Origin of the sequence: Shinella sp. BE166 (genome assembly GCF_051201095.1) — a bacterium.
GTDB lineage: Bacteria > Pseudomonadota > Alphaproteobacteria > Rhizobiales > Rhizobiaceae > Shinella > Shinella lacus.
Genome location: NZ_JBPEHL010000011.1, coordinates 166,965 through 223,083 on the forward strand (window position 1 = coordinate 166,965; position 56,119 = coordinate 223,083).

The 56,119-nt window shown below is 65.5% G+C and carries 51 protein-coding genes and 3 pseudogenes (2 of these 54 only partly in view); 16 read left to right on the forward strand and 38 right to left on the reverse strand.

What is annotated here, in order from left to right:
• The 3 genes in view from J2Y63_RS24140 to J2Y63_RS24150 are tightly spaced (at most 5 nt apart) and all read right to left on the reverse strand, a layout consistent with a single transcriptional unit that may run on beyond the window.
• Positions 1–1,033 carry the 5' portion of a metallophosphoesterase family protein gene (locus J2Y63_RS24140; protein WP_435268165.1) on the reverse strand. It extends 605 nt beyond the left edge of the window, so only the first 1,033 of its 1,638 coding nucleotides appear in the window; the start codon lies at positions 1,031–1,033; the stop codon falls past the left edge of the window.
• 4 nt (positions 1,034–1,037) lie between these two features.
• Positions 1,038–1,523, reverse strand: a complete 486-nt coding sequence (locus J2Y63_RS24145) for a class I SAM-dependent methyltransferase (protein WP_435268166.1) — start codon at positions 1,521–1,523, stop codon at positions 1,038–1,040.
• 5 nt (positions 1,524–1,528) lie between these two features.
• Positions 1,529–2,872, reverse strand: a complete 1,344-nt coding sequence (locus J2Y63_RS24150) for a nucleotide sugar dehydrogenase (protein ID WP_435268167.1) — start codon at positions 2,870–2,872, stop codon at positions 1,529–1,531.
• Positions 2,873–2,975: 103 nt separating this feature from the next.
• Between J2Y63_RS24150 and J2Y63_RS24155 the strand changes: the two genes are divergently transcribed.
• On the forward strand, positions 2,976–4,073 hold the full coding sequence (locus J2Y63_RS24155) for a glycosyltransferase family 4 protein (RefSeq protein ID WP_435268168.1): 1,098 nt from the start codon (positions 2,976–2,978) through the stop codon (positions 4,071–4,073).
• A complete protein-coding gene (locus J2Y63_RS24160; RefSeq protein WP_435268169.1) occupies positions 4,070–4,810 on the forward strand; it encodes a polysaccharide deacetylase family protein in 741 nt (246 codons plus the stop codon). Before J2Y63_RS24155 ends, J2Y63_RS24160 begins: the two co-directional genes overlap by 4 nt.
• A 182-nt stretch (positions 4,811–4,992) precedes the next feature.
• Here the strand turns inward: J2Y63_RS24160 and J2Y63_RS24165 are convergent, their stop codons facing one another.
• From J2Y63_RS24165 to J2Y63_RS24210, 10 genes and pseudogenes are all read right to left on the reverse strand, one after another.
• Complete coding sequence (locus tag J2Y63_RS24165) at positions 4,993–5,412, reverse strand: cyclic nucleotide-binding domain-containing protein (protein WP_256119233.1); 420 nt, start codon at positions 5,410–5,412, stop codon at positions 4,993–4,995.
• A 46-nt stretch (positions 5,413–5,458) separates the two neighbouring features.
• The gene (locus J2Y63_RS24170) at positions 5,459–8,176 is read right to left on the reverse strand and encodes an ABC transporter transmembrane domain-containing protein (RefSeq protein WP_435268170.1); all 2,718 of its coding nucleotides are present in this window, start codon (positions 8,174–8,176) and stop codon (positions 5,459–5,461) included.
• Positions 8,177–8,247: 71 nt separating this feature from the next.
• Positions 8,248–9,399, reverse strand: coding sequence for a glycosyltransferase family protein (locus J2Y63_RS24175; RefSeq protein ID WP_435268171.1), 1,152 nt, complete (start codon positions 9,397–9,399; stop codon positions 8,248–8,250).
• Positions 9,396–10,085 (reverse strand): annotated as a pseudogene (locus J2Y63_RS24180) (glycosyltransferase); the annotation flags it as partial. The gene J2Y63_RS24175 and the pseudogene J2Y63_RS24180, both read right to left, overlap by 4 nt.
• 135 nt (positions 10,086–10,220) lie before the next feature.
• Positions 10,221–10,859: pseudogene (locus J2Y63_RS24185) on the reverse strand (colanic acid biosynthesis glycosyltransferase WcaL); the annotation flags it as partial.
• Positions 10,860–10,873: 14 nt separating this feature from the next.
• Positions 10,874–12,073, reverse strand: a complete 1,200-nt coding sequence (locus J2Y63_RS24190) for a glycosyltransferase family protein (protein ID WP_435268172.1) — start codon at positions 12,071–12,073, stop codon at positions 10,874–10,876.
• Between the two features lie 73 nt (positions 12,074–12,146).
• Positions 12,147–13,322, reverse strand: a complete 1,176-nt coding sequence (locus J2Y63_RS24195; RefSeq protein ID WP_435268173.1) for an ABC transporter permease — start codon at positions 13,320–13,322, stop codon at positions 12,147–12,149.
• A complete protein-coding gene (locus J2Y63_RS24200; RefSeq protein WP_256119227.1) occupies positions 13,319–14,317 on the reverse strand; it encodes an ABC transporter permease in 999 nt (332 codons plus the stop codon). Before J2Y63_RS24200 ends, J2Y63_RS24195 begins: the two co-directional genes overlap by 4 nt.
• Before the next feature lie 214 nt (positions 14,318–14,531).
• Positions 14,532–16,433 carry an ABC transporter substrate-binding protein gene (locus tag J2Y63_RS24205; RefSeq protein WP_435268174.1) on the reverse strand — a complete coding sequence of 634 codons (1,902 nt, stop codon included), beginning with the start codon at positions 16,431–16,433 and terminating at the stop codon, positions 14,532–14,534.
• The gene (locus J2Y63_RS24210) at positions 16,430–18,343 is read right to left on the reverse strand and encodes a dipeptide ABC transporter ATP-binding protein (RefSeq protein ID WP_435268175.1); all 1,914 of its coding nucleotides are present in this window, start codon (positions 18,341–18,343) and stop codon (positions 16,430–16,432) included. The genes J2Y63_RS24205 and J2Y63_RS24210 overlap by 4 nt, the downstream gene beginning before the upstream one ends.
• A gap of 188 nt (positions 18,344–18,531) precedes the next feature.
• Here J2Y63_RS24210 and J2Y63_RS24215 point away from each other — a divergent pair, with 188 nt between their 5' ends.
• The 3 genes from J2Y63_RS24215 to J2Y63_RS24225 all read left to right on the forward strand — a co-directional run bounded on the left by J2Y63_RS24215 (position 18,532) and on the right by J2Y63_RS24225 (position 22,158).
• The gene (locus J2Y63_RS24215; RefSeq protein WP_435268176.1) at positions 18,532–19,494 is read left to right on the forward strand and encodes a glycosyltransferase family 32 protein; all 963 of its coding nucleotides are present in this window, start codon (positions 18,532–18,534) and stop codon (positions 19,492–19,494) included.
• 307 nt (positions 19,495–19,801) lie between these two features.
• Positions 19,802–21,145, forward strand: a complete 1,344-nt coding sequence (locus J2Y63_RS24220; protein WP_435268177.1) for a UDP-glucose dehydrogenase family protein — start codon at positions 19,802–19,804, stop codon at positions 21,143–21,145.
• Complete coding sequence (locus J2Y63_RS24225; RefSeq protein WP_435268178.1) at positions 21,142–22,158, forward strand: NAD-dependent epimerase; 1,017 nt, start codon at positions 21,142–21,144, stop codon at positions 22,156–22,158. Before J2Y63_RS24220 ends, J2Y63_RS24225 begins: the two co-directional genes overlap by 4 nt.
• A 17-nt stretch (positions 22,159–22,175) precedes the next feature.
• Here J2Y63_RS24225 and J2Y63_RS24230 read toward each other — a convergent pair.
• The 10 genes and pseudogenes from J2Y63_RS24230 to J2Y63_RS24275 all read right to left on the reverse strand — a co-directional run.
• Positions 22,176–22,330 (reverse strand): annotated as a pseudogene (locus J2Y63_RS24230) (propionyl-coenzyme A carboxylase alpha polypeptide); the annotation flags it as partial.
• Between the two features lie 21 nt (positions 22,331–22,351).
• Positions 22,352–23,245 carry an intradiol ring-cleavage dioxygenase gene (locus J2Y63_RS24235; RefSeq protein ID WP_435268179.1) on the reverse strand — a complete coding sequence of 298 codons (894 nt, stop codon included), beginning with the start codon at positions 23,243–23,245 and terminating at the stop codon, positions 22,352–22,354.
• Between the two features lie 8 nt (positions 23,246–23,253).
• Positions 23,254–25,008: an FAD-dependent oxidoreductase gene (locus J2Y63_RS24240; protein WP_435268180.1), complete on the reverse strand. Its 1,755-nt coding sequence runs from the start codon at positions 25,006–25,008 to the stop codon at positions 23,254–23,256.
• A complete protein-coding gene (locus tag J2Y63_RS24245) occupies positions 25,001–26,083 on the reverse strand; it encodes a branched-chain amino acid ABC transporter permease (protein ID WP_435268181.1) in 1,083 nt (360 codons plus the stop codon). Before J2Y63_RS24245 ends, J2Y63_RS24240 begins: the two co-directional genes overlap by 8 nt.
• A 9-nt stretch (positions 26,084–26,092) precedes the next feature.
• Entirely contained in the window at positions 26,093–26,956 is an 864-nt protein-coding gene (locus J2Y63_RS24250) for a branched-chain amino acid ABC transporter permease (protein ID WP_435268182.1), read from the reverse strand.
• On the reverse strand, positions 26,943–27,662 hold the full coding sequence (locus J2Y63_RS24255; protein ID WP_435268183.1) for an ABC transporter ATP-binding protein: 720 nt from the start codon (positions 27,660–27,662) through the stop codon (positions 26,943–26,945). The genes J2Y63_RS24250 and J2Y63_RS24255 overlap by 14 nt, the downstream gene beginning before the upstream one ends.
• Entirely contained in the window at positions 27,659–28,378 is a 720-nt protein-coding gene (locus J2Y63_RS24260; RefSeq protein WP_435268184.1) for an ABC transporter ATP-binding protein, read from the reverse strand. Before J2Y63_RS24260 ends, J2Y63_RS24255 begins: the two co-directional genes overlap by 4 nt.
• Before the next feature lie 12 nt (positions 28,379–28,390).
• Positions 28,391–29,671 (reverse strand): ABC transporter substrate-binding protein, encoded by a 1,281-nt coding sequence (locus J2Y63_RS24265; protein WP_435268185.1) that lies wholly within the window; start codon positions 29,669–29,671, stop codon positions 28,391–28,393.
• A gap of 39 nt (positions 29,672–29,710) precedes the next feature.
• Positions 29,711–30,772, reverse strand: a complete 1,062-nt coding sequence (locus J2Y63_RS24270) for a maleylacetate reductase (RefSeq protein WP_435268186.1) — start codon at positions 30,770–30,772, stop codon at positions 29,711–29,713.
• Positions 30,769–31,635, reverse strand: coding sequence for a dioxygenase (locus tag J2Y63_RS24275; RefSeq protein WP_435268187.1), 867 nt, complete (start codon positions 31,633–31,635; stop codon positions 30,769–30,771). The genes J2Y63_RS24270 and J2Y63_RS24275 overlap by 4 nt, the downstream gene beginning before the upstream one ends.
• 85 nt (positions 31,636–31,720) lie before the next feature.
• Here J2Y63_RS24275 and J2Y63_RS24280 point away from each other — a divergent pair, with 85 nt between their 5' ends.
• On the forward strand, positions 31,721–32,671 hold the full coding sequence (locus tag J2Y63_RS24280) for a LysR family transcriptional regulator (RefSeq protein ID WP_435268188.1): 951 nt from the start codon (positions 31,721–31,723) through the stop codon (positions 32,669–32,671).
• A gap of 195 nt (positions 32,672–32,866) precedes the next feature.
• Here J2Y63_RS24280 and J2Y63_RS24285 read toward each other — a convergent pair whose 3' ends face one another.
• From J2Y63_RS24285 to J2Y63_RS24320, 8 genes are all read right to left on the reverse strand, one after another.
• Positions 32,867–33,688: an alpha/beta fold hydrolase gene (locus tag J2Y63_RS24285; protein ID WP_435268224.1), complete on the reverse strand. Its 822-nt coding sequence runs from the start codon at positions 33,686–33,688 to the stop codon at positions 32,867–32,869.
• A 165-nt stretch (positions 33,689–33,853) separates the two neighbouring features.
• Positions 33,854–35,446, reverse strand: a complete 1,593-nt coding sequence (locus J2Y63_RS24290) for an MFS transporter (RefSeq protein WP_435268189.1) — start codon at positions 35,444–35,446, stop codon at positions 33,854–33,856.
• Positions 35,446–35,889 (reverse strand): DoxX family protein, encoded by a 444-nt coding sequence (locus tag J2Y63_RS24295; RefSeq protein ID WP_435268225.1) that lies wholly within the window; start codon positions 35,887–35,889, stop codon positions 35,446–35,448. Before J2Y63_RS24295 ends, J2Y63_RS24290 begins: the two co-directional genes overlap by 1 nt.
• Before the next feature lie 21 nt (positions 35,890–35,910).
• Positions 35,911–37,788, reverse strand: a complete 1,878-nt coding sequence (locus tag J2Y63_RS24300) for an amidohydrolase (protein ID WP_435268226.1) — start codon at positions 37,786–37,788, stop codon at positions 35,911–35,913.
• 89 nt (positions 37,789–37,877) lie between these two features.
• Positions 37,878–38,141, reverse strand: a complete 264-nt coding sequence (locus J2Y63_RS24305; RefSeq protein ID WP_435268190.1) for a XapX domain-containing protein — start codon at positions 38,139–38,141, stop codon at positions 37,878–37,880.
• 279 nt (positions 38,142–38,420) lie between these two features.
• On the reverse strand, positions 38,421–39,071 hold the full coding sequence (locus tag J2Y63_RS24310) for a hydrolase (protein ID WP_435268227.1): 651 nt from the start codon (positions 39,069–39,071) through the stop codon (positions 38,421–38,423).
• A gap of 179 nt (positions 39,072–39,250) precedes the next feature.
• The gene (locus J2Y63_RS24315; RefSeq protein WP_435268228.1) at positions 39,251–40,054 is read right to left on the reverse strand and encodes a helix-turn-helix domain-containing protein; all 804 of its coding nucleotides are present in this window, start codon (positions 40,052–40,054) and stop codon (positions 39,251–39,253) included.
• A gap of 91 nt (positions 40,055–40,145) precedes the next feature.
• Entirely contained in the window at positions 40,146–40,748 is a 603-nt protein-coding gene (locus J2Y63_RS24320) for a hypothetical protein (RefSeq protein ID WP_435268191.1), read from the reverse strand.
• 181 nt (positions 40,749–40,929) lie between these two features.
• On the opposite strand from J2Y63_RS24320, the gene J2Y63_RS24325 reads away from it, so the two are divergent.
• The 3 genes from J2Y63_RS24325 to J2Y63_RS24335 all read left to right on the forward strand — a co-directional run bounded on the left by J2Y63_RS24325 (position 40,930) and on the right by J2Y63_RS24335 (position 43,560).
• On the forward strand, positions 40,930–41,862 hold the full coding sequence (locus J2Y63_RS24325) for a ring-cleaving dioxygenase (RefSeq protein ID WP_435268192.1): 933 nt from the start codon (positions 40,930–40,932) through the stop codon (positions 41,860–41,862).
• A 63-nt stretch (positions 41,863–41,925) separates the two neighbouring features.
• Positions 41,926–42,537 (forward strand): alpha/beta hydrolase, encoded by a 612-nt coding sequence (locus J2Y63_RS24330; protein ID WP_435268193.1) that lies wholly within the window; start codon positions 41,926–41,928, stop codon positions 42,535–42,537.
• Between the two features lie 69 nt (positions 42,538–42,606).
• The gene (locus tag J2Y63_RS24335; protein WP_435268194.1) at positions 42,607–43,560 is read left to right on the forward strand and encodes a pirin family protein; all 954 of its coding nucleotides are present in this window, start codon (positions 42,607–42,609) and stop codon (positions 43,558–43,560) included.
• 18 nt (positions 43,561–43,578) lie between these two features.
• On the opposite strand, the gene J2Y63_RS24340 is transcribed toward J2Y63_RS24335, so the two are convergent.
• Complete coding sequence (locus tag J2Y63_RS24340) at positions 43,579–44,286, reverse strand: glutathione S-transferase (protein WP_435268195.1); 708 nt, start codon at positions 44,284–44,286, stop codon at positions 43,579–43,581.
• 90 nt (positions 44,287–44,376) lie between these two features.
• Here J2Y63_RS24340 and J2Y63_RS24345 point away from each other — a divergent pair, with 90 nt between their 5' ends.
• The 3 genes from J2Y63_RS24345 to J2Y63_RS24355 all read left to right on the forward strand — a co-directional run bounded on the left by J2Y63_RS24345 (position 44,377) and on the right by J2Y63_RS24355 (position 45,973).
• Positions 44,377–44,775 (forward strand): hypothetical protein, encoded by a 399-nt coding sequence (locus J2Y63_RS24345; RefSeq protein WP_435268196.1) that lies wholly within the window; start codon positions 44,377–44,379, stop codon positions 44,773–44,775.
• A gap of 144 nt (positions 44,776–44,919) precedes the next feature.
• A complete protein-coding gene (locus J2Y63_RS24350; RefSeq protein WP_435268197.1) occupies positions 44,920–45,369 on the forward strand; it encodes a transposase in 450 nt (149 codons plus the stop codon).
• Positions 45,370–45,472: 103 nt separating this feature from the next.
• Positions 45,473–45,973, forward strand: a complete 501-nt coding sequence (locus tag J2Y63_RS24355) for a hypothetical protein (RefSeq protein WP_435268198.1) — start codon at positions 45,473–45,475, stop codon at positions 45,971–45,973.
• Here the strand turns inward: J2Y63_RS24355 and J2Y63_RS24360 are convergent, their stop codons facing one another.
• A complete protein-coding gene (locus J2Y63_RS24360) occupies positions 45,974–46,468 on the reverse strand; it encodes a hypothetical protein (protein WP_435268199.1) in 495 nt (164 codons plus the stop codon).
• Between the two features lie 141 nt (positions 46,469–46,609).
• Complete coding sequence (locus J2Y63_RS24365) at positions 46,610–47,023, reverse strand: SyrB-like regulator (RefSeq protein WP_435268200.1); 414 nt, start codon at positions 47,021–47,023, stop codon at positions 46,610–46,612.
• 180 nt (positions 47,024–47,203) lie between these two features.
• Between J2Y63_RS24365 and J2Y63_RS24370 the strand changes: the two genes are divergently transcribed.
• A complete protein-coding gene (locus J2Y63_RS24370) occupies positions 47,204–48,160 on the forward strand; it encodes a sugar-binding transcriptional regulator (protein WP_256119198.1) in 957 nt (318 codons plus the stop codon).
• Between the two features lie 10 nt (positions 48,161–48,170).
• Here the strand turns inward: J2Y63_RS24370 and dhaL are convergent, their stop codons facing one another.
• From dhaL to J2Y63_RS24390, 4 genes are all read right to left on the reverse strand, one after another.
• The gene (gene dhaL, locus J2Y63_RS24375; protein WP_435268201.1) at positions 48,171–49,937 is read right to left on the reverse strand and encodes a dihydroxyacetone kinase subunit DhaL; all 1,767 of its coding nucleotides are present in this window, start codon (positions 49,935–49,937) and stop codon (positions 48,171–48,173) included.
• Positions 49,938–49,974: 37 nt separating this feature from the next.
• On the reverse strand, positions 49,975–50,952 hold the full coding sequence (locus J2Y63_RS24380; protein ID WP_435268202.1) for an ABC transporter permease: 978 nt from the start codon (positions 50,950–50,952) through the stop codon (positions 49,975–49,977).
• On the reverse strand, positions 50,942–52,441 hold the full coding sequence (locus J2Y63_RS24385; RefSeq protein ID WP_435268203.1) for a sugar ABC transporter ATP-binding protein: 1,500 nt from the start codon (positions 52,439–52,441) through the stop codon (positions 50,942–50,944). The genes J2Y63_RS24380 and J2Y63_RS24385 overlap by 11 nt, the downstream gene beginning before the upstream one ends.
• A gap of 80 nt (positions 52,442–52,521) precedes the next feature.
• A complete protein-coding gene (locus J2Y63_RS24390) occupies positions 52,522–53,469 on the reverse strand; it encodes a substrate-binding domain-containing protein (RefSeq protein ID WP_256119195.1) in 948 nt (315 codons plus the stop codon).
• 295 nt (positions 53,470–53,764) lie between these two features.
• Here J2Y63_RS24390 and J2Y63_RS24395 point away from each other — a divergent pair, with 295 nt between their 5' ends.
• The 3 genes from J2Y63_RS24395 to denD all read left to right on the forward strand — a co-directional run.
• A complete protein-coding gene (locus tag J2Y63_RS24395; protein WP_435268204.1) occupies positions 53,765–54,637 on the forward strand; it encodes a lipid kinase in 873 nt (290 codons plus the stop codon).
• A 128-nt stretch (positions 54,638–54,765) separates the two neighbouring features.
• Entirely contained in the window at positions 54,766–55,497 is a 732-nt protein-coding gene (locus J2Y63_RS24400; protein ID WP_435268205.1) for a FadR/GntR family transcriptional regulator, read from the forward strand.
• Positions 55,498–55,508: 11 nt separating this feature from the next.
• Positions 55,509–56,119, forward strand: partial view of a D-erythronate dehydrogenase gene (denD, locus tag J2Y63_RS24405; RefSeq protein ID WP_435268206.1) — the 5' portion only. It continues 382 nt past the right edge of the window; 611 of the gene's 993 nt are visible here — the first part of the coding sequence; its start codon is at positions 55,509–55,511; the stop codon falls past the right edge of the window.

Here is a 56,119-nt window from a genome sequence, read left to right on the forward strand (position 1 = left end):
GGCCAGCGAGGCGGGTACGGGCCTCGACATGCAGGTGGCCGCTGAAATGCAGCCGCAGGCCGGCCTTGGCGAGTGTCTCCGCCACCAAGCGGCGGGGCGTGCGTTTCGCCACGTTGGTCTCGCCGAACAGCCGGCGCTCGGTTTGCGCATCGTCCTCGAACGGATCGACCGCCGGATAATGTGAGAAGGCGAGAAGCTGCTTGTCCTCACGCTCGGCCCTCGCCGCGACGTCGGCGATCCAGTCGATGAGATAGGGTTTGACCCGCAAAAGCGCATTCCAGCCGGCGTCCGAGCTGTCGATGAAGGCCTTCTTGCGGGCGATGTCGCGCCCGCCATTGCGCGGTTCGAAGACATTGGCGTCGATCATCAGCAGCCAGAGGCCATCCTCCGGCTCGACCAGATAGGAGGCATCCATCAGCCGGCGCACGGTCTGTCCGTCGGCGGAAAAGAGGTCGTGTTCGCGCGTGGCCGTGTCGTCACTCTCGCCGAAGGGCGTTTCCCAGTGGAGATATTCCCGGCGGCGGAAATAGCCAAAATCGCGCATCGGCATGAGGCCCGCCGGAATGCCCTCGCAATACATTTTTGGCGTGACGACCGGGTTGCCGGGGTCGTCGGCGGCCTTTTCGGCGTTGCTGGTCACCAGCGTCGTGCCACCCGCGGCGTCGACATAGCGAGTGTCGCGGTGCTTGCCGAGCGGGCCGAAGACGTCGTGGTTGCCGGGCGTGGCATAGAAGGCGAGGCCGTGGCGGTCGCGGTAGTTTTCCAGCAGGCGCACGAGGCTCGCCACCGTCTCGCGCTGGCCGTCGTCGCTGTAATCGCCGAGCAGCACGACATGGCGGATGCCGCGCGCGACGATGCGGTCGAGGGCTGCGGGCAGGGCGGCGAAACTCTCGTTGAACACGCGGGTCGAGCCGGCGGTATCGGCCCAGCTGCGCACCGTCAGCCTGCGGCCATTGACCGTGATGCCCGCGAAATCGTAGTCGCCCTCGATGTCGTGGAAATGGGCGTCCGCGATGACGGCGACGGCCGGCATGGCGTCACGGCCTTCTGCGATAGAGGAAGTAGCGGTCGCTATCGACGCTTGCGGGCAGCGGCAGCGGTTCGAGGGCCGCATGGTCGAGCGGCAGGCCGCTGACGGCGATGCCGCCCGTGCCGAGCGCCTGCGCGACGATGCCGGGCAGCCAGGTCAGCGTGATGGCATCCTTGTCCTCGTAACCGGTGCCGATATCGGCATGGACGAGGGCCGCACCCGCGCCGGCGAAGGTCTTCGCCGTTTCGGCGATCTCGCCGAGCACCAGGTCGTCGGCCGGCGGCGCGGAGGATGCGTGGGCGCCAAACGCCCGGTCGAAGGCGACGATGCGCCGGCCGGGGAATTTTTCGCGCAGGTGATCGAAGGTGCGTCCGTTGCCGAGGCCGATTTCCAGGATGGCGCCGGTGGCGGGCAGCGGCAGGCTCTCGCGCACATGATCGATGACGTCGCGCTGGGCGGACATGCGGCGGATAAAACTTTCCAGACGGCTCATGGATGTCAGGCCTTGATGATCGTGTCGGCGGCAATGCCGCGCCGGGCGAAGACGTTGCGGGTGTCGACGATGAGCGCGCTCCAGTCGGCGAGCGCCGCATAGTCCACACCGTCATGGTCGGTGGCGATCAGCACGGCGTCGAAGGCGCGGATTTCCGCCTCGCTCCAGGCGACCGAGGGCCGGCCCTTGAAGGCGCCATATTCGCGGGTCGGCGGGATTTCCGGCACATGCGGGTCGTAATAACTCGCCGAGCCGCCGCGCTCCTCGATCAGCTCGATCAGCTTCAGCGAGGGGCTTTCGCGGATGTCCGGCACGTTCTTCTTATAGGCGAGGCCGATCACCAGAACCTTCGAACGGCTGAGCGCCTTGCCCTGCCGCCGGTCGAGGGCTTCGGCGAGTTTTTCCACCACATGGCGCGGCATGGCGGAGTTGATCTCGCCGGCAAGCTCGATGAAGCGGGTCGGCAGTTCATAGGCGCGCGATGCCCAGGTGAGATAGAAGGGATCGATCGGTATGCAATGGCCGCCGAGGCCGGGGCCGGGATAGAAGGGCATGTAGCCGAAAGGTTTCGAGCTTGCCGCGTCGATCACCTCCCAGATGTCGACGCCCATGGCCTCGTAGATCACCTTGAGCTCGTTCACCAGCGCGATGTTGACGGCGCGGAAGACGTTTTCGGTGAGCTTTACGGCCTCCGCCGTGGCGGTGGAGGAGACGGGCACGACGGTCTTCACGACCGCGCCGTAGAAGGCGACGACCAGCGCCTGCGCTTCTGCACCATCGCCGGCGACGACCTTCGGGATGGTCGAGGTCTGGAACTGGCGGTTGCCGGGGTCCTCGCGCTCCGGCGAGAAGCCGAGGAAGAAATCATGGCCCGATTTCAGCCCGCCGGCCTCCAGCGTGCGGCGCACGAGGCCGTCGGTGGTGCCGGGATAGGTGGTCGATTCCAGCACGATGAGCTGGCCGGGGCGCAGCGTGCGCGCAATGTCGCGGCAGGTCTTTTCGACAAAACTCATGTCGGGATCGCGGTGGCGGGTGAGCGGCGTCGGCACGCAGATGGCGATCACGTCGCAATCGCCGAGCCGGCCGAAATCGCTCGTCGCGGCAAAACGGCCGGCGCGGTGTTCCTCGGCGAGGATCTCGCTGGAAACGGCCTCGATATAGCTCTTGCCCGCGTCGATCGCGACGATCTTGCCGGGGTCGATGTCGAAGCCGAGGACGGAAAAGCCGGCGCGCGCGACGGTGATGGCGAGCGGCAGGCCGACATAACCGAGGCCGATGATGCCGATGCGCGCCTCGCGGGATTGGATGCGCGCAAGCAGCGTCTCGTGGGAAGGCAAGGCTGTTGGCATCGGCACTCCGCGCACATATACAAGACCGGCGTGTTCAGATGGGAGAGTTTGGTCGGCCTGTCAAGTCTCGCCCATCCGCCGCCGAAACCAGCACAACGAGTCCATGAAGATCGCATTCTACGCCCCGCTGAAGTCGCCGGAACATGCCGTTCCCTCGGGGGACCGGCTGATGGCGCGCCAGATCGTCGAATGCCTGAAGCGCGCCGGCCATGAGGTGACGCTTGCGTCGGAGCTGCGCGCCTTTCTCGGCGATAGTGCCGACGAGGCCGGTTATGCGCGGCTCAAGGCGGCGGCCGAGGCGGAGATCGCCCGGCTTTCGGCGCTGTGGCGCAGCGAAGGCGCGCCGGACCTGTGGTTCTGCTACCACCCCTATTACAAGGCGCCCGACCTGATCGGACCCGCGCTCTGCCAGACGTTCGGGCTCGCCTATGTCACGGCCGAGGCCTCCTATTCGCCGCGCCGCAATCTCGGCATCTGGAGCGAGATGCAGGCCGGCGTGCTGGAAACGGTGCGCGGCGCGGCGGTCAATATCGGCCTCACCGCCCGCGACCGCGCGGGCCTTACGGATGCCGCCCCGGATGCGGTAATCGCGGCGTTGAAACCCTTCATCGACGAGGCGCATTTCACCGCGCAAGCGGCACGGCCGGAGCCTTACCACCTCGTCACGGTCGCCATGATGCGCGCCGGCGACAAGCTGGCGAGTTTTCGCGCGCTCGCCGAAGGCCTGCATCATATTGTCGACGTGCCGTGGCGCCTGTCGGTGGTTGGCGACGGGCCGTTGCGCGCGGGGGTGCAAGCGCTCTTTGCCGGGTTTGGGGAAGGGCGGATCGACTGGCTGGGGCAGCGGAAGCGGGCGGAGGTGGCGGATATCCTGGCGAAGGGTGCGCTCTATGTCTGGCCGGGCTGCGGCGAAGCCTATGGGCTTGCCTATCTGGAGGCGCAGGCCGCGGGGCTGCCGGTCGTCGCCTTCGCGACGGCGGGGGTGCCGGAGGTCGTGGAACACGGCGAAACTGGCCTGTTGACCGAACCGGGCGATGCCGCCGCCTACGCGGCCGCGATTGCGGCCCTGCTTGGCGATGAAGCGGAGCGCAGCCGCATGGCGAAGAATGCGCGCGCCCGCGTTGTCGCGGAGCATTCCCTACCGGCCGCCGCAACGGCGCTCGATGCCATCCTGCGCCAATCCCTCGGAGAGAAAAGATGACACTGCCCGCAATCGCACAACCCCTGCTGGACGAGATCGCCCGCCGGGCCGATAGCGGCAAGCCGCTGCGCCTGTGGCTGCGGGACGACGATGCCATCGAGCCGACCGCCGCGCTCGACCAACTGCTGACGCTGACGGCCGCGCATGACGTGCCGGTCCTGCTCGCCGCCATTCCGGCGCTCACCGGGCAGGCGCTGGCCGATCGGCTTGCGGGCGAACGCCGCGTCTTAGTGGCGGTGCATGGCTGGGCGCACAAAAGTTATGCGGGAGCGGGCGAGAAGAATCAGGAACTCGGCGACCATCGGCCGGCGCAGGAGGTTCTCCGCGAACTGGGCGAGGGGTTTGCAATCTTATCCGGCCTGCATGCCGGCCGCTTCGTGCCGATGCTCGTGCCGCCGTGGAACCGCATCGCCCCGTCCGTCACAGCCGGCCTGCCGGGCATCGGCTTTCGGGCGCTCTCGGTTTTCGGCCCGGAAAAGCCGGCGCCGCTCACAATGCTGAACACCCATGTCGACATCATCGACTGGCGCGGCACGCGCGGAGGGCGGCAAGTGGAGGCGGTGATCGCCGATCTGGTGCGGGTCTCGCAGGCGCAGGCGGGGCCGATCGGGCTGCTCACCCATCATCTCGTGCACGATCGAGCGGCGTGGGATGTGATGGAACTGGTGTTGGAGGCGACCGCTGGGAGAGCCGATTGCGGCTGGTTCGGTGTTGACGATCTGCTCACGGAAATATGAGCTGGCGTTAACCTTATCCCCTTGTTTCCGCCGCATTTCGCCGGCATTTCTTCGCCACGCAAACAGGCGGATTCGCGAACGAATGCAGTCGATCGGCAAGACTACTGGAAACGCAAACGCCCGCCGAAAGGCGGGCGACACCGGACAGGTTGTCGTCGGAAAAGGAAGCGCTGAAAACGCCTTCAGTGGCTGTGGGCAAGCCGCTGGCCGACCACACGCATGGTTTCGGCCATGCTGCGCGGGCAGGTCGAGAGGACCTTCAGGAAGCAGTCCTTGCTGATGCGCAGGGCCTCGACGGCCGTTGAGGCCTTCACCGTGGCATTGCGCGCCGTGCCGCAGAGGATGGCGATTTCGCCAACGACCGAACAGCAGCCGGCGGAGGCAATTTTCTCGTCTCCGGAAGGACCTGCCTTGTAGACGTCGACGACGCCCGACAGCACGACATAGGCAGCATCGCCTTCGTCGCCCTGATGGAAGAGTTCTTGGCCTTCACGGTAGCAGACGCGGTTGGAGGCAAATGCGAGCAGCTTGAGCTTTGCCGCATCAATCCCCGAGAAGAGCGGAACCCGTCGTAGCATCTGTACTTCGTCGTTCAGGATCATAATAGTCAACCGCCTCGATTTCGGCTACTCGATCAATTCTCACCAGTCATGCTATCAGTTGCTTGTATACCGTACCGCTTTCGACAATCGTGTCGTAGGCTCCGTCTTCCACCAATGTTCCGCCATCAAAAGCAAGCACTCTTTTAAAGTGTTTTGCAAGCGGGGTATTTGACAAAACCCAGACAACAGCCGGATTATCACCGCTCTTGGCCAGGAACGCAAGTGCTGCCTCCACGATGTGCTCCTGGAGGTGGTGGTCCAACCCCGAGAGCGGCCGGTTGAAGATGTAATAATCCGACCGGCGGATGAGCGCACGTGCCAGGCTGAGCTTCAGTCGCTGCAAGTTGTTCAACCGCCGTCCGCCTGCCCCGACATTCGACTCCAGCCCCAGCGCCATCAGCGCGCGGTAAAGCTCGGGCCTTTTCCTCAGCAGGTCTCCGCCGATCTCCCTCAACTTCGGAACAGCATCGCTGTAACGATGGTTAAGCTTGCCGAAGACGATATTGTCGACCAGCGTTCCTGACGTCAGATAAGCATTCGGGTCGTAACGTTCAATATAGCCCTGAAGTTCCGGCGGCAGGTTTGCATGGAACTGGTGGCGCACTTCTACGATCTTGCGCATCAGCGCCTCGTCGAGCACGCCGAAGCGGTGCCGCGGCTCGACATAGAAGAACGAGAGGCGGATGAGCGCGATGCGATCCTCGTCGCTCGGCGTGGCATTGTGTCGCAGGCGCTGAAGCAAGTGTTGATAGGTGGGGATCTCGTCGCCCCGCATATAGGTCAGCTGCTCGAAGAACGGATGGTCGGGCGGCAGGTCCTTGAAGAGTTCGACCGTGCTTTCGGCAATACCCTGGCCCATCTTGAAAAGCGCGTCGCCGAGCCCGCTTTCACGCATGATATTGCGGAAATAGGGCGTCTTGACGATCGCCCGGGTCGAGGCCTTCGGGTCCGGCATCATGCCGAAGAACAGGTTTTCGGCGACCGGCGCCTCGGTGTTGTAGGCGTCCTCCTCGAAGGGGATGACGAGGTTGTTCATGTCGCGGCGGTTCAATTCCTCGCGCAGGTCCCGGCGCAGGGCGACGATCTCGGCGGCGACGGCGGGTGCCACCTCGGCATCGGCCGGCAGCGTCGAATGCAGCGCGAGCTGCAATACGTCGTCGGACAGTTCCACGATGTCGAGCACCGCCATCATCGAGCCGAAGAGCCCGGCCGAGCCGTTGGCATGCAGCGTCTCCAGGTCGATCCAGTTGCCCTTGAGGTCGAAATCCGGATTGCCGGAGCGCTGCGCCTCCAGCACGTCCCATTTGCGCTGGTCGGAGGCCGCGCCCTTGTAGGCGGCGGGCTCAACGGGCGCATGCTTGACGCCGTAGAGCAGGTTGTCCTCCAGGCTGCCATGGAAGAAATAGGCATCGGGCGAGGCATAGGAGATGCGGCGGCCCGTCACGGATTCCGGCAGCGCATAGAGGTCGTCGTCGCCGGCCGTCACCTTGCCGCCGGCGGGCCAGATGATGCGGCCGAGCGCTTCGGCCAGCCTGTCGCCGCCGCTCGCCGCCGTGCCGATGATGGCGACGGTTTCGCCGGGCGATATCTTGACGGAGACGTGCTCCAGCACGCGCCCGCCGATATCGTCCTCCAGCACCAGGTTGGTGGCGCTGAGCGGATGGTTCAGCATGGTGCCGTTCGCCGCGTTGAGGGCCTGGATTTCCGGTTCGATCAGGTTGTCGGCATCGAACTGCTCGACGACCTGCTCGTATTTCACCTGCACGTCCTGGCGCACCAGTTCCCAGTCGATCAGTTCCTTCAGCGGGCCGGGCAGTTCCTTGTAGGCATTGATGACCGCCACGAGCTGGCCGACGTCGAGCTTGCCGACGATCGTGAGGTAGCCGCCGATACAATAGAACAGGAAGGGCGTGAGCTGGGCGAGGAAGTTGTTGAGGAATTTGACCAGGAACTTCCACTGGTAGATGTCGTAGCGGATGCGGAAGATGTGGCCGAGGCGGGCGGCAATGTCGGCGCGCTCGTAGTTGGAGGTGTCGTAGGCGTGGATCGTGCCGATGCCGTCGACGATCTCGGCGACGCGGCCGGCAAGCTGGCGGGCGGTGATCTGGCGCTCGCGGCCAAGCTCGATCAGCCGGCGGCGCATGCGCGGGATGATGCCGACCTGGATCATCGCCATGGCAAAGGCGATGAAGCCCAGCCAGAAATGCTGGATGAAGATGAAGATCAGCGCCGTCAGCGCCTGGCCGCCGAGAAGGGCCGGCTGCACGAAGGCATCCGCGGTGAAGCCGCCGAGCGGTTCCACCTCGTCCTTGACCATGGAGGAGACTTCGCCGGCCTTGACGTGCTTGAAATATTTCGGCGGGAACCGGAGGATGCGGTCGACCAGCTCATAGCGGATGCGGCGCAAAAGCCGCTCGCCGAGGCGACCCTTGTAGGTGTTGATGTAATATTTGAACAGGCCGTTGATGATGACGAGCACGAGGAACGTCAGGCTGAGCGCGAGCAGCGAGGGCATGCGCTCCAGCGGCAGCCCGCCATAAAGCTCGACATGCCCCCAGAACGGAATATCGAAGCTGATCGGCATGAACAGCTCGGTATCGCCCGGCTGGTCGAAGCCGCTTCCCTGGATCGGGCCGTTGACGATCTGCTTGGGCAGGTCGAAGGCGAGATAATAAGGGATCATGGACAGGGCGACGATCAGCAGGATGAAGAGCTGCTGCGGCCGGGTGTGGTCCCAAATATATCGGGCGAGGCTTTTTTCCATGGGAGACTTCTATGCGCGTGAACGGCGGCTGTCCGTATGAAGATTATAAGACAGCGGCAATACCGCAAGAGCTAGGAAGCCGTGTGGCCTTTTAGAAGGTCCCTCAGGATATTCGCGGTACGATTGGCGCCATCCAGTTGCAAATCGGGCACATTTTTCTCTGTTTCGGCGCAAAGCGCGCGGGAAATTGCGCTTGCCATCGTTTCCGCAGAAAGCTCATGCTCCGCCACGACGACCGCCCGGCCGAGTCGTTCCAGGCGCTCGGCGCGCGCCGTCTGCTCCGTCTCGCCGCCCGACGCGAAGGGCACCAGCACCGCGCCGCAATCGGCCTCCAGCACATCGCAGACCGTGTTGTAGCCGGCCTGCGAGACCGAGAGGCGCGCGCCGGCAAGCAGGCTGCGGAAATCGGTACGGAAGCGCACGAGGTCGACATTCTCGCCCGCCTGCACGGAAAACCGGTCGAAATCGGCCTGCGGCAGGTTCGGGCCGGTGATGACCAGCCAGCGGCCGCTGTCGGGGAGGCGTTGCGACGCCTGGAGGGCGGCCTCGACCAGCCCCGCGCCGACCGCGCCGCCGCCGGCGGAGACGACGATATCGTAGCGCTCGGCCGCGGGCGTTGCCGGACCTGCGCCGACGAGGCCGGTATAGACGACGCGGTCGGCAATCGCGTCAGCCAGCGGAAAGGTATCCTCCAGCCGCACGAAACCCGGATCGCCATGCACCAGCACCCGGTCGAAATGGCGGCGCACGAGGTCGATCGTCTCCTCATCGCGGCCGGGCTTGGCGCGCTCCTGCAGGATGTCGCGCAGCGAGGTCATCAGCAGCGGGCGCGGCGTGGTGGCCTCGATCGCGTCGATCAGCGGCAGCAGCTCGAAGCGCACCTGGCGGCGGCCGAAGGGGAAGGCCTCGATGATGACGATATCGGGCCGGCAGGCGTGATAGGCGGCGATGAGCCGGTCGCGCCGATCGGCCTTGAAGGCGTCGTCGACGACCTTGCCGGTCTCGTCGACCAGGGCCGCAAAACCGCCGTCGCCGACAGCGATCGCCGGCAGCGCGACATGGTCGATGCCGGGGCCGGGAAAACCATCGACCGGCATGCCGCCAGTGACCAGCGTTACGGCGAAGCCGTTCTCGCCGAGCGCGCGCACGATGCGGCTGGCGCGGGCGAGATGGCCGATGCCGAGCAGGTGCTGCACATAGAAGAGGACGCGCGGGCTGCTCATGCCGTCTCCCGCGCTGCGGTTTCGAACAGGGATTTCAGCTGGGCGATGCTCGTGTGGTGGTCGAAGCTCGTGCGCACCTTCGCTTCGGCGGCCCGGCCGAGCCGGTCGCGCAGGGCGGGGTCGCGGATCGCGCGTTCGAGGGCTGCGGCGAGCGCTTGCGGGTCTTCCGAGGGCACCAGCAGGCCGTTGACATCGTTTTCGAACAGTTCGGGAATGCCGGAAATATCCGTCGCGACGCAGGTCAGCCGCTGGCTTGCCGCCTCCACCAGCACGTTCGGCAGGCCGTCGCGGTCGCCATCGGCGGTGATGCGGCAGGCGAGCGCGAAAATATCGGCCTTGCGGTAGCCGGCGAGCACGTCCTTCTGGTCCACCGCGCCAAGCCAGCTCAGCTTTTCCGTTATGCCGAGTTCCTCGGCAAGCCTCTGCAACATCGCCCGCTCACCGCCATCGCCCGCATGGACGAAGCGCCAGTGGAGGTCGGTGGGGAGGCGGGCCAGCGCCCGCAGCAGCACGTCATAGCCCTTCTTCGGCACCGCGCGCCCGACACTGATGATGGTGACGGGGTTCTGCGGGTCGGAACCGTCGCGGGGTGGGCGGGTGTTGCTTGCGGTGGGTGTGCAGCCGCAAGCGTCGTGCGCCGGGTGAGCGTCACCCCCCTCTGTCCTGCCGGACATCTCCCCCTCAAGGGGGGAGATTGGATGGAGCAGCGTCTCGCCCATCTCGGAGGCCGCTGTTTGAGCACTGTCCTCGCCGCCAGCCGATCTCCCCCCTTGAGGGGGAGATGTCCGGCAGGACAGAGGGGGGTGTGCTCCCGCATCAACCGACGGAAAGCGATCCAGATCGAGGCCGTGATAGCTCAGATGCACCCGGTCGCGGTTTTCTGCGGCAAGCGTTTGCAGATGCGCGTGCCCCGTCTTCGTGCAGGTGACGGCCCAGTGCGCCGTCGAGAGTTTTTCGGCGAGTTCCCAGTCTTCAGACGTCCAGATGTCCTTGGCGTGCGCCGAGACGGTCCAGGGGATGCCAAGCATCTTGCTGGCATAATTGGCGACGGAGGCGGGGGTGTGGATGAAATGCGCGTGCAGCCAGCCGGCGCCCTCCGGCCATTCGCCGACCAGCACCGCCGCCTGGCCGAAGCGGCGGAAGCGGTTGCGGCTGAAATCGCGCGGCAGGTCCTTCAGGAACTGCCGCAGGGCCGCGCCGAAACCGGGCAAGCGAAAACTCCGCAACAGGCCGCGCACCACGCGGATCGGCTCCTGGTGCAGGTATTCCGGCAGGTAGAAGACCGGCGCCTTGATCTCGTCATGCACGGGGTGGCGCTTGCGATCCGTCGGGTGGCGGAGCGAAACGAGCACGAGGTCGAGCCCGGCCCGCTCCAGCCCGAGCAGTTCCTGCGCGATGAAGGTTTCCGACAGGCGCGGATAACCCTTCAGCAGCACGACGATCTTGTGCGGGGGCGCCAATGCGGTCTCGCCTCTCACTCGCCGGACGGGATCAGTTCGCGCGACGACAGCTCATCGCCGACGATGCGGGCGATGTGGCGCAGGCCCTCCAGCCGGAGGCCCGGATGGCCGCTCGACGGCGGCGGGCGCTTCGGCAGCGCCTTCAGCGCAGCGGCAAGGCGGACCGGATCGCTCGATTCCTCCGGCAGCAGCATGTCGATGAGGCCGAGCTCGGCGGCGCGGGTGGCGCGGATGAGCTGCTCCTCGCGCGGCTGCACGCGCGGCACGATCAGCGCCGGCTTGTCGAAGGAAAGGATCTCGCAATAGGTGTTGTAGCCGCCCATCGCCACCACGCCCTGCGCGCCGGCAACGAGGTCCTCCATGCGCGAATCGAACTCGATCACCTCTATATAGGGGATCTTCGCGGCCTCCTGGGTGAGCTTGGTGCGCTCGCCTTGCGGCATGTAGGGGCCGAGCACGATCAGCGCCCGGTGGGTCAGCTCGGGATCGTGCTGGTAGGCGCGGATGACGTCCTGCACGAGGTCCGCCCCGTCGCCGCCGCCGCCGGTGGTGACGAGGATATAGTCGCCGGTCGGCTGGTACTGGGCGCGGTCCATCTGCAGCGCGTTGCGATGCAGGAAGCCCACGAATTTCAGCTTTTCGCGCACACCGTCCGGCACGTCGAGGCCGATCAGCGGATCGTAGAAATCCGGCGGGCCATAGACCCAGATGTCGTCGTAGAACTTCTCGATCTTGTGCATGACGTCCTTGCGCTTCCACTCGGCTTCGAGCAGGTGCGGCGCGTCCATCACTTCGCGAAGGCCCAGGATCAGCCGCGTGCCGCGGCCCTTCAGGTAGGCAAGCGTCTCCTCCACCTCGCCGGAAAGCCCCATCGGCTCCTTGTCGATGATGAAGATGTCCGGCCGGAAGGTCTCCGCCGTGTGGCGGATGATCGAGCGGCGCATGGTCAGCGTGTCTTCGAGGTCGATATGGCGCTCCAGCGAGGTATATTCGCCGTTGCGCAGCTTGATGACGCTCGGGATCTTCACGAAGTCGACGCGGGCGCGGTAATCGAAGGCGCCGGCAATCGTGGCGCCCGAGATGATCAGCACGTTGAGGCCGCGATATTCCTCGACCAGCGCATGCGCGATCGTGCGACACCGGCGCAGGTGGCCGAGACCGAACGTGTCATGGCTGTACATGAGGATGCGGGCGTGTTCGAAACTCCGGCTCACGGGAAAAGCCTCCAGGCTCGCGCCGGGATCGCCGTCGAAAAGCTGCTCTTGTGCATTGGTCGTCCCAACGATCTCACTTGTAGGGGTCAGCCGCATCGCGCAGTCCATCGCCGAGGAAATTGAAAGCAAGAATGACCAAAACGACAGGTACTACCGGAAAAAGCAGCCACGGATAAAGGGCGATGATGTTGATGCTGCGAGCCTCTGTCAGAAGAATGCCCCAGCTTGTGATGGGCGGCCGAAGGCCCAGCCCGAGAAAACTCAATGCCGTCTCGCCGAGGATCATGCCCGGAATGGTCAGCGTTGCGCTGGCAATCAGATGGGACATGAAGCCGGGCACGAGATGGCGGCGGATGATGCGGGCGCTGCCGGCGCCCATGACCTGGGCCGCCAATACATAATCTTCCTCGCGCAAGGCAAGAAGTTTCGAGCGCACGGCGCGCGCAAGTCCGGTCCAGTCCAGCATGCCGAGGATGATGGTAATGCCGACATAGACGAGAATAGGGCTCCAGGTGACCGGAATGATCGCGGCGAGCGCCATCCACAGCGGAATGCTGGGGATCGATTGCAACACCTCGATGACACGCTGCACGATGAGGTCGAAAATGCCGCCGTGATAGCCGGCAAGACCGCCGATGACGATGCCGAGCACGAAGCTCATCATGACGCCGAGCGCGCCGATGGTGAGCGAGATGCGCGCGCCATAGAGGATGCGCGACAGCATGTCCCGACCGAGCCGGTCCGTGCCGAGGAAGAAGAACTCGCCGTCCTTGGCCGGGCAGACGAGGTGCATGTCCGACTGGAACAGGCCCCAGAACCTGTAGCTGTCGCCGCGGCAGAAGAAGCGCAGCTTCTGCACGTCGGTCCTGTCGTCGGTATAGACGCGCTGCAGCGTGTCCATGTCGAGCCTCATCGTCTGGCCGTAGACGAACGGGCCGACGAACGATCCCTCGTGCATGAAGCGCAGCGTCTGCGGCGGCGAATAGATGAAGTCGATGTTGCGGGTGTGCAGATTGTAGGGCGACAGGAACTCGCTGATCGCGATCATCAGGTAGACGGCGATGAGGAAGATGCCGGAGGCAAGCGCCATCCTGTGCCGGCGGAACTGCCACCACATGAGCTGGAACTGCGAGGCCTGGGCGATCGTCTTCAGCTCCTCGACCTTGCGCTCGGCGGCGTAGGGATCGAAGGGCGCGTCGGAGACGTAGTGGCCGAGCGGCGCGCCGGGTTCGGGAAGCGGCGTCTTCACTTGCGGCTGCCTCCGCCAAGCCGGATGCGCGGGTCGAGGATCGCGAGCGCGATATCGGACACCAGCACGCCGACGACCGTCAGGAATGCGAGGAACATCAGGAAGGAGCCGGCGAGATACATGTCCTGGGTCTGGAGCGCCTTGATCAGCATGGGGCCTGTCGTTTCGAGCGACAGCACGATGGCCGTGACCTCCGCGCCGGAAATGATCGAGGGCAGGATCGAGCCGATGTCGGAGATGAAGAAGTTGAGCGACATGCGCAGCGGATATTTGAGCAGAACCCGCATCGGATGCAGGCCCTTGGAGCGGGCGGTGACGACATATTGCTTGTTCAGTTCGTCGAGCAGGTTGGCGCGCAGGCGCCGCACCATGCCGGCGGTGCCCGCCGTGCCGATGATGATGACCGGGATCCAGATATGCGACAGGATGGAGCGGAATTTCTCCCAGCTCATCGCCGCGCCCATATATTCGCGGTCCATCAGGCCGCCGATCGACACGCCGAACCAGATATTGGCGAAATACATCACGACGAGCGCCAGCATGAAGTTCGGCACGGCGATGCCGATGAGGCCGGCGAAGGTCAGGCCGTAATCGCCCCAGCTATACTGGTGGGTGGCGGAATAGATGCCGATCGGGAAGGCGATCAGCCAGGTGAAGATGATGGTGACGAAGGAGACCAGCACCGTCAGCCACAGCCGGTCGCCCACCACGTCGGAGACCGGCAGGCGATATTCGAAGGAATAACCGAAATCGCCGACCAGCATGCCGCCGACCCAGTGCACGTAGCGCAGCACCGGCGGCTTGTCGAAGCCGTAGCGCTCGCGCAGCTCCTCGATCTCCGCCATGTCGGTCGCCTCGCCCATGGCGCGCAGTTCCGAAATGTAGCTCTCGAAATAATCGCCCGGCGGCAGTTCGATGATGACGAAGACCAGCATCGAGATCAAAAGCAGGGTCGGCACCATGACGGCGATGCGCCCGAGGATATAGCGGATCATCGGGTGGGCCTCTCAGCGTGGCGTTGGGCGAATACCCCCCTCTGGCCTGCCGGCCATCTCCCCCTCAAGGGGGGAGATTGGATGGAGCACCGTTTCGCCAATTTCAAAGGCTCGCGTTTCGAGTGAAGGGCCAGCCTCTTGCCGATCTCCCCCCTTGAGGGGGAGATGCCCGGCAGGGCAGAGGGGGGTGTGGCGTGTGAAGGGCTCTGCAACATCACGCACTCTCCTCATACCAGAACGTATCCGGCATATAGACGCCGAGGAAGGCGGTGGGTTGGAAGCCGCAGAGGGCCTTGGCGGGGATGTTGCGAAGGCGGCGCGAGCGCACGATCGGCTGGGAAATGCCGTTGACCGTGCCGATGGTGAAGACCTGTTCGGCATGGTGTTTCAGCATGTCGTGCCAGATCGTCTCGCGCTCAGCCTCGGTCGTCGTCATCTCCCAGGCGGTGAGCTTGTCGACGAGATATTGCACCTCGGGCATGTCGGGCGGCTCGCCCTTGGTCTTGACGGTCGCGTAATACATGCCCCAGACCGGCCACTGGAGCTGGTCGTCGGCGGTCGGCGCGAGTTCGAGCGGCGACATTTCCGGCGTCGGCACGCCATTGTCGAGCCCGTACCAGACGGACATGACGATCTCGCCGCCGATGGCGCGGCTGCGGAAGATATCGCGCTGCGAGGTGCGAACGAAGAGCCCGAGGCCGACCAGGCGGAAATGATCGGTGATCAGTTCCAGCACGTCCGTCTCCAGCGTGCTTTCGCCGGCACTTTCCACGACGATATGGGCGGAACGGCCGTCCGGCAGCAGGCGCAGTCCCTCGTCGTCGCGCTTGTCGAGGCCGGCCTCGTCGAGCAGGCGATTGGCCTGGTCGGGATCGAAGGCGGCCCAGGCCTTGGCATATTCCGGCTTGAACAGCGGGCTTTCCGGCAGCACCGTGTTGGCGCTCTCCTGGCCGAGGCCGTAGAACACCGCCTTGTTGATTTCCGTGCGGTTCAGCGCCAGCGACATGGCGCGGCGCACGCGCACGTCGCGCAGCACCTTGCGCCATCCCTCGTCGCCGCAGTTGAGATTGGGGACCAGCGCCACGCGCGAGCCGAGGGTGCGCTTCCACAGGAGCACATTGATCGGATAGATCGTCTCGGCATTCTTCAGGAGCGTATAGTCGGCGAAGTCGAGATTGGCGACCTGGAGATCGCTCTCGCCCGTCGCGGTCTTGGCGGAAATCAAATCCGGCGAGGAGACGTTCATCACCACCTTGTCGACATAGGGCAGCTGCGTGCCGTTCTCGTCCACCCGGTGGAAGAAGGGGTTGCGCTCGAAGATGAACTGTTCGGCGGGCGGCGCGGTGCGCGGGCGCCAGGCTTCGAGCGTCGGCAGGTCGGGATTTTCCGGCCGGGTCTGGCGCGACATCTTGATGTGCAGGCCGCGCCAATCATCGACGCGCTGCTTTATGATGTGCTTTTCCAGCACGTCGGCGGCCTGGAACTTCTTGTGGAACTGCCGCATGTAGGCCGCCGGCAGCGCCAGCACTAGCGGGATGGGCGAGGCGAGCTTGGGCAGGAAATCCGGGATCGGCTTTTCCCAGGCGTAGCGCACGGTCACGTCGTCGATCACCGAGAAGATCGGCGGCTTGCCCTCGACGAGAAGGTCCGTCGGCGGTCCGCCCTTGAGGAGCTCGCGGTTGAGGATGACGTCTTCCCAGCAATAGCGGAAATCCTCCGCCGTGAAGGGATCGCCGCTCGACCATTTGTGGCCCTCGCGCAGGCGGAAGGTGAAGATGCGCTCTTCCTCCACCGTATAGCTTTCGAGGATGTCGGCCTGGAGCTTCAGGTCGCGGTCATAGCCGACGAGGCGCGAATAGCTGTTGATCGGCATCAGCCGCACGTCGCGCTGGCCACCGATCAGCATGCGCACGCTGCCGCCCTGCACGCCAGGCTCCCCGCCAAGCGCCGCCGTGTTGACGACGCGCGGCACCTTCGGCAGCCGTTCGGCGACGGGCGGCAATTCGCCGGCCTCGACCTTATCTTTCAGATACTTGGATTCGCCGCCGCCCGCCCGGGCGAGACCGGGGAGGAAAGCGGCAGCCAAGAGGCCGAGTGTGGCGCGGCGCGTGATCACGATGACAGTTCCCGTACATCGGCATTGCGCCGCGCCAGCACGAAATGGCCACCGCCGAGATCGGCCGGCGCCATGCCGTCGCCGCCGTCCTCATCATCGCGGAAGGCGCGCGCCCAGCTTTCACGCGACACGGCGCTGGTCTTGCCGGCCGTCTCGAAGTTCAACGGGCGTTCGAGATCGGGGAAGGGCACGGCGTCGAGCAGCGCGCGCGTATAGGGATGCACCGGTGCCGTCATGATGATCTCGCGCGGCGCGATCTCCACGATGCGCCCCGCCCACATCACCGCGACGCGGTCGGCCATGTAATCGACGACGGCGAGGTTGTGCGAGATGAACAGGTAGGTGAGGCCGAGATCCTTCTGGAGGTCCTTCAGGAGGTTCAGGATCTGCGCCTGCACGGAAACGTCGAGCGCCGAGACCGGCTCGTCGCAGATGATCATGCTCGGGCCGAGTGCGAGCGCGCGGGCGATGCCGATGCGCTGGCGCTGGCCGCCGGAAAAGCTGTGCGGGTAGCGCTTCAGCGAGGCCTCGTCGAGGCCGATGGCGCGGATCAGCGCCTTGATCGCCATCTTGCGCTTGGCGACGTCGCCGTAATCGTGGATGTCGAGCGGTTCGCGCAGGATTTCGCCGATCGTCATGCGCGGCGAGAGCGAGGAGAGCGGGTCCTGGAAGACCATCTGCATGCGGGTGCGCAGTGCCTGCAATTCCGCGCCCTTGGCCTTTAAGACGTCGATCGGCCCGCGCCCGTCGTCGAACAGCACGGAGCCGGTATCGGGCTCGATGGCGCGCATCAAAATCTTGCTGACCGTGGTCTTGCCGCAGCCGCTTTCGCCGACCAGGCCGAGGCATTCGCCGCGCCGGATGTCGAAGCTGACGCCGTCGACGGCGGGCCGCGCCTTTTCCTTCGCCTTGCCCGGCATCTGCCAGTTGTCCTTGCGGATCGCGAAGGTTTTGGAAAGGTCGCGCACCGACAGGATGATGTCCGGCCCGGTGCGCGCCTGGTATTTCTTCGAGAGCAGGCTTTCCTGGTTGACCTCGATCTCGCGCAGCGGCCTCAGCCGGTCGCCGCGCTGCATGCCGAAATGCGGGATCGCCGCCATCAGGCCCTTGAGATAGGGATGGGCGGGGCGATGGAAGATCGTCTCGACCGGCCCGGCCTCCATGATCTCGCCCTGGTAGATCACCACCACCTCGTCGGCGATATTGGCGACGACGCCGAGATCGTGCGTGACGAGCAGCACGGCCATGTCCATCTGCAATTGCAGGTCCTTGAGCAGCTTCAGGATCTGCGCCTGGATGGTCACGTCGAGCGCGGTCGTCGGCTCGTCGGCGATCAACAGCGCCGGGCCGCAGACCAGCGCCATCGCGATCATCGCGCGCTGGCGCATGCCGCCCGACAATTCGAAGGAATACATGTCGTAGACCTTGCGCGGATTGTGGAAGCCGACGCGCGACAGCATGTCCTCGCAGCGCTCGCGCATCTCGGCGCCCGTCAGGCCCGTATGAATGCGCAGCGTCTCGCTGATCTGGTCGCCGATCGTGTGCAGCGGCGAAAAGGAGGTCATCGGCTCCTGGAAGATCATGCCCATGCGCCCGCCGCGGATCGAGCGGATCTTCTGGCCGTCATGCGGCAGGGACAGGATGTCGATGGGGGCCTTGTCGGAGAGCGGGTCGTCGAACAGGATCTTGCCGGAAACCCGCGCACTCGGCGCCTGCAGGCCCATGGCGGCCAGGCTGATGACGGACTTGCCGGAGCCGGATTCCCCCACCAGGGCCGTCACCTTGCCGGGCAACACCCTGAGGCTCGCGCCCCTGACGGCCGTGATCCTTGCGCCCATCAGCGCGAAGGAGACGTGCAGGCCTTCAATCCGCAGCAGGTCTCGCGGCCGGCCGATCCCATTCGAATCCATATGCGCTTTCTCGCCTGTCGGATATTTATCCATGCGGCTTTTTCTTGTTCCCCGCCTTGACACTAGCGCGCGCATTTTTTTCTGTCCACGCCTTACTTTACGGCAGGTTTGGGGTTGTCGTTGCTCCGGCGCGGACCGAATATGACAGTCCATATTGCCGTGCACCGGCGCCTCCTTAGGACAGATTGATGTCAGCCAAGCAACGATTGAACGCGGAACTCGAAAAAGCCGCCGCACAGCGCGATGCCGGCGCTTTTGACGCGGCGCGCGCGGTGCTGGAGGCCGTGGCGCGCGATCCGGAGCGTTCCGCGCTCGGGCCTCAAACCGCGCTCGGCCTGCCGCGCCGCCTGCATTCGGCCTTCCTGAAGCTCGCCAAGGCCGAGCGCGACCCGCTGAAACGCATCGGCTACCAGTATCATCTCGTGCCCGATCCGGCTGTTCTGGCGCCCTTCGCCGCCTTCACCTCCACCGAGCGCCGCGCGATCGCCGAGGCCAACCGCACGTCGATCCCGCCGATCATCCACCAGGTGTGGATCGGCGACGGCCCCATTCCGCCCTCGACGGAAGCCTGGGCGCGCCATGCCAAGACCCATGGCTACGGCCATTTCCTCTGGCGCGAAAAGGACCTGGAAACCGCCGGCGTCTTCGAGAACGCGGCCTTCCGGGCCATGCTGGAACAAGGCGATTATCCGGGTGCTGTGGATGTCGCGCGCTACCTGCTCCTGGAGCAGGAGGGCGGCATCTATCTCGATTGCGACTGGTATCCGGCCCGCACCGATATCGGCTTCCACGATATCCTGCCGATGACCGGCCTCATCGCCATGGCCGAGGCCGTGCCGCGCCAGACCGGCCGCGGCAGCCTGCTCCTCGCCAATTCCTTCCTCGCCGCACCTGCGCATCACCCGATCATCCTGCGCCTCAACGACGCCCTGCCCAAGGCCATCGAAAGCATGCCGGACGCCCCCGCCTGGTGGTCGACCGGCCCGCTCCTCTTCACCGTCATCGCCCGCGGCGGCTCGCTGACGCTGGCGGACGCGGCCATCGTGGCCGCCGAACTGCCGCGGGGGGCGCCGTTTTCGGACGTGGAGGCGGCGTGCAGGAGGGCGGAGGCGGGGGATGGCGGGCTGCTGTTGGCTTGGAAATCCTGGTAGGGGCAGCATCCCCCCTCTGGCCTGCCGGCCATCTCCCCCTCAAGGGGGGAGATCGGATGGAGCGGCGTCCCGCCCATCTCTAACGTCTCTTTTTGAGTAGGGATCGTGCCTCTTGCCGATCTCCCCCTTGAGGAGGAGATGCCCGGCAGGGCAGAGGGGGGTGGCAGCGAGCAACCCCCGTCACCACATACCGCCCGCATTCCGCTTGAAGCCGGCATCGTTCCGTGCTTTGCCCGGCATTGTATTCTATCTGTGACGATCGGCGGTTAGCACAGCCGCCACAGAGTCCCGTTTGGAGAAGACCAGCATGAAGATCGCGATGATTGGTTCCGGTTATGTGGGGCTGGTATCCGGCGCCTGTTTTGCGGATTTCGGCCATACCGTCGTGTGCATCGACAAGGCGGAAGCGAAGATCGAGGCGCTGAACCGCGGCGAGATCCCGATCTTCGAGCCGGGGCTCGATGCGCTGGTGGCCGAGAACGTCAAGGCAGGGCGGCTCTCCTTCACCACGGAATTTGCCGGCCCGGTCGGCGATGCCGATGTCGTCTTCATCGCGGTCGGCACGCCGTCGCGGCGCGGTGACGGGCATGCGGACCTTTCCTATGTCTATGCCGCCGCCCGTGAAATCGCCCAGTCTGTCAAGGGTTTCACCGTCGTCGTCACCAAGTCGACCGTGCCCGTCGGCACCGGCGACGAGGTGGAGCGCATCATGCGCGAGACGCGGCCCGACGCGGATGTCGCCGTCGTCTCCAACCCGGAATTTTTGCGCGAAGGTGCGGCCATCAGCGATTTCAAGCGGCCGGACCGCATCGTCGTCGGCATCGAGGACGAACGAGCCCGCGACGTGATGACCGAGGTCTACCGGCCGCTCTATCTCAACCAGTCGCCGCTGCTCTTCACCAGCCGGCGCACCTCCGAACTCACCAAATATGCCGCCAACGCCTTCCTCGCGATGAAGATCACCTTCATCAACGAGATCGCCGATCTCTGCGAAAAGGTCGGCGCGGACGTGCAGGAGATTTCCCGCGGCATCGGCCTCGACGGGCGCATCGGCGGAAAATTCCTGCATGCCGGCCCCGGCTATGGCGGCTCGTGTTTTCCGAAGGACGCACTGGCGCTGGTGAAGACCGCGCAGGACAATGACAGCCCCGTGCGCCTCATCGAAACCACCATCGCCATCAACGACACGCGCAAGCGCGCCATGGCCCGCAAAGTCATCTCGGCGCTGAACGGCGACGTGCGCGGCAAGAAGATCGCCGTGCTCGGCCTCACCTTCAAGCCGGAGACCGACGACATGCGCGACGCGCCGTCGATCTCGATCATCCAGGCCCTGCAGGACGGCGGCGCGAAGGTTTTCGCCTATGATCCCGAAGGCATGGAGGCGTCTCGCGCCATGCTCGACAACATTACCTACGGCACCTCGCCCTACGACATTGCCGAGGGCGCCGACGCGCTGGTCATCGTGACCGAATGGAACCAGTTCCGCGCGCTGGATTTCCAGCGGCTCAGGACCATCATGGGCAGGCCGCTCGTCGTTGATCTCCGCAATGTCTACAAGCCGGACGAGGTCAAGCGCCATGGCTTCGCCTATGTCGGCATCGGCCGCGGCACGTCGCCCATGGTCGCGCCGATCGCCGAGGCGGCTGAATGACGCATTTCCTCGTCACGGGCACCGCGGGTTTCATCGGGTTCCACCTCGCGCGGCGCCTGCTCGACGACGGCCATTCGGTGACGGGCTTCGACGGCATGACGCCCTATTACGACGTGCGCCTGAAGGAGGCGCGTCTCGCGCTGCTCACGCCCCGTGACGGCTTCCGCCAGGTGACCGGCATGCTGGAGGATCGCTCGGCACTGGACGACGCCGCCGCCCTAGAAAGGCCGGACGTGATCATCCATCTCGCCGCGCAGGCCGGCGTGCGCTACAGCCTGGAAAATCCCGGCGCCTATGTGAATTCCAACCTCGTCGGCTCGTGGAACGTGCTGGAACTGGCAAAAGTGCTCCAGCCGCGCCACCTGCTGCTCGCCTCGACCTCCTCGATCTACGGCGCCAACGAAAAAATCCCCTTTGCCGAGGGCGACCGCGCCGACGAGCCGATGACGCTCTATGCGGCTTCCAAGAAATCCATGGAGCTGATGGCGCATTCCTACGCCCATCTCTACAGGGTGCCGACGACGGCCTTCCGCTTCTTCACGGTCTACGGCCCCTGGGGCCGGCCGGACATGGCGCCGATCAAGTTCGCCGACGCGATCCTCAGCGACCGCGCAATCGACGTCTACGGCCAGGGCAATATGAGCCGCGACTTCACCTATATCGACGACCTCGTCGAGGCGATCGTCCGCCTTGCCGATGTCGTGCCGGTGGAGGCAAGCCGCGTCACGACGCCCGGCCTCTTCGATACGCTCTCCGCTCAAGCGCCCTTCCGCGTGGTCAATATCGGCGGCGGCCACCCGGTGGAACTGATGGCCTTCATCGAAACCATCGAAAAAGCCCTCGGCCGCCCCGCCACGCGCAATTACATGCCCATGCAGCAAGGCGACGTCCCCCGCACCTTCGCCTCCACCGATCTGTTGCACGCCCTCACCGGATTTGCGCCGAGCGTGGAGCTGGAGGAGGGCATTGCGGCGTTCGTGGAGTGGTATCGAGAGTGGCGGGCGCGCGGCTGACAGGGGCGCCCTTAGGCACCCCCCTCTGTCCTGCCGGACATCTCCCCCACAAGGGGGGAGATTGGATGGGCGCGCGGGCATTCTTTCATCTGCGACGAAAGCGATAGGCGGGACGTAGCCGCGATTCAATCTCCCCCCTTGTGGGGGAGATGCCCGGCAGGGCAGAGGGGGGTTTGTCAAACGCCGACGCCGCTCAAGCCGCCGCTTCACCCTTCCGCGCCAGAACAAAATCGTACTCCACCTCCCAAAACGACCCTTCGAACTCATACACCTTCGCCCGCGCCGCATCCTCGACAAGGTGGAAGTCCGCAAGCAGGCTCTGCTTCACCCCGAAAACCGCATCGGATTCGATATAGGGATCGTGCGGATCAAAAATGTGGGTGATCAGCGTTTCGAACCCGTCGGCCTTGAGGATGAAGTGTAGGTGCGCCGGGCGGTACGGATGCCGGCCGAGGTGGTTCAGCATCTGGCCGACCGGGCCGTCATGCGGGATGGGGTAATATTTCGGCTTGACGGCGCGGAACCAGTAGCGCCCGTCCGCGCCGGTGCGGAAGACGCCGCGCAGGTTGAATTCCGGCTGGATGCCGAGCTGCTGGACGTCATAAAAACCCTCGTCATTGGCCTGCCAGACATCCAGCACCGCACCTTCGATCGGTCGGCCGGCGGTGTCGCTGATGCGGCCGGAGATCACCATGTCCTCGCCCTTCTGGTCGAGGCAGATGTTGGCGCCCATCGGCAGTTCCGGCGCATCCTGCACATGGAACGGCCCGAGCACCGTGCTTTCCGAGGCGCCGGAAGGCTTGCGGTTGTTGATGGCGTCGACCAGCATCGAGACGCCGAGCGTGTCGGAGAGCAGGATGAACTCCTGCCGCCATTCGTTGCACATCTGGCCGGTGCGGGTGAGGAAGAGGATCGCCTCCATCCACTCCTCCTGCGTCGGCTCGATCTCCTTCACCGCCTCGTGCAGCTTGCGCGTCACCACCTCCATGATGGCCTTCAGCCGTGTGTCCTTGGCATTGCGGTTGCGGCCGGCGACGACCTCGACGGAATTCTCTTCCGTGAAGAAACCCTTTTCATGCGCTTCCATCGCGAGCCTCACTTTCCGAGAATAGCGGTCATGACCCGGCGCAGCTCCGCAACGGGATCACCGGCACCGTCCGCCTGCCGCCAGCAGACGTGGTGGTCCGGGCGCACCAGCACGACGCCGCCGTCGCGCACCTCGCGCAGATTGCCCCAGTCGCCGGTGAAATCCTGCCAGTTCTGGCGCGGGCCGATGGCGTGCGCCGCAATCTCGATGCCGAGTTCGCGGCCGACCACCTTTGCCGCCTCGATCCAGCCTTGCCCGCCAATGCCCGTCAGCACCGTGAAGCGGCCGTGGCCGGCGAGGTCCAGCGTCGAGACCTTCTTGCCATCCTCGGCGAACACCCAGGCGTGCGGCAGGCGGGCGCCGGGCCAGGTGGTCTGCTGGAAATGCAGCTCCGCGTCCTTTTCGAAGGCGGGCTCGGGCTCGCCGTCGCTCACCACGGCGTCCGAGCGGTAGCGCTGGTTCATCTCCACGCCATGGGCGTCGAATTCATAGACCTTCGCGGCGATCGCCGTACGGATGGCGGCGCGCTGTTCCTCGGCGGCGGGCGTGTTGTTGCAGCGGGCGTCCATGTTCTGCTGCATCTTCACCGGGTCGATGGAATCCAGCAGGCCGAGCGCCTTGAAGATCGGCCCGAATTCCTCGATCGACCTGTTGGCGCGGGTGACGATCTGCTTGGCGATCGGCGCACGCTCTGCCTGGTAGCTGTCGAGCAACCCTTCGCCCGCCTGGCCCTTCAGCACGAAGGCGAGCTTCCAGGCGAGGTTGAAGGCATCCTGGATGGAGGTGTTGGAGCCGAGCCCGTTGGAGGGCGGATGGCGGTGGATGGCGTCACCCATGCAGAAGACGCGGCCGTTCGAGAGCGTGGTCGCATACATGTTGTTGACGGTCCAGGTGGAGACCGATTTGATCGTCACGTCGAGATCGGCGACGCCGACGAGATCGCGCACCACCTTTTTCGCATGCGCCTCGTCCACCGACGGGGCCGGCTGGTTGATGTCGTAGCCCCAGACGATCAGCCATTCGTGCCAGGGCCGCACCATGCGCACCAGCCCCATGCCGATGCCGCCGACATCGGCGCCCGGCTGCAAGACCCAGTAGAGCACCGAGGGGCGGTGGGCGACGTAGCGCGACAGGTCGGCCTCGAAGAGGATGTTCATCGAGCCCGCGACGCCCATGCGGCCCTCGAAGGAGAGCCCCGCATGTTCGGCGACCTTGGAGTTTCCGCCATCCGCACCGACGAGATATTTCGAGCGCACGGTCAGCGTCTTTCCGGTCAGCCGGTCGAGACAGGTGGTGGTGACGCCGTCCGCGTCCTGTTCGTGGCTGACATATTCCGTGGACATGCGCGCCTGCGTGCCGCGCGAGCAGGCGGTCTTGAACAGCAGCGGCTCCATGAAGGTCTGCGGCAGGTCGTTCATGTGGCTTGGCGAGGAGAGCTGGTGTTCGGCGCGCGAGACAGGGTGTTTGCCCCAGCTCTTCATGCGGCCGATTTCCTCGCCGGCAAGCGCGGTGCAGAAGACGTTCTCGCCCATCAGGTCCTGCTCGGCGGCGTACATATAGGCCTCGTCCTCCACCTCGCGGCCGAGGTCGCGCAGCACTTCCATGGTGCGCTGGTTGGTGATGTGGGCGCGCGGCGTGTTGGCGAGCCAGCGGTAGCGGTTGATCACCATGTTCTCGACGCCGTAGCTCGAAAGCAGCGCCGCGGTGGCGGAGCCGGCGGGGCCGGTGCCGATGATGAGCACGTCCGTGGTGATGTCAGCCATGTGATGATCCTCCCTGATGGACAGACGGGCCGCCGACGAGTGTGCGGCGGACCGGAAAGAGCTGGATGCCGGTGCGGTCGGAGAAGGCGCCCCAGAGGCCGCGCGGCGCGAAAAGCATGGTGAGGATGCCGGCAAGGCCGAGCATCAGCAGATACCAGGAGCCGTAGTCGGCGAGCAGGTTCTGCAACAGAAAGAACAGGATGACGCCGAGGATCGGCCCCTCGATGGTGCCGATGCCGCCGATCACGACGATGAAGATGACATAGGCCGTCCAGTCGGTGACGGAGAAGGCGGCATCGGGCGAGATGCGGGCCTTCTGCACATAGATCAAGGCGCCCGCGAGCCCCGTGATGAAGGCGGTGGCGAGATAGACCATCGCCTTCATGCGCCGCGCATCGACGCCGACGGCGCGCGCCGCCTGCTCGTTGTCGCGCACGGCGGCAAGGCCGAGCCCCTGCTTGCTGCGCAGCAGACGGTAGATGAAGCCGATGGTGGCGGCGGCAAGCAGCAGCGCCAGCCAGTAGGTGATCGCGTCGCTCGCCTGCGCCGGTTTCATGCCGAAGAGATCGCGCAGCAGCCCGACGCCTGCCATGTCGCGCACCGCCTCGCGCGGCAGCGAGGTGCCGGTGCCGCCGCCGAGCGTCTTCCACTGGGCAAGCAGGAGGCGCACCACCTCCGCCACGACCCAGGTGCCGATGGCGAAATAGGGGCCGTAGAGGCGGAAGATGAAGAAGGCGGTGGGGATGGCAAGCAGTGCCGAGAGCACCCCGGCAATCAGGATCGCCGGGATCGGGTCGATGCCGAAGAGGATGACCGCGCCGAACATCGCATAGGCGCCGAAGCCGACAAAAACCTGCTGGCCGACGGAGATGAGGCCGGCATAACCGGCGAGCAGGTTCCAGCTTTGGGCGAGAACCAGCATGGTGAGGATGAAGAACAGGTCCTGCACCGCGCCGCGCGAGACGAGGAAGGGGGCGGCAAGGCCGAGCGCCAGCACGGCGAGCGCTATGAGGCGCGAGACCGAGGAGGCCCTGGTGCGGGTTTCGACCTTGAGGGAGGGGATGGCGATGGTCATCGTGACACCTCAGTCGACGGCGCGCGGGAAGAGGCCGCGCGGCCGGATCAGGAGAACGGCGAGGAAGGCGAGATGGCCGGAGAGGATCTGCCATTCGGGGTTTATCGACGCGCCGACCGTCTGCGCCACGCCGAGAATGACGCCGCCGGCAAGCGTGCCCCAGAGCGAGCCGAGGCCGCCGATGATCACTGCCTCGAAGGCATAGATCAGCCGCGCCGGCCCGGCGGTCGGGTCGAAATTGGCGCGCGTGCCGAGATAGAGCGCGGCGATCGCCACCACCGCCATGGCAAGCCCGGTCGCCACGGCAAAAACCTGTCGCGGACGGATGCCCATCAGGCCCGCCGTCACCGGGTCGTCGGAGGTGGCGCGGAAAGCGCGGCCGAGCGCGGTGCGGTAGATCAAGAGGTTCAGCCCGACGATGACGGCGACCGCCGAGAGGAAGGCCATCAGCGGCATCAGGCCGATGGTGATGGAGCCGAGATTGATGGAGGCCGTTTCCAGCGCGCCGGCGGAAATGCGGCGGCTATCGGCGGAAAAGCCTTCCAGCAGCGCGTTCTGCAGCACGATCGACAGGCCGAAGGTGACGAGCAGCGGCGGCAGCACATCCTTGCCCAGCGTCCGGTTCAAAAGGACAGCCTGCAATGCATAGCCTGCTATGAACATCAGCGGCGCGACGATCAGCGCGGCGAGGAAGGGGTTGAGGCCGAGCCCGTTCACCAGGACGAGGATGAGGAAGGCGGCGAGCACGATGAGGTCGCCATGGGCAAGGTTGACCAGCCGCATGATGCCGAAGACCAGGCTGAGGCCTGCGGCAAACAGCGCATAAAGCCCGCCGAGCAGCACGCCCTGCACGATCGTATCAAGAATGGTCATGGCTTTGCGCTCCGAAATAGGCTGCGTGGATCGCCGCGCGGCTGAGCGCCTCCGGCCGGCCAGCAAGCGTGATGCGCCCCTCCATCATGCAATAGACGCGGGTCGCCACCTTCAGCGCCTGGCCGATATCCTGCTCGACGATGACGATGGCGGCGCCGCTTTCGCGGATGCGCGGGAAGGCGGCGTAGATGTCGCGCACCACGACGGGGGCAAGGCCGAGGCTGATCTCGTCGCAGAGCAGCACGTCCGGATTGGCCATCAGCGCCCGGCCGATCGCCACCATCTGTTGCTGGCCGCCGGACAGCGCGGTTGCGGGGTTGGCGCGGCGCTCCTTGAGGATGGGGAAGAGGTCGTAGACGGTCGAAAGCGTCCAGGCGCCGCGCCGCTTGCCATAGGCACCGACCAGCAGGTTTTCCTCAACGGTCAGCGAGGGAAACAGCCGCCGCCCCTCCGGCACCATGGCGATGCCGCGGGCGAGGATATCGGGCGCGGCGAGAGCACCCACGGCCTCGCCACGGCAAAACACGCTGTCTGGGGCGCCGGCGAGCACGCCGGAAAGCGCCCGCATCAGCGTCGTCTTGCCGGCCCCATTGGCGCCGATGATGGCGATGGTCTCGCCTTCGGCCACAGTGATATCGACGCCGAACAGCGCCTGGAAATCGCCGTAGAAGGCCTTGAGGCCCTTCGTTTCGAGAAGCGCCGTCATATCTCGATCCCCAGATAGATTTCCTGCACGTCGCGCGAGGCCATGATCTCAGCCGGTACGCCGATGCCGATCACCCGGCCGAAATGCAGCACGAGCAGCCGTTCGACGACCGAGGTCAGCGCGTGCAGCACATGCTCGATCCAGATGACGGCGACGCCCTTGGCGTGGATGGCGCGGATGGTGGCGACGAGCGCCTGGCATTCGCCCTCCGTCAGCCCGCCGGCGATCTCGTCGAGCAGCAGCAGGCGCGGCTCGGTGGCCAGCGCGCGGGCAAGTTCCAGGCGTTTCCGCTGCAACAGGCTGAGCCCGCCCGCCGGCACGTTCGCCTTGTCGATGAGCCCGGTCTCGACGAGGATTTCGGCGCAGCGGTCATAGGCATCCGCCTCGCTGCGCCTTGCGCCGAAACTGCCGGCGACCAGCAGGTTTTCGAAGACCGTCAGCTTCTCGAAGGGCTGCGGGATCTGGAAGGTGCGCCCCATGCCGGAAAGACAGCGCGCCATCGGCGGCGTGCGCGTGACGTCGGCGCCGGCAAAGCGGATCGTGCCGCTATCGGGCGCGATCGTGCCGGTGATCAGGTTGAACAGCGTCGACTTGCCGGCGCCATTCGGACCGATGATGCCGAGCGCCTCACCGTTTTCCACGGTGAGGCTGATCGCATCGGCGACCGTCAGGGCACCGAACCGCTTGGAGACGCTGTCGAGTTGCAACAGGGACATGGTTTTGATCCTTCAGGCGATCGCTTCCATGGTGCCGCCGGTCGGAATGTTCGGCGCCGTCTTGTTGTCGGTGATGACGAGATCGTAGCCGCCGCCGTCCTTCAGCCGCCACTGGCCGCCGACGAGCGGCGTCTTGGCGATGTTCTTCGCCGCAAAGGGCGGCAGGCCCTTGCCGTCCCAGGCGATCGGGCCGACCAGCGTGTCGAGCCGTGTCGCGGCAATGGCGGCGGCCACCGCATCGCCGTCCGTCGGGTCCTCGGCGCGGGTGAGTGCGTCGACCGCCAGCTCGAACAGCGCATGGGCAAAGCCGATCGGCTGCGTCCAGGGCCGGCCGGTCGTCTTGGTGAAGGCGGCCGCGACCTCGGCCGAGGTCTCGCCGGTCAGCGACGATTTGAACGGATGGCTCGGCGACCACCAGACCTCGGACGAGAGGTTGTGCCCGGCATTGCCCAGCGCCTCCACCGCCTGCGGGAAGAGCAGCGCCTTGCCGATCGAGGCGACCTTGGGCACGAAACCCTGCTGCTTGGCCTGGTTCCAGAAGGTGGTGAAATCCGGCGGGATGACGACGCCGGTGATGATCTCGCATTGGCCCGCCTTGAAGGCATTGATCTGCGCGGAAAAATCGTCCGTCATGTTCTGGTAGCGGCCGGGGTCGTTCAGCGAATAGCCCATCTTCTCCAGCACCGGCGGGAAGCCGACGACCTTGTCGCCCCAGGCATTGCCGTCGCCGTCGTTCGGGAACAGGCCGCCGACCTTTTTGTTGGTCCCGACCTGCGCCCACATGTTTGTGAAGACGGCGATGACGTCCTCCAGCCCCCAGAAGAAGTGGAAGGCATAGTCGAACGGCTTCCAGGAGGCCGGATCGCCGGGATTGCCCTGCTGGCCGATGAACCAGGGCTGCCAAGGGGCGACGGTGGAAATGCAGGGCATGCCCTCGGCTTCCGCGGTCGTCGCGACCGGATTGGTCGTCTCCGGCGTCGAGGCGACGAGCATCAGGTTGACCTCGTCGTCGACGATCAGCTGCTTGGCCACTTCCGCCGCGCGATTGGGGTTCGACTGGCTGTCCTTGACGATGATCTCGTAGTTCAGCCCCTTGGCTTTCGCCGCCGTCAGGAAGGCGTCGATGACGAAGCTGTCCGCCTCGCCGAAGGCGGCGAGCGGCCCGGTCTGCGGGCTCACATAGCCGAGCTTGATCGCCGCATTCTGCGCGATCGCCGGCATCGGAAAGCCCGATGTCAGGGCGACGGCGCTTCCGGCCGCCGTGGTCTTCAGAAGTTCGCGTCTCGTCAGCATGGTTCTTCCTCCCAAAACCCTTCCTCCCGAAGGGTGACGTCAATTGGCCGGCCGTCTGCCCTCCCAGGCATCCTGCAACAGCGCGCGGATCGACGGACGGTCGATGGCGCGCGGATTGCGGTAAGGGCTTTGCGTGGCGATCTCGGCGGCGCGGTCGAGATCGGCTTCGGTAAGGCCGAGGTCCTTCAGCGCCAGCGGCGCCCCGGCGGCTTTCGCGAAATCCCACAGCCCGCCGCCGACCGAACCGCCGAACATGCTTGCCACCGGGGCGAGCAGGTCGGGCACGGCGACGGCGTTGAAGGCCGCAGTGTGCGGCAGCATGATCGCATGCGTATCGGCATGCGGCGTATCGAAGGTGCCGCCGAGCGTGTGGCAGATCTTGTGGTGCAGCGCCATGCCGACCGTGCCGAGCACCGTGCCGCAGAGCCAGGCGCCATAGAGCGCCTCCGCCCGCACTTCGGTGTCCCGGGGCTGCGCCACGAGCTGCGGCAGGCTCTGGCGGAAGGCCCTGAGGCCCTCGATCGCCATCAGCGTGGAAACGGGGTTGCGGTCTTCGGCGTAAAGCGCCTCCACGGCATGCGCCATGGCGTTGAGCCCGCTCGTGACGCTCATGGCGACCGGCAGGCCGAGCGTCAGCGCCGGATCGTAGATCACCACTTCCGGCAGAATGCTGGCGGCGCGCACCGTCGTCTTGCGGCCGGCCTCCGTCTGGCCGAGGATCGGCGTCACCTCCGAGCCGGCATAAGTCGTCGGGATGACGATCTGCGGCAGGTCGGTGCGATAGGCGATCGCCTTGCCAAGCCCCGTCGTCGAGCCGCCGCCGAGCGAGACGACGCAGTCCGCGCCCGTCTGACGCACAACGTCCATAGCCTTTTCCGTCACGTCGACGGGCGTGTGCATCACGGCACCGGCGAAGACCGCGGCCGCACGGACCCCGAGCGTTTCCGCCAGCTTTTCGGCATCCGCTTTCTGGTGCGGCGTCGAGAGCACGAGGGCACGGCGGCAGCCGATCCGGTCGAGCCAATCGCCGACGGTGTCGAGCTTGCCGGCGCCGAAGACGATTTGGGCCGGGCTGGTGGAATAGACGAAGTCGCGGGTCACGCCGGTGCTCCCTGTTTCGATCGCGCCATGACGAAGGTGTAGTCGAGCCGGAAACACGGCTTGTCGGCCGCGCGCTCGAAACGGCAGATCAGCTCCGGCTTGACGCCGAACAGCGCATCCGCGTCGAGCTGCGGGTCGCTGGCATCATAGAGATGGGTGACGATCGTCTCGAAGCCGGCCGCCTTGATCATGAAATGCAGGTGCGCGGGGCGGCGCAGCGGCAGGCCGGCCTTGCGCAGCAGCGTGCCGACCGGGCCGTCCTCCGGCACGCCATAGCCCGCCGGGCGGATGGTGCGGTAATGGAACCGGCCCTCGCCATCGGTGCGAAACAGGCCGCGCAGGTTGAATTCCGGCTGGAGATCCGGCTGCTGGTTCTCGTAGAGGCCGGCGGCATTCGCCTGCCAGGTGATGACCTCGGCACCGGATATCGGCGCGCCATCGAGATCCTGCACGCGGGCGGAAACGGCAAGCCCTTCGCCGATACCGTCGAGCGAGATGTCGCTGCCAAGCGGGCGTTCCGGCGCATCGGCGCGGAAGAACGGGCCGCGCACCGTGTTCGGCGTCGCAAGCTTCGGGCGGCGCGTGTTGACCTCCTCGACGAGGGCCGAGGCGCCCAGAAGATCGGAGAGCAGTACCCATTCCTGGCGGCGGTCGTCTGCTGCATGGCCGACTTCGGTGAGGAAGGCGATAAGGCTGCGCCATTCGGCGGGCGTCGGCTTCAGTTCGGCAATCAGCGCGTGGAGATGGATGACGGTCGCGCTCAGCGCCTGGCGCAGCCTGCCGTCGCCGGCAGCAGCGATCCGGCGCGCAAAAGCGTCCGACGCGGTCAAGGTATCGACAGGGGAAACCATCGGTCCCGGCATGCTTTCTCCTCCAAGCTGAGGGAAATCTAGCAAAGGTCGGACGCGGCATTGATGATTTTGTGCCGGGATAATATAACAGATCGTTATGAAGATAGACGAGCGCCACCTGATCCAGCTTGCCGCCGTCGTCAAGACGGGCGGAGTCACCGAGGGCGCGGCGCTGCTCGGCATGGCGCAGCCGGCCGTCTCGCGCACCCTGTCGATGCTGGAAAAACGCCTCGGCGAACCGCTGTTTCTCAAGGGAAAACGGCCGCTCCAGCCAACGCCGCTCGGCCGCGCGCTCGCCGATCACGGCCAGGTCATGCTCGCCGCCTCGCGCAAGGCCTCCGATACGATCGAGAGTTTTCGCGTCGGCAAGGGCGGCACGGTGCGCATCGGCGGCACGCCCTTTTTCATGGATGCGCTGATCTCGGGCATGATCGCCGAATTCCAGAATCAGCATCCGGATGTGCGCGTCGACCAGAGCTACGGTTATTTTCCCGATCTGCGCGCCGCCCTGAAGGCCGACCAGATCGACCTCGCCATCTGCCCCATCGATATTCTCGACGAGGGCTCGGGGTTGCAATTCCACGAAATCCTGCCCGGCCGCAACGTCGTCGCCTGCCGCGTCACGCATCCGCTGCTTTTGAAGCGCCGCCCGCAGCCGATACACCTGCTGGATTACCCCTGGGTCGCGCCGCCGCCGGGTAGCCCGCTGCTCGCCGACCTGCGCAGCATGCTGCTGTCCTTCGGCGCCACCGAGATCCGCATCCGCTATACCGGCGGCTCGCTGATGAGCGTCGTCAATTTCCTGAAGGGCAGCGATGCGCTGACCGTGCTGCCGCACAGCGTGGTCTTTGCCCAGCGCAACGAAAAATCGATCACCGCGCTGCCGGTCAACGTGCCCCACCCCCAGCGCGCCCTCGGCCTCCTGAAACGCGCCGACGCCCCGCGTATGCCCGCCGTCGACCACTTCGCCCGCCATGTGCAGAGCGGCTTCGACAATCTCAAGCACCTGATCAAGCGGCATGAGGAATCGGTGGTTTGGGGGCTTTGAGGGGCAGCGGTTGTGGCTCCCCCCTCTGGCCTGCCGGCCATCTCCCCCTCAAGGGGGGAGATTGGATGGGGCACCGTTTAGCTCATCTTTGACGGTGCAGTTTGAGTGCTATTCCTGCCTCTTGCCGATCTCCCCCCTTGAGGGGGAGATGCCCGGCAGGGCAGAGGGGGGGTGCCTTGGCGGCACCCCACGACATCAACCCTTCACAAACGCCAGCACATCGGCATTGAACTTTTCCGCCTGCACCTCCGCCAGCCCATGCGCACCGCCTTTGTAAACGAGCAGCTGCGCATCCTTCACGATCTTCGCCGACTTCTCCGCAGACGCCGCGATGGGCACGATCTGGTCGTCGTCGCCGTGGATGATGAGGGTCGGGCGGTCGATCTTCTTGAGGTCTTCGGTGTAGTCGACCTCGGAGAATTCGTGCACGCAGTCGTAATGGCCCTTGATGGAGCCCGCCATGCCCTGCAGCCAGAAGCTCTCGCGGAAACCCTCGTTGACCTTGGCGCCTTCGCGGTTGAAGCCGTAGAAGGGCATGGTCAGGTCCTTGAAGAACTGCGAGCGGTTGGTCGCCGTGCCCTGGCGGATGCCGTCGAAGACTTCCAATGGCGTGCCTTCCGGGTTGGCCTCGGTCTTCAGCATCAGGGGCGGCACCGCGCCGACCAGCACCACCTTAGCGACGCGCGCCGTGCCGTGGCGGCCGATATAATGGGCGACTTCGCCGCCGCCGGTGGAATGGCCGATCATGACGAGGTCCTTGAGGTCGAGCTTTTCGATCAGCTCGGCAAGATCGTCGGCATATTGGTCCATAGTGTTGCCGTCCCAGGGCTGATCGGACCGGCCGTGGCCGCGCCGGTCATGGGCGATGACGCGAAAGCCGTTCTGGCCGAAGAACAGCATCTGCGCATCCCAGGCATCCGCCGAAAGCGGCCAGCCATGCGAAAACAGGATCGGTTGGCCCGTGCCCCAATCCTTGTAGAAAATCCGGGTTCCGTCCTTCGTCGTGATGGTGTTCATGGTCTCTGCTCCTTCGGGTTGGGTTTGTGAAAAGGCAAGGCGGGGCAGCAATGTGGCCGCGCCGGCAAGGGCTGCGGCGGTCAGTGTCTGGCGCCGGGTGATGGGCAATAGGGTGCTCCAGTCGGTCATGAACCTCCTCCTTTGATCGGGTGATGTTGGCGTCTGTCAGCGCCGGTCGGCGGCGAGCAGGTGGCGCACGGTCGGCGGGTCTTCGCCCTTGTGGAATTTCCGCACCTCCGCCTGCAGGTCGGCATCGGCTTTCGAGATGCGGCGGTGCTGGCGCAGGTGTTCGGCCCAGGATTCCACGAAGAACCATTCGAGGAAGATTTCCGGGTCGGCCGCGTCCTCCGTCACGCCCCAGCCATAGGCGCCGTCGCGCCGCCGTTCCGAGGAGAAGGTGTCGAGTGCGGCAAGGAAGGCCGCGCGGTCGGCGGCATCCACCCGGTATTCGACGGTGATCAACACGGGGCCGCGGTCGTTTTCCACCGCGCCGGCGGTCAGCGGCTCGGGCCAATGGTTGGAGGGCACGAGGTCGGCCTCGCCCTTCGGCAGCTTCAGCCGGTGGAAGACCAGGCCGACGACCAGGAGGCCGGCGGCGGCGGCCAGCAGCGTGGCGGAAATGCCGAGCGCCTCGGCAATCGTGCCCCAGGCGAGGCTGCCGGCGGTCATCGCGCCGTTGAACACGGTGAGGTAGATGGCAAGCGAGCGGCCGCGCACCCAGTTCGGCAGCACGGATTGCGCCGTGCCGTTGAGCGTGGTGAGCGCGGTGATCCAGCCGGCGCCGAGCAGCAGCAGCAACACGATCGCCACCCATTGCGGCGGGGCGAGCGACAGCCCCGCCATGACGGCCGCGGCGGCGATGGCGGCGAGCAGCATCAGCCCGTCGACGTCGAAGCGGGCGCGCAGCATCGGCATCAGGAAGGCTCCGCCGATGGCGCCGGCACCCACCGCGCCGAGCAGCACGCCGTAGAAACCGGCCGTGCCGCCGAGCAGGTTGCGCGCCACCAATGGCAGCAGCGCCCAGACCGCGCTGGAAAAGGCGAAGAACACGGCGGCGCGCACGAGCACGACATGCAGCTCGCGGCTCGACTTGGCATAACGCAGGCCCGCGCGGAAGGCACCGAAAAAGCGCTCCGACAGCGCATCCTCGCTGTTGGCCGGCCGCCGCCACCAGAGGAGGGCGGCGATGACGAAGACATAGCTGATGACGTCGACACCATAGGTGACCGCCGCGCCAAAGGTGGCGAGCAGCACGCCGCCAAGGGCCGGGCCGATGGCGCGGGAAATGTTGATGCCGAGCGAATTCAGCGCGATGGCGCCCTTGACGTCGGCCTTCGTCACCAGTTCCGGCACGATCGCCTGCCAGGTGGGCGCCATCAGCGCCGCGCCGATGCCGCCGATGAAGGTGAAGGCGACGAGCGAGGTGATGGATTGCAGCCCGGTCGCCGACAGCGTCAGCAGCGAGATGCTGGCGGTGGCGAGGATGAGCTGGATGACGATCAAAAATTTGCGCCGGTCGAGGATATCGGAAAGCACGCCGGCGGGGATCGCCAGCAGGAAAATCGGGAAGGTGGAGGCGGCCTGGATGAGGGCGACGGCGGCGGGTGCGGCGGAAAGGTCCGTCACCAGCCAGGAGCTTGCGACATCGCGCACGAAGGTGCCGATATTGCCGACGATCGTCGCCACCCAGAGCACGGCGAAGACTTTTTGGCGCAAGGGCGCGAAAGCGCCGGGCGGGCGGGCGGTGTCGGCGGCCATCAGGTCCAGTCCTCCCGGGGTGCCGTCTTCCAGCGGTGCAGGTCGTACCAGGCGACGAGCAGGAAGGCGCCGGCAAGGCCGAGATGCTCGAAGAAAGCGTTGGTCGCCATCATGCGCTCCATGCCGGGCGTCATTTCCCAGAAGCGCAGCGCGATGAAGGTTGCCATCAGCGTGAAGGCCGAGAGCGCCAGCGCGCCGATCCAGCGGCAGAAGCCGGTCAGCACCATGGCCGAGCAGGCGAGCTCGAAGAAGATGACCGCGGCGGCGATTGGGGCGGCGGGCGTCAGGCCGAAATGCTCCATCTCGGCAATGGCGCTGTTGAAATCGAAGAGCTTCATCAGGCTGCCCTGGATATAGGCGGCGCAGAGCCCGAGCAGCGCCAGAAGCCGCACCGGATGGCTGATGATGAAGGGCGCGCAGACCTTTGCCGCGCGCTGTTCCATGGTTTGCAGCATGTTATCTCCTTATACCGCCCAGCAGGCGCAGCCGAGCGCGCCAAAAAAGCCCTTGAGATCGCCGATCGGCAGTTTCGACGTCCAGGCGCCGGCATGGTCGTGGCCATGCACGCCGCAGGAACTGGCGCAGCCGCACGTCGAGATCGCCGTGCGCCGCAGCGAGCGTTTGCCCGCGCCCTCCGGCTCGCCCCAGGCGGCATAACCACCGAAGGTCTTTACCGGCGACCAGTCGGGCATCGGCGGCGGCACGGGGTTTTCGTCGAGCGCGGCAAAGTCGCCGGCACCATAGACGATCTTGCCGCCGACCATCGTCAGCTCCGAGGTCAGGAACGAAATCTCGTCTTCGGCGCAGGTGAAAAAGTCCTTGTCGGGCACGATGAGGTCGGCGAACTGGCCCTTTTCGATGCGGCCCTTCCTGCCCTCCTCGTTGGAGAACCAGGTGACGTTTTCCGTCCACATGCGCAGCGCCGTCTCGCGGTCGAGGCAGTTGGCGCGCGGATAGAGCGCCAGGCCGCCCACCGTCCTGCCCGTCACCATCCAGGACAGCGAGACCCAGGGATTGTAGGAGGCGACGCGGGTGGCGTCCGTGCCGGCGGAGGTCTTTATGCCCTTTTCCAGCATGCGGGCGACGGGGGGCGTGGCTTCCGCCGCGGCATTGCCGTAGCGCTCGACGAAATATTCGCCCTGATAGGCCATGCGGTGCTGCACGGCGATGCCGCCGCCAAGCGCCGCCACGCGGTCGATCGAGCGTTCGGAAATGGTTTCCGCATGGTCGAAGAACCAGTTGAGGCCTTGCAGCGGAATATCGCGGTTGACCTTCTCGAACACGTCGAGTGCCCGCGAAATCGTCTCGTCATAGGTGGCATGCAGCCGCCAGGGCCAGCGGTTTTCGGCGAGGATGCGCACGACGCCTTCGAGGTCGCCCTCCATTTCCGGCGGCATGTCCGGCCGCGGCTCTCGGAAATCCTCGAAGTCGGCGGCGGAGAAGACCAGCATTTCGCCGGCCCCGTTGTGGCGGAAATAGTCGTTGCCCTGCTTGTACTTGACCGACTTCGTCCAGTTGAGGAAATCCTCTTTCTCCTCCTTCGGCTTCTGCGTGAAGAGATTGTAGGCGAGCCGCACGGTCATCTGGTTGTCGTCGGCAAGCTTCTGGATGACGGCATAGTCGTCCGGATAGTTCTGGAAACCGCCGCCGGCATCGATGACGGAGGTGACGCCGAGCCGGTTCAACTCGCGCATGAAATGGCGGGTGGAATTGACCTGGTAGTCGAAGGGCAGTTTCGGCCCCTTCGCGAGCGTCGAATAGAGGATGCCGGCATTGGGTTTGGCGAGCAGCAGGCCGGTCGGGTTGCCGTTGGCATCGCGGGTGATCTCGCCGCCCGGTGGGTGCGGCGTGTCCTTGCCGTAGCCAACGGCGCGCAGGGCCGCGCCGTTCAACAGTGCCCGGTCGTAGAGATGCAGCAGGAAGACCGGCGTATCGGGCGCGACGGCATTGATCTCCTCGATGGTCGGCAGGCGTTTTTCGGCAAACTGGTGCTCGGTGAAACCGCCGACGACGCGCACCCATTGCGGCGGCGGGGTGATCGCCACCTGGCGCTTCAGCATGTCCATGGCGTCGGCGAGCGAGCGCACACCGTCCCAGCGCAGTTCCATGTTGAAGTTCAGTCCGCCGCGCACGACGTGAGTGTGGTTGTCGCAGAGCCCGGGCAGGGCGCTGCGGCCCTTGAGGTCGATCACCCGCGTTTCCGGCCCGGCCAGCGCCATCACCTCGCGCTCGTCACCGACGGCGAGGAAGGTGCCGTCGGCAATCGCCACGGCGGTCGCCTGCGGATTGCTGCGGTCGAGGGTGGTGAAACGGCCGTTGCGAAGGATGAGATCAGCGGTCATCGAACGGGTCTCCTGTTGGGCATGCGCGCCGGCGCCGCCCATCGTGAGGGCGGCGGCTGTCGCGCCGAGGAATTTACGACGGGTCGGCATCAGGCGTGTGTCCTGTCAGAGGGTTTTCCGCCCTTCGGCATTTCGCCGAAAACATGCGGCTTGACGTGATGCTGCAGCCAGGATTGCGCGGCCGGGTCACGGTTCCAGAGCGACTTGGCGAGCGGCACGATCTGTTCGCCGACGAGAATGCCGAGCAGCCCGATCAGCGCCACCACCGGCGGGGCCGGCGAGCGCACGTTCAAGAGGCTGTAGATCACGCCCACGAGCAGGCCGGCGCCGAGCGAGAGGAGATAGATTTTCATCACAGGCTTCCCTCCAATATGAATCAAATGTCCGCCCGCAGGCGATGTGCAGTCGGATACCCCCCCTCTGGCCTGCCGGCCATCTCCCCCTCAAGGGGGGAGATCGGCAAGGGGCGGGCTCCGCACTCGAACAGCAGGCCCTGCGAGGGGCAACACGGCGCTCCATCCGATCTCCTCCCTTGAGGGGGAGATGCCCGTCAGGGCAGAGGGGGGTACTTGCCGCGGACTGCCACCTCATGCGGTTATCCTGCTCCAGCGGGACAAAACTGGACCGAACGCTCAGTGCGCTTCGGAGGCACCGAACATGGTCTTGGCGTAGATGATGCCGAGACCATACGCTCCGCCGAATTTCTTGGCGATGCCCGTCGTCAGCTCGTAGCTCTCGCCGCGCGCCCAGTCGCGTTGCAGCTCCAGCAGATATTGCAGCGAGGTCATCGGGCGCACACCGGCCTGCACCATGCGGTCCATGGCGCGATCGTGCGCCTCGGTGGAAATGTCGCCGCAGGCATCCGCGATGACATAGACCTCGAAGCCCTGGTCGAGGGCCGAGAGCGACGGGCCGACGATGCAGACGGAGGTCCACAGGCCGCACAGCACCAGGCGCTTCTTGCCGATGCGGTTCACCTCCTCGATGACGGCGGCGTCCTCCCAGGTGTTCATCGAGGTGCGGTCCAATAGCGCCTGGCCGGGAAAGGCCTCGGTGATCTCGGAAAACATCGGGCCGGAAAAGGTCTTTTCCGCCACGGTCGTGAGGATCGTCGAAACCCCGAAACCCTTGGCGCCATGGGCGACGAGGGCGGCGTTGTTGCGCAGGTTCACGGCGTCGATCGACTTGGTCGCAAAGGACATTTGCGACTGGAAGTCGATCATGATCAGCGTGTGGTCCTTGGGCGAAATGAGCTGGCTGCCGGGGGTGGGCGTGGCATTCAGGGTCATGGACGGTCTCCCTTTGCAGGATGCGTGTTGCGGGTTCCGGAATGACCCGACTATGCCCCCGCGCCCCGCGCCGTTCTTGTCCGGTATGTTCGTCTTTTGAAGATTCCGCCAGGTTTCTAGGTTGAAAATGCACGCAACCATGCGCGCGGCCCGGTCGCGCCGATCCGAAAAATTCAGGAGCGGCTGTCGCGGCGGAAGCGGGCCGGGGTGCCGCCGGTGACGGCGGAGAAGATCTTGGTCAGGTGGCTCTGGTCGGCAAAACCGCAGCTGATGGCGATCTCGGCGATCGGCAGGTCGGTCAGCAGCATGTCCTTGGCGCAGGCGACGCGGTATTCGGTGAGCCAGCGGGCCGGCGTGCGGCCGAAACTCGCCTTGAAGGCCTTGATGAAATAGCTCTGCGACAGCTCGCAGCTTTCCGCCAGTTCCGCGATGGAAAAGCCGCCGTCGAGGCGGGCGGCGAGGAATTCGAGCGCGCGTTTCTCCTGCCAGGGCGCCAGCGTGCCGCGGCGCTCGGCGGGGAAATAGACGCCGCCATAGGCCTGCGTCAGGTGGGTGAGGATGGCAAGGCCGACCTGTTCGAGGAACAGCCGGCTTGCCTGCTGCGGCCGCTCCAGCGCCGGCAGCAGCGCCTGGGCGAGGCCCAGCATCACCGGGTCGAGCGTGCCGGGCGGGCATTTGAAGCCCGACAGGTCCGGCCGGCCGATCTCGGCGGCAAAGGCCCGCACATGCCAGAACGGGATCTGGAAGCGCACATTGTCGAAGGGCGAGAGGTGGTGGCAGCGCCATTCCTCGCGCAGGTCCGTGATCGCAAGCGCGCCCTTCGGATGCCCGCCCTCGAAGACCAGTGCCGCGCCGCGCCACAGCCGGTGCAGGCGGAAATCGGCGAGCTGCGTGATGATGTTGAAGGCTTCCTCGCGCGGGTTCGGCGGGCTCGTCACGAGGTCGTCGCGGTCGGAGCTGAGGCGCGTCACGGTCATCGGCGAGACATGCAGGATCGCCCGGCGCGGAAGAGCCGCCGCCCTGGCGGGATCTGCAAAAAACGCTTCGTTCACCGCGGCCTCCCTCCCGTCAATTCAGGTGCTTGCGGTCCCAGACGGCGGATTTCTCGCCGTACTGGTGCAGCAGATGGGCGCAGATAGCGACCGCGACATGGCGCAGCAGTGCGGGCGGCGAGGGCTCCGCGCGACTTCCAAGCAGTGCCAGCAGCGCCGTGCCGAGATTGCCGAGCACGGAATCCGGTTCGCCGCGCCGACAGACCAGCCGGCGGCTCGCGACACCCGGCGACAGCGCCGCCGCCTCGTCGAACAGCGCCTTGGGCAAAACGAAGGCGAGCGCGCGAAGCCGGCTGGCGAGGCGGATGCGCGCCCCGTCTTCCAGGTCGACCAGGCAGATCGAGCCGCGCTCGTAGTGGCGCACCGGCGTCGCCGACCCGTCGGCGCGGATATCGGCGTGCGCGGCGTCCTCCAGGTAGAGCATGAGGAAATAGGCGTCAGCCGCGGGAAGGGGCGCGTCGTTTGCCCCGCCCGGCTCGAATTCCTTGCAGATGCTGGTGACGGAAAAGCCGGCGGCCCGGATCGGCACCGTTGTGAGGCTGGGGGCCTCGGGCGTGCCGAAATAGAGGCCCACGCATGTCAGGTCTTTGTGGGCCGGGTCTTTGTCGGGAAGCGTCAACGGCAATCTCTCAACCATGTCTGCGGGTGGTTTTGACCTTAGTCGACGCCGGCCGACCGTGCAACGCAATCGGTACTATTGCGAAAACGTCAACAATATATGCAATATTATGGATCTTCTGGTGAAGGCCGAGGGAGGTTATCTCTTGCTCAACGAATGAACCGAGAGCGAGGACAAATCCATGCTTACCCAGATCAAAGGCCTGCACCACGTCACCTCGATGGCGGCCGACGCGCAGGAAAACAACGACTTCTTCACCAAGACGCTCGGCCTGCGCCGCGTCAAGAAGACGGTCAACTTCGACGCGCCGGACGTCTACCATCTCTATTACGGCGACGAGACCGGCTCGGCCGGCACGGTCATGACCTATTTCCCCTTCCCGCACATCGCCAAGGGCGGGCGCGGCGCCGGCGAAGTCTCCGAGACGGTGTTTTCCGTGCCGAAGGGTTCGCTCGGCTACTGGAAGGAGCGCTTTTCCGGCACCGGCCTGACCGGCCTTGCGGAAGACGAAGCCTTCGGCGAGAAGCGCCTGCGCTTCCTCGGCCCCGATGGCGACGGCTTCGCGCTGACCGAAGTCGACGGCGACAAGCGCCTGCCCTTTGCCGGCGGCACGGTTCCGGCCGCTGAGGGCGTGCACGGGTTCCACGGCGTGACCATGCGGCTGCGCGATGGCGGTGCCACCGGCGAGCTCCTGAAATATATGGGCTATGAGGAAATCGACCGCCGCGGCGCGCTGACCCGCTACGCCGTCAAGGATGGCAACGGCGCCGATTTGATCGACCTCGAAGTGCTGCCCGGCGCACCGTCCGCCCGCCAGGGTGCCGGCTCCGTGCACCATGTCGCCTTCGCGGTGGAAAACCGCGCGGCGCAGGAAAAAGTGCGCAAGGCGCTCATGGATACCGGCTACCACGTCACCCCGGTCATCGACCGCGATTACTTCTGGGCGATCTACTTCCGCACGCCGGGTGGCGTGCTGTTCGAAGTGGCGACCAACGAGCCGGGCTTCAACCGCGACGAGGACACCGCCCATCTCGGCCAGGCGCTGAAGCTGCCGCGCCAGCACGACCATCTGCGCGCGCAGATCGAAGAGATCCTGCCGCCGATCGTCGACTAATTTGCAATCCCGCCGCCGGCGCCACCCAGCCGGCGGCCTCCTCTTTGTTTCAGGGAGACCATCATGTCCCGTGACGCCTACCACCATTTCGCCAGGACGCCGGAAGCCGGCGCGCCGCTGGTCTTCACCTTCCACGGCACCGGCGGCGACGAACACCAGTTCACCGGCCTCGTCCACCAGATCCTGCCCGCCGCCGGCATCGTCTCGCCGCGCGGCGACGTCTCCGAACATGGCGCAAACCGCTTCTTCCGCCGCACGGGGGAAGGGGTCTACGACATGGCGGACCTCGCGCTGCGCACCAGGAAGATGGCGGATTTCATCCGCGCCCATAAGGCCGAAAACCCCGAAACGCCGATCTACGGCCTCGGCTATTCCAACGGCGCAAACATCCTCGCCGCCGTGCTCTTCGAAGCGCCGGACCTGTTCGACCGCGCGGTGCTGATGCACCCGCTGATCCCATGGACACCCGCGCCCAACGTAGCGCTTGCCGGGCGAAAAATCCTGATTACCGCCGGAAGGCGCGATCCGATCTGCCCGCTGCCCCTGACGGAACGGCTTGCCGCCTATCTGGAAGGCGAGGGCGCTTCGGTCGATCTCGCGCTGCACGATGGCGGCCATGAAGTGCGGCAGCCGGAGATCGACGCCATTGCTGCCTTCCTTGCCGATCAGGGATAAGGTGGACGAAAGCGGCCGGCTCCCGCCCCGGGGCCGGCCTTCAAGACAATCCAACGAGGAGAAAAAACCATGAGCTGGATGCCCGGTATTGAACCGCAATGTCCCGAGGCCGGCACGGTCGACGACATCGAGATGCTGATCGTGCCCCGCGCCCGCGATCTCGGTGGCTTCGAGGTGCGCCGCGCGCTGCCGGCGCCGGAGCGCCAGATGGTCGGCCCCTTCATCTTCTTCGACCAGATGGGACCGGCCGAATTCCTGCATGACGGCGGCATCGATGTGCGCCCGCATCCCCATATCGGCCTTGCCACCGTCACCTATCTCTACCAGGGCGAGTTCCAGCACCGCGACAGCCTGGGCACCAACCAGATGATCTATCCGGGCGAGGTGAACTGGATGGTCGCCGGCAACGGCGTCACCCATTCCGAGCGCACCAGCCCCGAGACCCGCGCAAAACGCCATTCGCTGTTCGGCATCCAGACGTGGGTCGCGCTGCCGGAAGCCGACGAGGACAAGCCGGCAAGCTTCGAACATCAGGGCGCCGACGCCCTGCCGTTCCTGACGGGCGAGGGCAAGGAAGTGCGCCTCATCCTCGGCAATGCCTGGGGCGAGCGCGCGCCGGTGAAAACCTTCTCCGAGATGTTCTATGCCGATGCCGTGCTCGAAGCCGGCGCCAAGCTCCCGCTGCCCGACAACCACGAGGACCGCGGCCTCTATGTCACGCAGGGCTCCGTGCTGATCGCCGGCGAGGAATTTCTGGCCGGCCGGATGATGGTGTTCCGCCCCGGCGACCCGATCACCATCACCGCCGGCGAGGCGGGTGCCCGCCTGATGCTGCTCGGTGGCGAGACGATGAACGGGCCGCGCTACATCGCCTGGAACTTCGTCGCCTCCTCAAAGGAGAAGCTGGAAGCCGCGCGGGAAGCCTGGATCAAGGGCGATTTCGAACACGGCCGCTTCCGCCTGCCACCGGATGACAAGGCCGAGTTCATCCCCTTCCCGGAGACCCTGCCCACCGGCCACTAAACCGTTTGGCGGCCGAGACTACGGGTCGAGTTCCGGATAATGGCGGAAGATGTCGTCCTCGTTTGGCGCGAGCCGTCGGTCGCTTTTCAGATAGGCCGCAATGCGCGGATGTTTCGCCACGGCGGCCGAGACGGCGGCTATCTTCGGATAGTCGCCGTAAAGCTGTTCCATCAACCGCGGGAAGGCATAGGAAAGCCCGCTCATCACCTGGAACAGCGACAGGTCCGCATAGGTCAGACGATCGCCGACGAGGTGGGCGGGGCCGCCGGGATTGCGCTCCAGGATGGTCTCGAACCAGTCGAGGAATTTCGGCACGCGCTGCTCGCGGAATTCCTCTGCCCGGCGCAGCGCCTCCGGCTTCTGGTCCTCGTAATATTGCCCGGCGCCGATCGGGTGGTGCACATCATGCCCCTCCACGACGAAATCGGCGATGGTGAGTTGGATCTGGTGCGTCCACAGCCGCAGCCGTTCGTCCTTCGGCGCGAGCTCCAGCCGGTCGCCGAGATAGAGCAGGATCGCCGCCACCTGGCCGACGACCACCGCCCCATTCTTCAGGAACGGCGGCGCGAAGGAGGGCGTCGCAAGCTCCTTGCCGAAAGCCGAAAGCACCCGGTCACCATCCGCGCGCGCGACATCGCGATAGGACGCACCCGCCGCCTCCAGCGCCAGCCGCACATATTCCCCGCGGCCCTGAATGCCGCTCCAATAGTAGAGTTCATAGGTCATGCCGGCCAAATGCTATCAGCCCCGCCCGGGTTCCGCAAAAGGCGAGGGCATAGCCTTGAAGCCATCGTCGGCGCCGGTCATGATGCCCCCATGGCGCAATCATCCGGCACCTTTCAGGTCGAAGAGGTCTTCACCGAACAGCACGACCTGCTGGTCCTCTCGCTCGGCTTCATCTCGCCCGAAAACCCGCTCGACATCCTGCATTTCGCCTGCGGCCGCACCTGCAGCGGCGAAATCCCGCCCCTGATCGAGGACCTCCTGTATATCGAGCGCACCGACCAGGACCTCGCCTGCGACAGCCGCGACCTCCTCATGCTCGCCGCCACACCCGAAGGCATCGCGCTCCACCTCACCGAAGCCGGCGCCCAGGCCCTCCGCCTCCCGCAACAAACCCTCTTCCGCTTCGACCAGCATCCCCACCTGCTGCCCCAGGCCGCAGCGCTCCTGTCAGCCATGTCCGCCGCCGGCCAGGAGCAGGTGGCGTCTTGAAAGGCGCCAACGCGGACAGCCCATCCGCTAAAGTCACATAGGATTTGTTATGGAACTTGTCGGGCCTGTCGCCCTTACATTTCCTTTGGCTTGACTCCCGTGGCCGCACAGATGACAAAAGCCCTTGTTCAGTTGGAGTTTACAATGGCAGACGAACCAAATCTCGATGCGAGCACCCCAGCGGTTGAGGCCACCCCGGCCGCGGTCCCTGCCGAGACCAAGAAGCGTCGGCCACCGGCAAAGCGCAAGGAAGCGGCAGCACCGGTCGTGACTCCTGCTGTCTCGCCCTCGAAATCGCGCCGGCACTCCGAAAGCGAGAAGGCCGAAAAGCTCGCTCAAATCGAGCGCCGCCTGAGCGAGGGATCGACGTTGAAGGCGGCTGCCGCAGACGCCGGCATCTCGGACCAGACTTTTTACCAGTGGAAGCGGGCAGTGCCGACCTCGGACGCGAAACCTGCCGCACCCGCATCCCAGGACGATGGGCTCTCGGATTTGCTTGCGCTCGAAGCGGAAAACATCCGCCTCCGCGGCCTGCTCGCCGAAAAGCTGCGCACTGAGAACAGCGAGTTGCGCAAGAAGCTCGGCCTGGCCTGAACCCCATTTCATCGATCGATTGTATCGTAGCCGCAACTAATGTATGCGACGCCGAGCCTTGTTTTCTGCGAGGCAAAACTTTGAGCCAAAGGTCTACCCGCGCATGAAATCGCAGCGCAGCTTTGTCGTCGTGAAAAAGAACAGCCGCCGGCAGTCGAAAGCCCAGGCATCGTCTATCTGGGGTGACACGGACTTCAAGGCCCTTGCCCGCGAGGCCGAGATCGATGCGCCGGGTATTTTCGTGGAGCAGCCGGTTGCGGCAGAACCGCCGGCTGCTGAACCGGCCTTGGTCGAAGAGGTCGCGGAAGCACCTGCACCCATCGGGGCGCCTGAGATCATCCCGACGCCCGAGCCCGTCGAAGCGGCTCTGCCAGAGGTCGCAAAGCGGCAGCCGGCGCGTAAACGTAGCGAATCGAAGCCTCAGCCGCAGACAAGCCGGAAACCGACGGCGACGCCCGCAGCCGTCCCGACCTATGACGCGTTGATCGAGCTTGAAGACGCCAACCGGACACTCAGGGCACAGTTGCGCAAACGGCTCGAAGCGGAGCGCGCGCGGCTTGTCGAGATGCTCGAACGGGTGAACATCCGCCAGACGGCCGCGTGATCACGAAACGCCAAATCGCTCCAGCATCTTCTTGAGCTGAGCATTCTGCAAAACCAGCACATCCGCCAACTGGCGCCTCAGCCGCTGGACATCCGCGTCCACTTTTTCCAACTCGGTCTGGAAGTGGTCCTGCGTGTTTGCGGCGCTTTCTGCCTGATTGTCCGGCGCGTCTGCCGTATCGATCGAAGCTTTCTTCGCCCGGCCAACCCGCTTCCTGCGCGTTGAAACTTCGACGGCCTCGCGTCGTTTCGGCGCCGTGCGTGCCTTGGCACGAGCGCGGGCAGACCGCTCGGGCGCCCTCACCTCTTCCTCTGCCGGTTCTCGGATCGGGGAAACATCCTCGGCGGGCGGCAGCTCTGTTACGGGAAGCGTGTCTTCCTGCGTCGGCTCGGCGCGCGTCTCTGCGTGGGCAGGCTCCGCATCCTGGCCGTTATCCGGGCCTGCCGGCCGGCCCCGCGAGATCAGGTTCCCGATAAACTTCCATGGTGATTTCATCGTGCTTCAACCTCGAGCATTCGCGTCACGACGGACATGACGCGCCAATCCGACTCGGGACGTGAGCCTCAGCGCATTTTCGCTACCGACGATGTCATGGCTAGGGCCGATCTTGTCTGCCGGCCCGAATGTGCCCGCCGATCAGGCGAGACCAAGCTTCTTGCGCAGGTCGGCATTTTCCGCGCGAAGCTTCTCAGCCAGGATCTTGCGAAGCCGCTTGTTCTCGTCTTCGAGCTGAAGAAGCTCGGCCATTTCATCCCCGGCCGAAGCAGGCGCGCTGACGGCAACGGCAGCCTGCTTTTTCGGCGCAGCGTTGCTGCGCTGGCGCTTGGCCGCAACGGGCTCGGCCGCGGGCGTCACCTCGGCGCCATTGCCGGTGCGCTTCTTGCGCGCATCGGAGACCTTTGCCGGCTGGGAGGGCGACGATTTTGCCTTCGCTTCCGCAGCCACCTTCTTCACTCTCGGGGCGCGCTGCTTTTTGACCGCCGGCGGGGTCACGCCGGCAATCGCCGCTGCAACGTCGGAATTGGTGCCTGGGGTCTGCTCGTCAGCCATCGTTCGCCTCCCATGATCGCTAAAGTAATGTTTCGGGCGCGTTGCAGAGGGAGTCAATATCCAGGGCGTCATTAACCTGCTTCGCTGGAACATATCACGCTTCAGCGCTGATCAATCCGCGGTTGCCCATGGCCTACCAGTTGGCGTATCGAAAGAAACGATTTGGGGAGAGTGCACCGCGTGGGCGAAGACTGGGGACATTTCGATGAGGAACTGGAGCGCGCGCGCGTCGCCTGGCTCTATTTCATCGGCGGGCAGACCCAGCAGGAAATCGCCCAGCGCATGAACATCACGCGGCTGAAGGTCAACAAGATCATCGGTCAGGTGCGGGAATCCGGCAGCGTGCAGGTCAATGTCAGCCTGCCTTTGACAGACTGTATCGAGCTTGCCGAAAAGGTCTCCGCCCGCTACGGTCTGGTCGATGCGCTCGTGGTGCCGGATCTCGACGATTATCTGGAGCAGAAGCGGGTCATCGGCGAGGCGGCCGGCTCGCTGGCGAGCGAGCTGATCGAGGGGCGCGACATGGGCGTCGGCATCGGCTCCGGGCGCACGCTGAGCTTTGCCGTGCGCAGTCTGCGCGCCCGGCCGAAATCCGAAAGCTGGGTCGTGGGGCTCACCGGCGGGGTCACCAGCGGCTCGGCCACCAACACGTTCGAAGTCGCGACGGCCTTTGCCCGCGCGCTCGGCGTCGAATGTCACTACCTGACGGCGCCGATCTACTGCGCCAATCCCGAAAGCCGCAATGCGCTGCTGCTCAACGACGAATTGACGGACGTGCTGGCGCGCACCGAGATCGCCGATATCGGCATCGTCTCCTGCGGGGCCTTGGCGCAGGATACGTCGCTGACCCAGATCCGTGTCGTGAAGGACAATCTCGATACGGTGCTGAAGCGCGGCGCCGTCGGCGAGTTCATGGGGTGGTTTCTCGATGCGCGCGGCCAGGCGATCGATCATTTCCTCAACGATTCGATCATCGCGCTGCCGCCGGACAAGCTGAAGCTCAAACCCATTTCCGTGCTGGTGTCCGGCGGCATCCGCAAGATCCCGATCATCCGGGCGATCCTGCGCGCCGGTTATGTCAACCGGCTCGTCACCAACGAGGGTGTCGCGCGGGCCTTGCTGCAAGGCCCGCGCTGACTGTCCTGGATCAGGCGAGCGCCTTCTGGAGCGCGGCCGCCATGGCGCGCAGCGTCACGTAGGTCGAGGCGGCACCGGGGTCGATATGGCCGACGGAACGTTCGCCGAGTTTCGCCGAACGGCCGCGCCGGGATTCGAGCGCCGCCGTCGCCTTCATGCCGGCCTCGCCGCCGTCGCGGGCGGCAACCAGCACGTCCAGCGTCGAGCCGCCATCCTTGGCAACACGAAAGCCCGCCTCGACCGCCGGCACCCAGGCGTCGATCATCGTCTTGTCGCCCTGTTCGGCGCGGCCGCGGTCGCGAATGCCCTGGCAGGCGGCACTCAGCCATTCGGCCATGCCCGCGCCGTCGAGGTTGAGGCGGTGGCTGACGGCCGTGCCGGCGCGCAGGAACGCGGTGGCGTAGAGCGGGCCGGAGGAGGCGCCGACGGCGTCGAGGAAGGCCTTGGCCATGCGCTTGCAGATGCCTTCGATCGTCTCGTCGTCCTGCGTATCTTCCAGCGCGCGCTGCACCGCCTTCCAGCCGATTTCCATCGTCACGCCATGGTCGCCGTCGCCGATCACGCCGTCGAGTTCGGAAAGCCAGTTCTTCTCCGCGATGATTTCGTCGCCGACGGCATGCATCATCGTCTTGAAGATCGCCGGCGTGACGTCGCCTTCGGTCAGCAGTTCACGGGGCTTTTCCTGCACGGCGGCGCCGCTTTCGGCAAATTTCACCGCCTTGCGGCTGCGGATCGCGATGTCGTCGGTCTTCTCGAAGGCGCCGACGACGAGGGCCGGCGTGCGGCAGGGATGGTCGAGCAGCGCCTGCAGGGTATCGTCCAGCTTCATCAGCGTCACCGAGGCGCCGGCCATCTCCAGCGAGGTGGCATATTCGCCGACCCAGGAGGCGTGGATCTCGATGCCAAGAGCATCGAGCCGCTGCTTGACACGACGGAAGATGAGATAGAGCTCGATCTGCGACGTGGCGCCCAGGCCGTTGACGAGAACAGCGACGCGTTCGCCGGCCTTGAGGTCCAGCTCCTTCAGAACCGCCTCCACGAGTTCATCGCTCACCTCGTCCACCGGCGCGAGTTTCTGGCGACGGATGCCGGGCTCGCCGTGCAGGCCCATGCCGATTTCCATCTCGTCGTCGCCGATGGTGAAATTCGGCTTGCCGGTCTGCGGCAGCGAGCAGGGGCTGAGCGCCACGCCCATCGAGCGGGTCGCGTCATTGGCGGCCTGCGCCAGCGCCTCGACGCGCGCCAGCGGCTCGCCGAGATCGGCGGCAGCTCCGGCGATCTTGAAGACGAAGAAGTCGCCGGCAATGCCACGGCGTTCGGATTTGCGCTCGATCGGGGCGGAGGCGACGTCGTCGGCGACCGCAACATGGCGCACGGCGATGCCGGCCTGTTCCAGCTCCTCGGCCGCCATGGTGAAGTTCAGCACGTCGCCCGTATAGTTGCCGTAGAGCATGACGACGCCGACGCCGCCATCGACGGCGCGTGCCGCCTCGACGATGTGCGACGGCGAGGGAGACGCGAAGATGTTTCCGACGGCGGCGGCATCGGCAAGGCCGCGCCCGACATAGCCAGCAAAGGCCGGCTCATGGCCCGAGCCGCCGCCCACGACGATGCCCACCTTGCCATCGCGCGGGCCATCGACGGCGACGACCGCCCGCCCCGTCGCACCCTCGACGCGCAACATGTCCGGATGCGCGCCGACCATGCCTTCGATCATCTCCGCGATGATGTTTTCCGGCGCGTTGATCAGCTTCTTCGTTTTGACTTCCTGGTTCATTCTGCTTTCTTTCGTCAGATCGATGCGGCCGTAGGCTTCAAGCGTCACGGCGGAGATAGCGGCGGGAAACGGCGTCGAAGGAAATGGCGAGCACGACGATCGCACCCGAGACGATGCCCTGCCAATAGGGCGAGACGCCGAAGAGCACGATGATGTTCTCGATGATGGCGATGATGCCCGCACCGAAGATCGCCCCGATCGGGCTGCCGATGCCGCCGGTGGTGGCGACGCCGCCGATAACGGAGGCGGCGATCGGCGCCAGGACCCAGGTCTCGCCGATCGACGGCTGGGCGGTGCCGAGGCGAGCGACCATCAGCACGCCGGCAAGGGCAGCAATGGCGCCGGCGGCGGTGAAGACGAGAAGGCGCACCTTGTCGACCTTGATGCCGAGCATGCGGGCGCCGGCCTGGTTGTTGCCGATCGCATACATGTAGCGGCCGAAGGGCGTCTTCAGCATGACGAAGGTGGCAACGGCTAGCGCCACGAGCATGATGATGAAGGGCACGGGAACGCCGAGAAGGTCGCCGCGGCCGAGATAGTGCACATCCTTCGGAATGCCGGTGATCGCGACGCCGCGCGTCAAAACCAGGTTGGCGCCGCCGAAAATGCCGGCCGTGCCGATGGTGAGCACCAGAGAATGCAGCCGCAGCACCGTCACCAGCAGGCCGTTGACGAGGCCGAGGCAGGCGCCAAGCAGGATCGCCAGCAGCATGGCCGAATAGGGCTCGAAGCCGAGCCGCACCATGAGGATGCCGGAGATGACGCCGCAAAGCCCGCCGACCACGCCGAGCGAGAGGTCGAGTTCGCCCAGCACCATCAGCATGGATTGCGCAATGGTGATGAGGCCGACGAAGGCGAGCCCGCGCGCTATGACCGACAGGTTGTAGGGCGTGAGGAAATAGGGCGAGATCAGCGCGGAAAGCGTGAAGATCACGGCGAGCGCGACGAAGACGCCGACAAGCGGGCTGCGCGACAGGATCGCCCAGGGCCTGGTTTGCGTGGAACTAGTTTGCATGGGCTTTCGCCTCCGTGCCGAAGATGGCGCCTACGAGGGTTTCGTTGCTGGTGTTGGTGGTGTCGAACTCGCCGGTGATGCGGCCGTGATGCATGGTCACGATGCGGCTTGCGCATTTCTTGAGTTCGTCGAGTTCGGATGAGACGAGGATGACGCCGACGCCCTCCTCCGCCAGACCCTTCATGATCCTGTAGATCTCGGTCTTGGTGCGGATGTCGATGCCCTTGGTGGGCTCGTCGAAGATCAGCACGCGCGGCCGTGTCGCCATCGCACGGCCGATGATGGCCTTCTGCTGGTTGCCGCCGGAAAGCTGCGAGATGCGCTTGCCCATGCCGGATGTGCGGATGCCGTAGTCGTCGATGATCTTCTGCACCGCCTCGCGCTCGCGCCCGCCGCTGATGCCGAAGGCACCTTTCGTCAGCGAGAGGATGGAGATGCCGATGTTTTCGCGCAGCGACAGAAGCGGGAAGATGCCGTGGTGCTTGCGCTCTTCCGAGAGGTACAGCATGCCGCCATCGACCGAGGCGGATGTGTCGTTGAGCGTCCACGGCCTGCCGTCGACCGTCACGGTGCCGGCCTTGGCCTTCAGGAAGCCGAAGATCGTCTGCATGACTTCCGAGCGACCGGCGCCGACAAGCCCGGCAAAGCCAAGGATCTCGCCGCGCCGCAATTCGAAATCGACATCGTGGAAGCGCGCGCCGGAAAGGCCGCGCACCTGCATGATCGTGTCGGTGACCGGCCCCTTCGGGCGGAAATGTTCGTCGAAGGAAAGGTCCCGGCCGGACATGGCGCGGATCAGGTCCGCCTCGGCAATGTCGGCGATCCGGCCGCTTTCGATCTTCTCGCCGTTGCGCAGCACCGTGTAGTCGTCGCCGATGGCGAAGACCTCGTCCATCTTGTGGCTGATGAAGACGATGGCGTGGTCGCGGTCGAGCAGGCCGCGGATGACCTTGAAGACGCGGTCCACCTCGACGCGCGTCAGCGACGACGTCGGCTCGTCGAGGATAAGCACCTTCATGGCGGCATTGGTGCAGGCGCGGGCGATCTGCAAGAGCTGCTGGTCAGAAACGGAAATATTGGCGACAAGGTAGCGCGGATCGGCCTCGATGCCGAAGCGTTCCAGATAGGTCCTGGCTTCCTCGACGAGCGCATTGCGATTGACGAGAAGGCCGCCATGCCCCGTCCTGTCGAACGGCATGAAGAGGTTTTCCGCAACGCTCATCTGCGGGAAGAGATTGAGCTCCTGCGGCACATAGGCGACGTTCTTGTAGAGGCTCGCATCCTCCGCCGGATCGCGGCCGTCGATCAGCACCTGGCCGCGGGACGGCCGGTCGGTGCCGGTGAGAATCTTCACGAGGGTGGATTTGCCCGCACCGTTCTCGCCGGCGAGAATGTGCGTGCGGCCGAGTTCGATCGTCAGATCGACCCCATCGAGGGCGGTCACGCCGGGAAAGTCCCGGCCAAGGCCGCGGGTTTCGAGATAAGCCATGGGGCACCTGCGTACAGGAATGAGATGGAAAAGGCGCGGGGGGAGTGCCCCGCACCTCGCGTCAGTCCGGTCGCGCCGGATCAGCCGCCCACATTTTCCTTGGTGAGGAAGGCGTTGCCGGTGTCGAGGTAACCCGGCACCTTGGCGCCCGTCGCCTGCGCCCAGAGCAGCATGACCGACCAGTAGCCCTGGAGCTCCGGCTGCGAGGCGGACGAGCTGTCGGCCACGCCGTCGCGGATCATGTCGAGCATTTCCGGCAGGTTGTCGAGACCGACGAGGGTGACCTGGCCCTGCTTGCCGGCTTCGACGATCGCCTGGCCGATGCCGATCGGGCCGGCGGCGTCGGATGCGACCCAGCCCTTGAGGTTCGGGTTCGCCTGCATGATGGCGGCCGCCTGCTGCTGCGCCGTCTCGATGCTGTCATTGTCGATGCCTTCGGCAACGACCTTGATGCCCGGATGTTCGGCGAAGACCTGGCGGTGGCATTCGGCGCGGATCGAGTGGTTCGGCGCGGTCGGCACGCCCTGCATGATGGCGACTTCGCCCTCACCGCCGAGAACCTCGACGAGGCGGCGGGCCGCGATCTTGGCCTGCTCGCAGAAATCGGAGCCAATATAGGGGATGGCCATGCCTTCCGGCGGGATCGAATCGAAGATCACCAGCGGGATCTTCTGGTTCTGCGCTTCTTCGAGCGAAGCGCGGTTGCCGGACGGATCGAGCAGGTCGAGCGCCAGGCCATCGGGCTGGGTCGCAAGCGCGCTGTCGATGATCTGGTTCTGCTGCACGACGTCGGCGGACTGCGGCGCCGAGTAGATGACCTCGACGTTGGAACCGGTCTGCGCCTTGATCGCGGCCGCGGCGGCCTGCGCGCCCTCGTTTACCTTGTCGAACCACGGATGAACGACCTTCGGCACGACGACGAAGCGGTAGCTGTCCTTCTTGGTCGTTCCCTCGGCGTCCTGGGCCGAAACGGAAAGCGGCAGGGCAAGCGCGGCGGCGCATGCCAGGAGCGTGGCAAGTTTCTTCATGATGACCTCCCTTGGAGCAGGCGAAAATCCCTCCCGCCTGAATGATGGAACAGGGGCTTTGCATGGGGGCTCTCTCCCAAAACCCAAAGCCCACGGCGAATTTGATACAGATGTATTTTCATTTTTACAACAGTAAAATGACGGGCGTGAATGTGCATGCGGCGGAAGCTGCGTATAGCCTGGAGTGCACGGAAGGTGTGGCAGGCAGCCGCTGCATCGCGGGGCGTCGTTGAATGCGGGTGTCGCAATGCGCATATAGGGTGCCCGGGCTGAGCCATCGAAAGACAATGACCGCATGACACCGAAGACCGCTTTGCTTTTGGTCAATCCGAATTCGCGCCGTGGCAGAGAAAGCCTTCCTCAAGTCCGTGACCTGCTGAGCCGTGCGCAGATCGACTATGTCGAACTGCCGCCGGCGGCGGATGTCTCGGCGGCGGATGCCATTCGCGAGCATGCCGCGCGTGTCGATATGGCGATCGTCGGGGGTGGCGATGGCAGCCTCAACGGTGCGGCGCCGGGCTTGCTCGATACCGGGCTGCCGCTTGGCGTGCTGCCGCTCGGCACGGCCAATGATTTTGCGAAGACGGTGGGCATCCCGCTGGACCTGCCGTCCGCCATCGGCGTCATCGCGAAGGGAAACACCACGAAGGTGGATCTCGGCCAGGCCAACCAGCACCCGTTCTTCAACGTCGCCAGCATCGGCTTCAGCGCCGATCTCGCCATGTCGCTGACAGAAAAGGCAAAGAAGCGCTGGGGCAAGCTGGGCTACGGCCTGGTGGCCGCCCGCCTGCTGGCGAGCTCCCGCCTTTTCACCGCGACGCTCGAACATGACGGCCAGGCCGAGGAGCTTAAGACCCTGCAGGTCTCCGTCGGCAACGGGCGCTTCTACGGCGGCGGCATGACCGTGCATGCCGACGCCACGGCGACCGACGGCATGCTCGATTTCTACAGCCTGGAGGTCGACCACTGGTGGCGGCTGCTGCGCCTGCTGCCGAGCCTCAGGAACGGCACGCAGGGCGAATGGGACGATGTGCGCGCCTTCTCGACGAAGGCGCTGACCATTCGCACGAGCAAGCCGCGCGCCGTCAACCTGGACGGCGAGTTGAAGACCACGACGCCCGTCACCTTCGCGATCCTCGAAAAAGCCGTCTCCGTCTTCGTGCCCTGACGCCTCTGAACTGGTCGTGGAAATAGACCACTCGGCATCCTGTCCTTGCACGTTTTTTACACAAGGGAGGTGACAGCTGGCAACAGATAGCTTAACTGGTCTATAAAGCAGTCCAGTCAGAGCAAGCCATGCCAAGCCTCTCGCCCCTCAACGAGACGATCCACAAGCAGACCGCCAAGGAGATGATCCGCGACAAGATCATCTCCATGATCGCGTCGGGAATCCTGCAGCTGGACGACGAGCTTCCGAGCGAGCGCGAGCTTTCCACCATGCTGGCCGTGAGCCGGGAGACCGTTCGCGGCGCGATCCAGCTGCTTGCCGGCGAAGGCGTCGTGCAGGTCTCGCAGGGGGCGCGCACGCGCGTCTGCCGCGTCGACGTGACGGTGCGCACGCAACGCATCGGCGTCACCGATCCCACCTCCATCAACGGCTACAGCCTAGAGGCCGTGCATGCGGCGCGGCTGCTCGTCGAGACCGCGGTGGCGGCGGATGCCACGCGCCATCTCAGCGCGGACGATATCCGCCGCCTCGAGGATTCGATCGCCGCGCAGGAGCAGGCCCTCGACGATCCGGTCCGCTTCCTGATCTGCGACCGCGAGTTCCACCTGACGATCTACTATGCCTCCACCAACCGGCTGCTCGCCGATTTCGTGGTCGATCTCTACACCTACATGCTCGACCATCGGCGCATCGCGATGGGCGAGCCCGGGGCGATCGAGAAGAGCCTAGAAGACCACCGTTTCATCGTGCGGGCGCTGAAGATGCGCAATCCGGAAGCCGTGGCGGCGGCATTTTCCGAGCATATCCTGCGCATTCGCGACACATCGCGCGCCGTCGACGAGCGCGGCCTCACAAACTAGGGAGTTGGCCTATGCATATCCTGATAATCGGCGCGGCGGGCATGGTCGGGCGCAAGCTGGTGAACGCGCTGCTGCGGGCTGGCACGGTGGCCGGCAGCCCGATACGCCGCCTCACCCTTGCCGATATCGTGGCGCCGGAAACGCCCGATTTCGACGGAGAGGTCGAGGCCGTCGCGACCGATCTCGCGCATGACGGCGCCGCGGCCGCCCTTATCGCCTCCCGTCCGGATATCATATTCCACCTGGCCGCCATCGTGTCCGGCGAGGCCGAGGCGGATTTCGAGAAGGGCTACCGCGTCAATCTCGGCGGCACCCATTCGCTGTTCGAAGCCATCCGCCGCGCCGGCCTCGAGAGGCCCTACCGGCCGCGGGTGGTGTTCACCTCCTCGATCGCGGTTTTCGGGGAGCCGCTGCCCGCGGTGATCGGCGACACCCAATGCCTTACCCCGCTGACGAGCTACGGCACCCAGAAGGCGATCGACGAGCTTCTGCTGGCGGATTATTCCCGGAAGGGCTTCTTCGACGGCATCGGCATTCGCCTGCCGACCATCTCGATCCGGCCGGGCAAGCCGAACAAGGCCGCCTCGGGCTTCTTCTCGTCCATCCTGCGCGAGCCGCTGGT

What these genes read in the sequence shown, in the direction of transcription:
- J2Y63_RS24145 (WP_435268166.1), bottom strand. Translation starts at nt 1,523, where the DNA reads ATGAGCCGTCTGGAAAGTTTTATCCGCCGCATGTCCGCCCAGCGCGAC.
- J2Y63_RS24150 (WP_435268167.1), bottom strand. Translation starts at nt 2,872, where the DNA reads ATGCCAACAGCCTTGCCTTCCCACGAGACGCTGCTTGCGCGCATCCAA.
- J2Y63_RS24155 (WP_435268168.1), top strand. Translation starts at nt 2,976, where the DNA reads ATGAAGATCGCATTCTACGCCCCGCTGAAGTCGCCGGAACATGCCGTT.
- J2Y63_RS24160 (WP_435268169.1), top strand. Translation starts at nt 4,070, where the DNA reads ATGACACTGCCCGCAATCGCACAACCCCTGCTGGACGAGATCGCCCGC.
- J2Y63_RS24165 (WP_256119233.1), bottom strand. Translation starts at nt 5,412, where the DNA reads ATGATCCTGAACGACGAAGTACAGATGCTACGACGGGTTCCGCTCTTC.
- J2Y63_RS24170 (WP_435268170.1), bottom strand. Translation starts at nt 8,176, where the DNA reads ATGGAAAAAAGCCTCGCCCGATATATTTGGGACCACACCCGGCCGCAG.
- J2Y63_RS24175 (WP_435268171.1), bottom strand. Translation starts at nt 9,399, where the DNA reads ATGAGCAGCCCGCGCGTCCTCTTCTATGTGCAGCACCTGCTCGGCATC.
- J2Y63_RS24200 (WP_256119227.1), bottom strand. Translation starts at nt 14,317, where the DNA reads ATGATCCGCTATATCCTCGGGCGCATCGCCGTCATGGTGCCGACCCTG.
- J2Y63_RS24210 (WP_435268175.1), bottom strand. Translation starts at nt 18,343, where the DNA reads ATGGATTCGAATGGGATCGGCCGGCCGCGAGACCTGCTGCGGATTGAA.
- J2Y63_RS24215 (WP_435268176.1), top strand. Translation starts at nt 18,532, where the DNA reads ATGTCAGCCAAGCAACGATTGAACGCGGAACTCGAAAAAGCCGCCGCA.
- J2Y63_RS24220 (WP_435268177.1), top strand. Translation starts at nt 19,802, where the DNA reads ATGAAGATCGCGATGATTGGTTCCGGTTATGTGGGGCTGGTATCCGGC.
- J2Y63_RS24225 (WP_435268178.1), top strand. Translation starts at nt 21,142, where the DNA reads ATGACGCATTTCCTCGTCACGGGCACCGCGGGTTTCATCGGGTTCCAC.
- J2Y63_RS24235 (WP_435268179.1), bottom strand. Translation starts at nt 23,245, where the DNA reads ATGGAAGCGCATGAAAAGGGTTTCTTCACGGAAGAGAATTCCGTCGAG.
- J2Y63_RS24240 (WP_435268180.1), bottom strand. Translation starts at nt 25,008, where the DNA reads ATGGCTGACATCACCACGGACGTGCTCATCATCGGCACCGGCCCCGCC.
- J2Y63_RS24245 (WP_435268181.1), bottom strand. Translation starts at nt 26,083, where the DNA reads ATGACCATCGCCATCCCCTCCCTCAAGGTCGAAACCCGCACCAGGGCC.
- J2Y63_RS24250 (WP_435268182.1), bottom strand. Translation starts at nt 26,956, where the DNA reads ATGACCATTCTTGATACGATCGTGCAGGGCGTGCTGCTCGGCGGGCTT.
- J2Y63_RS24255 (WP_435268183.1), bottom strand. Translation starts at nt 27,662, where the DNA reads ATGACGGCGCTTCTCGAAACGAAGGGCCTCAAGGCCTTCTACGGCGAT.
- J2Y63_RS24260 (WP_435268184.1), bottom strand. Translation starts at nt 28,378, where the DNA reads ATGTCCCTGTTGCAACTCGACAGCGTCTCCAAGCGGTTCGGTGCCCTG.
- J2Y63_RS24265 (WP_435268185.1), bottom strand. Translation starts at nt 29,671, where the DNA reads ATGCTGACGAGACGCGAACTTCTGAAGACCACGGCGGCCGGAAGCGCC.
- J2Y63_RS24275 (WP_435268187.1), bottom strand. Translation starts at nt 31,635, where the DNA reads ATGCCGGGACCGATGGTTTCCCCTGTCGATACCTTGACCGCGTCGGAC.
- J2Y63_RS24280 (WP_435268188.1), top strand. Translation starts at nt 31,721, where the DNA reads ATGAAGATAGACGAGCGCCACCTGATCCAGCTTGCCGCCGTCGTCAAG.
- J2Y63_RS24285 (WP_435268224.1), bottom strand. Translation starts at nt 33,688, where the DNA reads ATGAACACCATCACGACGAAGGACGGAACCCGGATTTTCTACAAGGAT.
- J2Y63_RS24290 (WP_435268189.1), bottom strand. Translation starts at nt 35,446, where the DNA reads ATGGCCGCCGACACCGCCCGCCCGCCCGGCGCTTTCGCGCCCTTGCGC.
- J2Y63_RS24295 (WP_435268225.1), bottom strand. Translation starts at nt 35,889, where the DNA reads ATGGAACAGCGCGCGGCAAAGGTCTGCGCGCCCTTCATCATCAGCCAT.
- J2Y63_RS24300 (WP_435268226.1), bottom strand. Translation starts at nt 37,788, where the DNA reads ATGACCGCTGATCTCATCCTTCGCAACGGCCGTTTCACCACCCTCGAC.
- J2Y63_RS24305 (WP_435268190.1), bottom strand. Translation starts at nt 38,141, where the DNA reads ATGAAAATCTATCTCCTCTCGCTCGGCGCCGGCCTGCTCGTGGGCGTG.
- J2Y63_RS24315 (WP_435268228.1), bottom strand. Translation starts at nt 40,054, where the DNA reads ATGACCGTGACGCGCCTCAGCTCCGACCGCGACGACCTCGTGACGAGC.
- J2Y63_RS24325 (WP_435268192.1), top strand. Translation starts at nt 40,930, where the DNA reads ATGCTTACCCAGATCAAAGGCCTGCACCACGTCACCTCGATGGCGGCC.
- J2Y63_RS24330 (WP_435268193.1), top strand. Translation starts at nt 41,926, where the DNA reads ATGTCCCGTGACGCCTACCACCATTTCGCCAGGACGCCGGAAGCCGGC.
- J2Y63_RS24335 (WP_435268194.1), top strand. Translation starts at nt 42,607, where the DNA reads ATGAGCTGGATGCCCGGTATTGAACCGCAATGTCCCGAGGCCGGCACG.
- J2Y63_RS24340 (WP_435268195.1), bottom strand. Translation starts at nt 44,286, where the DNA reads ATGACCTATGAACTCTACTATTGGAGCGGCATTCAGGGCCGCGGGGAA.
- J2Y63_RS24345 (WP_435268196.1), top strand. Translation starts at nt 44,377, where the DNA reads ATGGCGCAATCATCCGGCACCTTTCAGGTCGAAGAGGTCTTCACCGAA.
- J2Y63_RS24350 (WP_435268197.1), top strand. Translation starts at nt 44,920, where the DNA reads ATGGCAGACGAACCAAATCTCGATGCGAGCACCCCAGCGGTTGAGGCC.
- J2Y63_RS24355 (WP_435268198.1), top strand. Translation starts at nt 45,473, where the DNA reads ATGAAATCGCAGCGCAGCTTTGTCGTCGTGAAAAAGAACAGCCGCCGG.
- J2Y63_RS24360 (WP_435268199.1), bottom strand. Translation starts at nt 46,468, where the DNA reads ATGAAATCACCATGGAAGTTTATCGGGAACCTGATCTCGCGGGGCCGG.
- J2Y63_RS24365 (WP_435268200.1), bottom strand. Translation starts at nt 47,023, where the DNA reads ATGGCTGACGAGCAGACCCCAGGCACCAATTCCGACGTTGCAGCGGCG.
- dhaL (WP_435268201.1), bottom strand. Translation starts at nt 49,937, where the DNA reads ATGAACCAGGAAGTCAAAACGAAGAAGCTGATCAACGCGCCGGAAAAC.
- J2Y63_RS24380 (WP_435268202.1), bottom strand. Translation starts at nt 50,952, where the DNA reads ATGCAAACTAGTTCCACGCAAACCAGGCCCTGGGCGATCCTGTCGCGC.
- J2Y63_RS24385 (WP_435268203.1), bottom strand. Translation starts at nt 52,441, where the DNA reads ATGGCTTATCTCGAAACCCGCGGCCTTGGCCGGGACTTTCCCGGCGTG.
- J2Y63_RS24390 (WP_256119195.1), bottom strand. Translation starts at nt 53,469, where the DNA reads ATGAAGAAACTTGCCACGCTCCTGGCATGCGCCGCCGCGCTTGCCCTG.
- J2Y63_RS24395 (WP_435268204.1), top strand. Translation starts at nt 53,765, where the DNA reads ATGACACCGAAGACCGCTTTGCTTTTGGTCAATCCGAATTCGCGCCGT.
- J2Y63_RS24400 (WP_435268205.1), top strand. Translation starts at nt 54,766, where the DNA reads ATGCCAAGCCTCTCGCCCCTCAACGAGACGATCCACAAGCAGACCGCC.